Source organism: Nonomuraea guangzhouensis (genome assembly GCF_019396345.1).
In the GTDB taxonomy this organism is placed as follows: Bacteria; Actinomycetota; Actinomycetes; order Streptosporangiales; family Streptosporangiaceae; genus Nonomuraea; species Nonomuraea guangzhouensis.
This window is the reverse complement of the sequence record NZ_JAHKRM010000054.1, coordinates 1-53,798: the sequence shown is the minus strand read 5'-3', so window position 1 is coordinate 53,798 and position 53,798 is coordinate 1. Positions and strand designations below refer to the sequence as shown.

Below are 53,798 nucleotides of genomic sequence, written 5' to 3'. Positions count from 1 at the left end.
GCTCGATCCGCTCCCACAAGCTGTCCGGCACGATCCACGGCAGTTGCTCGCCCTTCTTCACGCGAAGATCAACGACCTGCAGTGCCAGAAGACACGCCTCTAGATCATTTTGTTAGTAGCTCTAAGAGCCCGATTCGCCAAGTTCGGCGAGCGCGCGTTTCCAGGGGAAGGCGTCGATGAGGCCATCTCCGAAGCCCGGGTCGTGCGGCTCGACCTGGCCGGCGGCGCCGAACACCACGCGGACCCCTTCGGAGCGCAGACCTTCGATGCTGCGTACGAAGGGCGCGCGTGCGGCCAGGGCGCTGTTGACGAAGGGCATGACGACAACCGGAATCCCAAGCCCCGGTGCCTCGGAGAGCAGGCCAAGGGCATAGGTGTCGGCGATGCCCTGGGCGAACTTGTTGACGGTGTTGTAGGTCGCCGGCGCGACGATGATCGCGTCCGCTCGTGGCGCCTTCGGCTCGTCCGGCCTGCGGTACTGGCTGAGGACGGGCCGCCCGGTCTGCCGCTCCAGGGCCGGACCGTCGATGAAGGCGAGCGCGGAGGGCGTGGCGATGACCTGCACGATCCACCCTTCCCCCTGAGCCATGCCGACCAGCCGGCCGACGTCCCCGGCAGGTCCGGCCGCACACACGATGACGTAGAGAACCTTGCCGGATCGGGTCACCCGCTGCCCACTCCCCACGTGATCTTTGTCGACGCGAATTCCCGGCTGGTGATACAGCTCTGGAGGTTGCCTCGCTACTCGTCGCCCGACGATGGTCGCAGGCGGCGGCGGTACCTGTATATCAGCGCTTCCCCGGAGGTCATGAAGCAGCCGGCGATCATATCCACGAGCATCAGCTTGGCACGCGGGCAACACCCTCGCCACGCCCACGGGAGCTCATGACCGCCATCGCGCCGTTTCACCGCCCCTGCCCTTTTAGGCGTCTGTAGGCGTTCTGGACCAAGCTGGGCGGCTCGGCCACGATGAGGCGATGACGGAGAATGGATCAGCGCAGCGGCCGACGGCGAGCGGACGAGCAGGCATGCGCCTGAACTGGACGGCAGTGAGCGCGCTTGCGGCTGCGTTCGCCGCCGTGGTCGCGCTGGTCGCCTACCTTGCGCCGCCGGCCCAGCCTCCGCAGTCCCAGCCCGACGCGGTGGTCCCCACCCCGGCCCCGCAGTTACCGTCATCGGATCCGGTCACCACCCCGGCCCAGCAGTCACCGTCATCGGACCCCGTCACCACCCGGCCCGCACGGCCGACCCCATCGCCTAAATCCAGTACGCCCAAGCCACCAAAGCCAAGCCCCACGCGAGCGGTCGCCCCTTCCTCCGAACCGCTGTCAGCGGTCCGGCCCGGCGGTTGCGACGAGGCGGCGACGGCGCTGACCGCATACCGCCGGAACGCCGGGACCGTCCGCAGCAGCCAGGCAGCCGCGGCTCAGCAGACATCCAGCGACCTGATGAGCGCGGTACTCGACGCGGAAGGAGCAGTGGGGTCGAAAATCAGCCGGCTGGCCGCCGAATTCCGGGAACTGAACTTCCGCTTGACCGGCATGACCGGCGGCGATCCCAACCAGGTGATCACGGATATCAATACAGACGTCGCGGAGCTCAACAGGTTGTGCGAATCCAGCTGACCTGACGACACATCACAGCCGGCCTGGCACGCGACCACGGCTGCCGAGCACTCCTCCACGCGAGCTGCGCTGATCCACCGGCACGCGACACAGGACCGACCAGGCCATCGCACAGGCGCTCGGCAGGGCACCGAAAGAGCACAGAAGATCGAGAAGAAGTAGCGGAGATCACGAAGGCCAGGTCATCCCATGGGGCTGACCTGGCCTTTCGCCTTTGGAGCGGACGACGGGAATCGAACCCGCGTAGCTAGTTTGGAAGACTAGGGCTCTACCATTGAGCTACGTCCGCGCGAACCAGTCGGAGTCTGGTCTAGACTTCAACCGGTCGTCAGGGCGTAAGCGTACCGGAGTCACGGAGCGCGTGCGTACCCGGCGAGACGGGGCGTGGCGCAGCTTGGTAGCGCGCTTGCTTTGGGAGCAAGAAGTCGCAGGTTCAAATCCTGTCGCCCCGACAGATGGTTGCAGGTCAGGGCCCTGATTCACTTCGGTGAGTCGGGGCCTTTTGGCTTCCGTCTCACAATCTCTCACAATCGGCTGCCGACCTCGGTACCCGCTGGAGTGTGGTACCCGCCCTATCCGAGCAGCGCGTCGAGCTGCTCGGTGGCCGCCCTCAGGTGACTCATGTCCGGGTGGATGTACACCCGCTTGGCCAGCGTGCCGCCGTCCGCGTGACCGGCCCACGCAGCGAGCACCACGTCCGGCACTCCCGCCCCACCCAGGAAGGTCAGGCAGGAGTGGCGGCAGTCGTACAGCCGCACCTCGCCCTTCCCGCGCACGCCCACCTTCTCCATCAGCTCGTAAGCCCTGCGCCGTAGCCAGTCCGTCCGCTGAGGCGCCCCCAGCTCGTCGACAAGCACGTAGCCGCTCGCGCTGTACGCGTCACCCGCCGCGAGCCTCTCGGTCGTCTGCAGCGTCTTGAACGCCTTCAGCGCGGCCATCACCACGCCCGGCCCTGGTAGTCCGCGGTTGCCGGCGGCGCTCTTGGCGCCCTTCTCCTCTACCTGGCCGTCCGCGAGCGTCCGCGTGTTCTTCCCGGCCGCGATCGTGCCCGCCTCGAAATCGACGTCTATCCAGCGCAGCCCGCACACCTCGGCCGGCCGCAGCCCAAGCAGGGACAGGAGCATCACCGAGAACAGCCGCTCCTCGCGGATCCCGGCAAGGAACGTCTTCACCTCCTCCGTCGTCCACGGCGTGCGCTTGGCCTGCGTCTCCTGCTCCGCCTTACGTGCGGCGCGAGGGATGGTCACGAACGCGGCCACGTTGCGGACGACCAGCTGCCGGCGCACGGCCACGTTCAGCGCCGTACGGAGCTTGCTCAGGGTCAGCGACGCCGAACGTACGGACAGGCCGGTGCCGGGCGCCCCGCCGCGGCGGCGAGCGCCGGTCAGGATCCAGTCGACCAGTTTCTCGACGTCGGTCTCGGTGAGGCTCTGTAGCAGCCGTTTGCCGCACCGCTCGCGTACGGGTAGCAGTGCGTCGCGGTAGTTCGCCGCGGTGGCCTTCTCCACATCTCTGGTGGCGCTGGCCAGCCACTCGTCGAGGAACTCGTCGACGGTTAGCTTGTGCGGCCGCACGTAGGTGCCGCGGTCGCACTCGTGCTTGATCCGGGCGTACTCGGACTTGGCTTGCGTCTTCGTATTGAACGTGCAGGTCTGCTGCTTGCGCTTGCCCGTCTCTGGGTCGTGACCGATGTCGATCACGAACCTGTAGCGGACCGTGCCGTCCTTGAGCTCAATTTTCTTGATCGGGTCTGCCATCTGTCTCGGGCTCTCCCTTCTGGTCCTTCTCGGCTTGAGCCAGCCACTCGCGGTCCTCCGGGTCGAGCCACTCGCGGAGTGCGGCCTCAGCCCGATCCTTGGGCATCCAGTGCAGCCTGTCAGCGAGCTCTCCGGGGGTGATCGGCTGAGATAGGAATCCGTGGCCGCCGATCCATTTCCGCGCCTGGCCCACGGACACCCGCACTTCCGGCGTGATGTCGTAGGGCTGACTGTCGGGTGCGTCGCCGGGGATCAGCAGGTCAACGACGGCGACGCCGAGCACGTAGGCCAAGGCCACCAGGTCGTCGGCGTCGACGCGCCGCTCCCCCCTCTCGATGCGCCGTAGCCCGATGAGGGGGATGGGGTGGCCGAGCTCCTTGAGTCGCTCCACCAGTTCCACGTACGTGAGCCGCTGGCCTTGCCTCAAACGCTGGATGTTCTGCCTCAGCACCTCGCTGGGTGTGCGCTGCTCATTCGTCATGCCGAAAAGCATGGCATCAAAATGACGCGCGGTCCAATCAGTCTTGAGAGTCCCCAGCGGTCTATATGAGCGCTATCATGAGCAACAGACGCATCATTCTGCGTCAGTAGACGCTCAAAATGAGCATTCGAGGTCAAGGGGATCCCGCATGGCCGAAAAGAACCGACCGACCCTCGATGAGATCCGATCGTGGCCGCCGACGGTGGACGTCACCCCCGCGGCATTAGCTGTTGGCGTGTCGCGGGCCCACCTCTACGGGGAGATCAAGCGCGGCACTGCTCCCATCCGGACGTTGCGTGTCGGCAAGAGGACGAAGGTCATCACCAGTTCCATCATCGCTCTGCTCGATGCGACCGCAGCGGAGTAAAGGCGTGAGAAGGCGTGAGACGACCGCACAACGTCGCAGGTCAAGGGGTTGCCAGAAGGGCGCACTTGTCCTGTGGTCAAGGGGGATTCGCGATGCAGCCGCCTGACAACAAGAAGAACGGGCCTCAGGGTCGCACCCCTGAAGCCCGTACCGAGAAGAACAAGGCCGCCCAGCCCGTCGAAGCTCTCTCGTCTGCCACGGTACAGGCTGGCGGCGCCGAATTCAGTACCTCGGAGCAGACCGCGTTGCTGGCCCTGTTCGCCGATAACCCGCTGGGCGTGGCTGCCCGGGTCATCCCGCGGAGCCGTTCGGCGTTCGCCGATCTCTGGGCGCCGGACGCACCGGCCGGCAGGCGAACCATGTGGACGCTGGTCTTCCGCTGCCCGCTCTGCCACTGCCACCATATCGGCCGCGCCGAGTCCATCGAGGCCGCCCGAGGTAAGCGCCGTGCTGGCTGTGGCCGCATCGTCAGGATTCGGATCCGCCGCGTGTACGACGCCCGTCCCGTCCAGGCGGTGAGTGCCTGATGCCTAACGCGTACGACCTTCCCGCTGCGGCGACGGCCCTGGCTGCCGCGACATGGGGAGTGTTCCCCCTGGCTGACGGTGGGAAGTTCCCGCGCGCCGGGTGCCCTGACTGTCAGGCGCCTCTGCCGAGCCACGACCCTGCGTCTTGCAGGCACGAGCAGCCCTGTACGACCCCGGCCGAGATCCACGGGGTGGGGCGGTGCCGGGACCGCCGATGCCAGACGCCCAAGTGTCCGGGCCCGCACGTCTGCGGGCACGAACTCTGTCACGGCGTCCTCGACGCGTCCTCCGACCCGGAGATTGCGGCCGACCGGTGGCGGCGCTTCCCGCGCGCCAACATCGGCCTCGCCATCCCGGCCGGGCTGTTCGTCGTTGACATCGACCCGCGCCACGGCGGTGACGCCCACCTGACTATCTTGGAGCAGCAGTACGAGCCGCTGCCGGGGACGCTCACGACCATCTCGGGACGCGGGGACGGTGGCGAACACCGGTTCCTGCGACGTCCGCCCGGCAAGCTGAGCGCGGTACGGCTACGGAACACGGGTGTCGACCTCAAGACGCCAGGCTCCTACTGCGTCGCCCCGCCGTCCGTGCATCCCTCCACCGGCCAGCCATACCGGTGGGTTGACCCGGACGTGCCGCCCGCCGAGCCGCCCCGGTGGCTCGTCGACCTGGTGACCGCCACCGCCCCGACGTCGCTGGCCAAGCGGCCAGCCCCGCGTCAGACCACGTTCTCCGGCACCTCGATCGCCGACACCTTCACCAGCTCGGCGTCGTGGACGGACATCCTGTACGGCCACGGCTGGACGTGCCTCGACCTGGATGGCGACGACGACGGCGCGCGGTGGCGCCACCCCACGGCAACCGCACCGATCTCGGCCACGATCCGCAACGGGTGCCTCTTCGTCTACAGCAGCAACACCCCGTTCGAGCAAACCACCACGGGCGACCAGCACGGCTACACCCGCTTCCGGGCGTACGCAGTGCTCAACCACGCAGGCGACCTATCCGCCGCCGCCCGCGCACTCAGGAAGGGGGCCGCGTGAGCGCGCCCAACATCAGCGGCTACCACGAGCCGCCGGCCCAAGGTCCGGACGCGCAGGATGACGGCGGGAGCGAGATATTGGCGGCGCACCTGCCGCTCGTCCTCGAAGAGGACCCCGCCCCGTCGGAGCCGTACACCGAACTGGGGCACGCCCGCCGCCTGGTCGCCGCCTACGGGAACGACCTTCGCTACATCCCTGTGTGGAAGAAGTGGATGGTGTGGGACGGCGCCCGGTGGCTGGTCGACACGACCGGAGAGACCCAGCGCCGAGGTAAGGCCGTCGCTCGCGGCGCGCTGGAGTGGGCACAGAAGGTGGACGATGACGACGGCGGCAAGGCTATCGTCGCAGCGGCGAAGCGGCTGGAGAGTTCTCGCGGCGTGTCCGGCATTCTGACCCTCGCTGGCACCGAGAAGCTGATCGCCCTCGATCCGTCCTCCCTCGACGCAGATCCGTATCTGCTCAACTGCGCCAACGGAGTGCTCGACTTGCGCACCGGCGAGTTGCTCGAACCTGACCCGATGCTGCATCTGACCAAGGTGACCAAGGCCGCGTTCCGGCCGGACGCTGAAGCCCCCGAGTTCCTCAAGACCCTTGAGCGGATCTTGCCCGACGAATCGGTCAGGACGTTCGTACAGCGACTGCTCGGCTACAGCCTGCTCGGCGTCGTGCAGGAACACGTCCTCGCCGTCTTCTACGGAGTGGGGGCGAACGGGAAAGGAACGTTGCTCGGGTCGGTTGACTACGTCCTCGGCGACTACGCGGTCACCCCCGACCCCGAGTTGCTCGCCGAGCGGTCCGGCAACTTCCACCCCACCTCCAGCGCAAGCCTGTTCGGCGCTCGCCTCGCAGTGATCCAGGAGTTCGACGAGGGGCGCCGCCTCGCCGAAGGCACTGTCAAGCGGCTGACCGGTGGCGACCCCATCGCAGCTCGCAGGATGCGTGAGGACTTCTGGGAGTTCGATCCAAGTCACACGTTCGTCATGGCGTCGAACTACCGGCCCGTTGTCCGCGGTTCCGACGAGGGCATCTGGCGTCGCCTGCGCCTGGTCCCTTTCGACGTGGTTATCCCCAAGGAGGAGCGTGACGGAGAGCTGCCGCAGCGGCTCCGCCTGGAGGCTGACGGCATCCTCACGTGGATGGTCGAGGGCTACGCCTTCTGGCAGGCGAAGGGCTTAGACGAGCCGGACGCGGTCAAGCAGGCCACCCAGAAGTACCGAGACGACTCCGATGCGGTCGCCCGGTTCATCGCCGAGAAGTGCGTCGTGACCGGTAGGCCACAGTGCAACTCCACGCAGCTCTTCAACGCCTTCAGCGACTGGTGTTCAGCCGAAGGGCTCGACCCGGGATCGCAGACAGCGTTCTCCAACACGCTCGTCCAGAGAGGGTACGACAAGGGGCCGATCGGAGGGCGGATGACCTTCAAGGGAATCGGCCTGATGGCCGACCCCGACAAGCACTCTGACCAGCGCGAATGACGTTCATGGTGAGGGTTGGTGAGGGTCTACGCATTAACCGCCTAGCACGCAAGTTACTCGTCGGTAGGAACTTTGCTAGGGAGTTAATGCAGAAACCCTCACCAACCCTCACCACATCAGCTCTGACCTGCACGGCTGCACCCAAGGAGGGTTAGTGAGTATCGAGCATGAGGACCAGGAAGAGCGGGCCGCCGAGTTCTACGGCCTGCGCCCCTCGAACGCCCGCGTCTGCCCCCGCGTCGTCGCCGGCAAGCGGTGTCTCGCCAACAGCGGCGAGTGCGTCTGCTTCAACCATCAGCACGTGCTCGACCACGGCCGAGTCTGGCTCGACAAGGGCGGCAAGCACGTCCTGACCGGCGAGCCGTACAGCGCGACCGGCGACGAGATCGCCGCGCTGGTGGGAGACGTGGCCGCGCTCGGGCTCAAGGTCAGCCTGTCTGGGCGCTCCCTGTGGAATCCCCGCTCGACGCTGCTGATCCGCGTCACTGCGCACGGCAACAGCACCGGCCGTACGGCCAAGGAGGCTTCGTGACCCGCAAGCGGAGTACGAAGACCGTCGACCGCAACCCGGCCGGCTGGCCCCTCGCCGAGTACGACCGCGGATACCCCGGCGTCCAGAAGTGCCGAAGCGTCCTCGACCGGGCGGCCAAAGGGCTTCTGCCCTGCGACGAGCTGACCGTGTGGCGCGTCCGCACCTCCACGCGCGGACTCGTGGCAACCGGCTACTTCTGCGACCAGCACCTACCCCAGCAAGCCCCGTAACCGGCAAAGGCCGGGCTCACCCGAAATGAGCCCGGCCAGTCAGGAGAGATCATATGGGCTCTACCCCGATCGACCTCGGCATGTTCACCTCGGAAGCGGACGGCGAATGCCACCGCTGCGGCGGCGTCTACGAGATCCACGGTCACGCAGCCTTCTACGCCGATCAGTGGACCTGCCCCGACTGTGCAGACGCCTTCAGTCCCGGATTCGGCGACGTCATCCGCGGCTTGGACCGCGTCCTCCATGGCGTGCTCCTCGACATGTTTACCCGCCGAGTCCTCATCAAGGACCTCAACCAGGTGACCTCGGCGCTGCGCAAGCTCGCCAATCTGTTCGACGACATCGCCAACGACCGCACCCACCTACGCCTCAACATCAAGGCCGTCGAAGGCATGGCGCCCGACGAGGACGGCCAGCTCATCGGCGTCAGCATCGACCGCGAAATCGTCCCCCTCGCACACAAGGAGACCGTGAAATGAGCGCCACCGTTCCAGACCCGCGCTTCCACCTCGACGACTTCGCCCGCACATGCCTCAACGAGCACGGAGACGGCTACCGGGCCGGCATCCAGTGGATGGCCACCCACCCGGGCAAGACCGAAGTCGCAGCCGTCGCCCGCGTCTGGCGCGACCTGTGGGACGGCGGCCCGACCGGATGCGAAACCCGCTACTACAACGCCGACGAGTTCGAAAGCTTCATCGACTACCTCGACGGCGGGCCGTACGAGCTGCGCGTGTTCAACGGCATCACGGCGATGGCCGAACTCAACCGGGCGCAACGCACCGCTTACCCGGCCTGGCCCGAGCGGGCGTTCGCGATCAGCTTCGACTCCACCCACCTGCTCGGCTTTGCTAACGCCTGCAACGACGCCTTGAGGATGGGGGCGAACCGATGACCGACATCCGGCCCATCCGCCGCATTCACCACGGCCCGTTCATCGACTGGGCGCTCCACGACGACGGGTACGCCAGCGAGTTCCTGGCCGGCTACCAGGCGACGATGAAGTGGTTCGCCGAGGGCGCATACGTCGCCGAGGCGGAAGAACTCGCCGACATCTACCTGTCCAACCGGCCAGGCGGTCCCAACTACGCCGCCGGCTCGTCCATCTACGTCAACGCAGACTCGTTCCCGTCACTGCTCATGTGCATGAACGGCCGAGACGGGGTGTACGAACGCAAGTACGGCCAGCGGCTCCCCGTGAAGGACGGCAAGGCACTGACCGCCGAGTTCGTCGAGGACTACGGCGGCGACCCGTCCGAGTGGGCGTTCCCGGCACGGACGTTCTACATCAACCCCACCCTGCCGTTCCACGACGGCCTCCTCACCGCCGTAGGCCACCTGCTGAGGCGCACCTGACCATCGGGCGCCTGGACGTCCAACGGGGGCTTCCAGGCGCCCCAGACGTTCCACATCGACACGCACGACCCCAAGGGAAGTACCGGAAATGCCGAAGCCCATGAATCTGCCCTTTGCAGATGGAACGTATGCAGTGCCGGACCCTGACGATCCGGACGTGGTCACGTTGTGGTGGGCGACTAGTAGGCGGTTCTCGGCGTGGCCGCTCGGGCACAGGTGGGCGCCGTTCCCCCCGCCTGCTCCTGCGGGGCTTGACCCGGCCGAGCGTGGGGCGTGGCGGCAGGAGTGGTACGACCGCGTGTACTTCCCGTGGAAGGAGCGGGTGATCGACGCCATCGCCGATGACCCTGCCGCCGCGGCGGCCTTGTTTGATGAACGGGTGCCGCCGGCCGACCGGCCCACCGTTGATGCTCTGCCTAGGTCGCGGCCGAGTGTCTTCCCTCGTCGCCGTAAACGGCGGAGTGCTCCTGGTGGTGGGAAGTTGGCGGCCAGGAGGGACAAGGCGGCTCGTGAGGCGTTCCTGGCCGCCTCGCTGGACGACGAGGGCAGCACGGTGGATGGGATCGCATCAGCTCTCGGCTTGCCGAGAACGACCGCGTGGCGGCGTCTGAAGGCGGGACAGGCGCAGTACGGCGCGGCGCTGGCCACCCTGCGAGCGCTGCGGTCCCGGCCTGATCCGTTCACGCTCGCAGCGGACCATTTCGGGGAAGACCCCAACATGGTCGACGGGGGCGAGCGGTGATGGGCAGCCCTGGCGGGTGGGTCGACCAGGTCGGTACGTCCCTGCCTGGCGGGTGGGTGCTGCTGTCGCCGACCAGCGCCAAGCACTGCAAGAACGCGTTGGCGTTGGCGGTGCGGTCGTCGAGGCGGGATGCGATCCCGCTGCCTGCGGCAGTGCGGGCGCTGGTGTCGCTGCTGGCTGTAGCGGTGGAGACTTCCGGGCTTCCGGTGACGGAAGTGCCGAATGGGACGTCTGGGTCACTCTCGGGGCGTTCGGGGTTGGGCCCCACAGCGTCCATGGGTGCGGGAATAGGCCCTCGCTCACTCGTGGACGTCGGCTCTGCTGCAGCGCATCTCGGGATCACGGATCGCGGTGTCCGTGACCTGTGTACCCGAGGTGCGTTGCCAGCGGAGAAAGTTGCCGGCCGCTGGCTGATCGACTGGCCCGACCTTGAGGAGTTCGCGCAACTGCGCGCGGCTCGTCGAGAGGGATCGTCGAATGGCACAGCCGCCCACGGAGAAGCCCAAGCAGGGTGACCCCCCAGAGCCGTCGCCCAGCACGCGGCAGCTCGCCAAGAGCCTGACCATCAACCTGGCGAGAGTCCAAGGCACCGGTTCAGGCGGGATGGTCACCAGGCAGGATGTGCTCAACGCGCACGCTGCGATGGTCGCGAGGGGACGCGAGTTCGCCAGGCGGCGCGAAGCACGCCGTCAAAGCGCCACGTCCGCCCCGTCCCCGTCCGCGGCGCGGCCGAAGACGCCGCCGCAGCGCCGGACAGCTCCTGCCGCCGCAACTGGGGTGTACGCCGCCAACCCGCTGATCGTGCAGGCCCGCGCGGAGCCGGGTGGCAAGCGGCGTGTCGCCGCAGCGGAGGGACAGGCGCCGGCGCCGACGCTGTTCCTGTCCGGCGACTTGCCGGCGTTCACCGCCTCCGGCGTCGACCCGGACGAGCTGACGAAGGTGCCGTGGTACGCGCGCCACCATCTCGCCTCGCTCTCCGACAAGGCGGCGGTTGAGCAGTTGGTGCGGGACTACTCCGGCCCGGACGGCGACGTCATGGCGCAGACCGACGGTGTGGCCGGCCACCGCGGCAACCACGACTACGCAGACCGAATGCGGGAGTGGCTGGATCGCGGCGACGTCGCCGCGGCGCAGGCTAGCCAGGATCGGTTGTGGCGGCAGACAAAGGCCGCTCGGCAGCAGGCGCAGGCCACGCGCGAGCAGGGGTTCACCACAGAAAACTTCGACGGCCTCTTCTCGGTGCAGGCGCCCGACGCCAAGGGGTCGCTGTGACCGCGACCCGCTACCAGGTGACTGCCCCGTGCGTGACGCACATTCCGACGCAGAGCTCCCTGTCGGGCAGAGGCGGCGGCACCCTCGTGACCTTGTACTGCAGGCAACTGCTGCCTGACGGGGTGCCCGAGGAGAAGGTCCGGCAGCTGCTCGACTCGGGGCTGATCACAGAGTTCGACGGCTGAGGCGGCGAGACTCGCCATGCCTGGCACTCCGCTCGCGGAGGCGTTCGTCCGCGTCCGCGCTGACACCTCCCGTTTCAAGGACGACATCCGTGACGCCTTCAAGGGCGTCGGCGACGACTTCGGCAAGCAGTTCTCCAAGGAGGCGACCGACCGGCTCCGCGATGAACGCGGCCGGTTCGCTTCGGCGGGATCCGATCTCGGCGACGCTGCCGGAGACTCCGCCGGTGCCCAACTCGGCCGCCGCATGGCCGAGCTGGGCGCAGTCCAGTTCGGCGACGACGGCAACCAGTTCGTCCCGGTCGGCACGCAGATCGGTGACGAGACCGGCAAGGCTGCGGGCGAGGCGTTCGGCGCCCGGTTCACGAAGGACGCCCAAGGCCGCTGGCATGACGAGCGCGGCCGGTTCGTGTCCGAGGCGACCGCGGCGGGCGAGGAGTCCGGCGACGGGTTCAGCAAGGGCTTCGACCGGCGGATGGGCGACGGGAACGGCCGCGGCCGGCGCCACGGCCGGGACTTCGGCGACGGGTTTTCCGACGGCCTGGGTGACGCGCTGCGTCGTCTGGGCGACATCGGCGGGCGCGTCTTCAACCTGATGCTGCCGGACCTCGGTCGGCTCGCGTCAGGGTTCGGTTCGGCTGCCAGCGCAGCAGGCGGGCTGCTGGCCAGCGTTGGCAAGTGGACGGCCATCGCTGGCGGTGTCGCTTCCTTGGGCGCGGCTGCCGCCTCATCCGCCGGCTACACGGTCGAACTCGCTGCGGCGCTTGCCCCGGTAGGCGGCCTGACCGCAGCGCTGCCCGGCGTCCTGCTGACCGGCGTTGCCGCGCTCACCGCGTGGAAGTTGGCCACGTACGGGGTCGGCGAAGCGATGGGTGCCGTCTGGAGCGGCGACGCCAAGGCGTTGGAAGCGGCGCTGGAGAAGCTGACGCCCGCCGCTCACGCATTCGTCACCGAGTTCGAGGCGGCGAAGCCCGCGTTCAAGAGCTTCCAAGAGGCAGCACAATCCGGCTTCTTCAGCCAGCTTTCCGGCAGCCTGTCGGGGGTAGCGCAGGCGCTCGGCGCCATCAAGCAGCCGCTGAGGGATCTGGCCAGCGAGTTCGGCGGACTCGTACGCGAGACGCTGAATTTCGCCACCGCCCAGCAGACGGTCTCGCAGTTCTCCCGCATCCTCGGCAACACCGGTCAACTGGTGGGCGCGCTGTGGTCCGCCATGCAGCCACTGCTGAAGGGCTTCGTCGATCTCGGCACGGTCGGCTCGGACTGGCTGGCCAGCATGTCAGGTGGTCTCACGTCCAGCCTGACGAAGTTCGGCGAATGGATGTCCAGGGTCGCCGAAAGCGGCCAGGCGTTCGCCTGGATGGACGGCGCAGCCGCTGTCCTCAAGCAGCTCGGCGCCCTCGCCAAGGATGTGTGGGACATCTTGGCTGGCTTGCTGAACGCCGCCGCCGCGGCGGGCGGAAACGCGCTCGGCGTGCTCGGCAACCTGGTCGACGGGTTCGCGAAGTGGGTCAACAGCACCAAGGGCCAAGACGTCCTGGTCGAGATCTTCCGCGCACTGGGCGATATCGGTCGCGCCTTGCTCCCTGTGATCACAGCCCTGGCCGGCGCGCTCGCCGGGCTCGCGCCGACGATCGGCGATCTGGCCAAGCTGATCGGACCGATCCTGACGACGGCGATCAACGCGCTTGCCCCCGCGATCGAGGCGCTCGGACCTGGCGTGATCGCCGTGTTCACCAACCTTGGCATCGCCGTGCAGACCCTCGCCGACTCCGGCGCGCTGACGCTGATCGGCCAGGCCATCGCCGACATCCTGATCGCCCTCGCGCCCCTGCTGCCCGCCCTGGCCGACATCCTCGTTCCCGTCCTTGAAGGGCTGGCGTTGCTGGTCACGAGCGTCGTTGCCCCCGCCTTGTCCACGCTGGTCGGCTGGATCAAGCAGGCCGTCGACTGGATCATGAACGCGGCGATCAACGACGATCACCCGCTGAGCCGCTTCGCCACGTTCGTCCGCGACACGCTCGGCCCCGTCGTGCAAAAGGTGTGGGGCGAACTCTCGACCGCCTTCTCCTCCATCGCCACCTGGGTACAGGCCAACCGCTCCACGTTCGAGGAGTGGCAGACGAAGATCCAAGACATCTTCGCCATCGCCCAGAGCGTATGGACGACGATCTCCGACCTGATCGCCAAGGTGTTCACCGACATCTCGTCGTGGGTCCAGAACAACGGCGACAAGTTCGGCGAGTGGGGAACCCGGCTCACGTCGATCTTCCACAACGTCGCCGAGATCGTCTCCGGCGTCTGGGAAGCAATCAGCCTTGCCTGGGACACCTTCGGCGGACCGCTCCTGGACCTGGTCGGCGGCGTCTTCTCGGCGATTCTGCAGGTCATCGACGGCGTCATGCAGGCCATCAAGGGCCTGATCGACGTCGTCATGGGCGTGATCACCGGCGACTGGGACCGCGCCTGGAACGGCGTGAAGGACGTCTTCGGCGGCATCTGGGAAGCGATCAAGGGCATCCTCAACGCCGCCTGGTCGATCATCAAGTACCAGATCAGCAACGCCCTCGCCATCGTGGGTGAGACCTGGGACGGCGCCTGGAACAAGGTCAAGGGCCTGCTGGAGTCCGTGTGGAACTCCATCACCAAGACCGTCAGCGACAAGATCGGCGACGTCAGGAACTTCATCGGCCGTCTCAGCGAAATACCAGGCCAGGTCAGCAACTGGTTCGGGCAGGTCAAGGACTCCATCTCCGCCAAACTGAACGACGCGGTCTCGTTCGTGCAGAGCATCCCCGGCCGGATCGTGAGCGCCTTCGGCAACATGGGATCACTGCTGCGGGACTCTGGCCGCTCCCTCATCCAAGGTCTCATCGACGGTCTGTACAGCAAGCTGCAGGACGCCTACAACTCCGCCGCCGACATCCTCAACCGGATCCGGTCGCTGTTCCCGTTCTCGCCCGCCAAGGAGGGGCCATTCAGTGGCAAGGGCTGGACGCTCTACTCCGGCCAGTCGCTCATGGCCGGACTCGCCGCAGGCATCCTGCGGCAGGAAGGCGCCGTCACGGGCGCGATGGATCAGGTGATGGCGTCCGCGTCCGCCTCGCTGGTCCCGCTCGTGGCGCCCGCCATAACGCCGGCGCTGACCGGTCTGGCCGCACCCTCCGACGCATTGACGTCGCCGTCTGCGTTCTCCGGCACGTTCGGCGCACCGCGCCCGGCCGGCGAGTCGACGTCAGCGGGCGTCTCCATTCAGGGGGACCTCGTCGTCCAGGTGCAGGGCATCCTCGACCCGAACAACCCGTCGTCGTTCCGCCGGTTCGCCGAGCAGCTGCGCGCCGAGATCCGCGGCCTGGAACGGGAGGTGTATCAAGGATGAGCGTCAACGTCGACGACCTGACCGGCCTGCTGATTGCTCTGGTGACGGGACACCGCTCCGGCATGAAGCCGGCCGAGCTCGGCAGCCTGCTCCAGGAGTCCATCGAGGAGATAGCCGAAACACCGCAGGACATCGCCTTCCTGCTGTCGGAGCTCATCGGCCTGTTCACCCTGCACCTGTCGGCCGCCTTCAACAACTGGGACCAAGCGGCCGGACACCCGGTGTCGGAGCAGTGGATCGCCGCCATGGTCCAAGTCGCCGCCGACAACCGCGGCTGACGCCCCCGCAACTAAGAAAGCCGCATCCCACCTGCGCAGGTGGGATGCGGCTTCTTCGCGTTCTATGTGCGGCCAGATGCCGAACGTCACCCCGCTGGCTTCTCGTGGCTGGTGGCATCGAGGCGGTCCAGGTGGTCGCGGCCGCGGTTGAACGCCGACACGTGGTGCTCGGCGGGCAACCCGTCTTTCAAGGCGAGCAGCCGGCCGAGGCATATCAGGGTGGCACCGGCCTCACGCAGCTCGCTGTCCGACGCGGCATCTTGGCCGTTCGCCATGAGCGCGGCATAGCGGCGGCGGGAGAGCCGCCAGTCCGCGATGGCCGTGGTGATGGCCGCGTCCACGCCGACCTGACCTAACGCAGCTTCCCGCCTGTAGATGGTCTCGTTTCCGAGCAGACGAGCCATCGCGGCGTCGAGTTCGCCAGCGTTCATGCGTTCCACCCCTCCCCCTTGCTGGTCGGTGTCGCCGCTTCGGTAGTTGTGCAGGTGTTCGTCGTCCTCGCCGACCGTGCCGGACAGGAGACGGGCGACCAGGTAGCCCGCCTGCCGCCTGACCGCGACCGTCGCAAGGACGGCTGCCAGCCAGCCGGAGAAGTCATGCTCGAGTGATACGGCCTCGCTGATCGCGTCCACTGCGCTGCGGCCGTACGGGGTGCTGGTCACGCTCATGCTGGCCACCCGAAGACTGGGGCGAGCGTGATGAGGAACGTGGCCACCACCGGCAGCGCGGCAGGGTGCGCTCCGCCGACCTTCCACACGTGGAAGGCCGACAGCAGCGCCGAGGAGGCCGCAATGGCGGTGACCATCCACGCCATCCCGTCGTCGAACAGCAGGCAGAGGACGGGCTGACGCCACACGATCAGAACCGCGACGGCGACCATGCCGACCGCGCCGAGTGCGTCGAGCAGAGAGGGCCAGGCGGGTGGGTTCACGGAGGTCATGTCGTCCACCTTCATTTCCACACGATCAGGGCGATGGCGGTGACGCCGAGCATCACCAGCGCGGCGATCAGCAGGCGGGTGGCGGCCTGGACGCGGACGTGCTTGTCGTAGGCGATGTTCGACAGCCGGATCGCTTCCGCCCCCTGCTCCTCCTCCAGGTCGACGGGCGGGCTCTCGCACAGTTCCTTGACCTGGTCGGGCAGGTAGCCGGCGAGGACGGGGAAGCCGACCCCCTCGCCGCGGCCGGGCAGCGTCGGCAGGATCGTCAGGAGGAGCATCACCGTGGACGTTCCGAGCGCGGCGACCGTGAGGCAGACGCCGAGGACTCCGCCGGCGGGCAGATCGTGGCCGACAAGTACAGCGAGCGCCGTCAAGACGGAGAACATCGTCCCGTTGACGGTCAGCAGCGTGTTCGCCTTGACGTCGGCCCGGCACAGTTCAGCGCGGGCGCCTTCGGCCTGGCGGGTGAAGTAGGCGGCCATTTTCACCTGTCGGGCGTCCGGGGAGATTGGCGCGGTCACGAGCGCTCCCCTTCTCTGGGCTGGCCGTTGTTGACTCTGTCGATCAGGCGGGCCGGGCGAGCACTGGCCAGCCGCACGATTACCCAGATCGCGCCGCACGCCAGAGCGAGGCCACCGAGGCCCGCGAACAGGCAAAGTGCGGCCTGCAGCGGGCTCACCGGCTGCTTCCTTCCAGCTCTCTCGCGTACAGCCTTTGGATCGACTCCAGGCATGCCCAAGCCTGGTCGTCGTCCCGGGCCAGCTCGATGTGCCCAAGGTGGTAGAACCACTCCACCCACACCGGCTCAAGGCCAGGGCGCTCTGCGAACTCGCCGTCCGTCAGGTGGCCGTTCGCGTAGGCCATGGTGATGTTGGCGAGCTCCTGCAGCTCGGCAATCTCGACCCAGCGGACGTTGCGCGTCTCCTCCTCGCTCGGGGCGACCTCGCCGCGGACCTGCGCCCAGTAGACCCGCCACTCGTGGCCCGGGTCGTCGTCGTCGAGTTGGCGGCGGCACCGGTTGGCCGCGAAGTCCGCCCAGACGAGGGTGAGGTCCACCACTTCCAGGCCGACCTCCTCGCGGACCTCGGCGTAGGCGGCGCCCTCGTACGTGTGGTGCTCGTCGAGGGCGTGGCCGGCGACGGGGGCGACGCCGGGTGGGAACTTGGCCCGCTCGAACATCAGGTAGCGCCCGTCCTGCTCGATGAGGACGCCGACGCTCGTACGGCAGCACTTCTTCACGCCAGGTCTCCTCTCCACGTGTCGAGGGGGTGGAGGGTGGTGGAATGGCCGTCCGCGCAGGTGCCGAAGAACAGGGCGTCGGGCCTGCTGCTGTAGGCGAGAGCGGGGTAGCCGCAGCCACACCGGCAGGCGTAGGCCATCGTCCAGGCGGCTTTCCTGTTGGTTGGTCTCACGAACCGCAGGACCTCGACGGGGGCGAGCGCCTTGCACAGCTCCCGCTGAATCAGCTTGATGCGGGTGTTGCGGCGCAACAGCTTGCGCTCGACCGCCCAGAAGAGCATGAACCTGGCAAAGAGCCGGACACGCCACCAGTTCCGCCGTAGCGGCCGGCGCCGATGCACGTGCTCGTTGGCTCCAAGGGCCTCCTTCACGAGCGTGACGGCTCGTTCCAGGCCCGGATCGTGGTTGGCCACGTCGGGATAGTGCTGCATGATGATGGTTCCTCTCGATCGTGAGGGTTGAGGGGGAAGTGGGCGCGCTCGGTGTGAGGCTTCTTGGCGGGAGTGATCACACTGATGCGCGCCCGTCTCGCGTTCAGCAGCGCCAGTTGTCGAGCGTCTGCTGCATCTGGGCGAGCTCGACGTCGATGAGCGCCGCCAGGTCCTCCGCCGCGGTGAGCCTTGCTCGCTCGGCGTAGAGAGCGTTCTGTTCGATGGTGAGGAGTTGCTGTTCGACCTCTTGTAGGTCCATTCGGTGATCTCCTTCGGTTCGGGATGACGTCGCCGCGGGAGGCGGACATCAGGCGGACATGTCCGCGTTGGAAGGGGCGGACATGTCCGCGTTGGAAGGGGCGGACATGTCCGCGTCTTCAGGCGGACGCGGCACGGCGCGAAGGCGGACATGTGAGGCGGACATGTCCGCCCCGTCCGCCCCCTTCGGATCGTCATGTCCGCCCCCGCCGGGGGTGCTGCCGCCCTGCTCGCTCTGGATCTGGTCGAGCAGGCGGCGGCCAGAACGCGGATCCAGGCCCAGCGCCTTGCCGAGCTCGCCGCCGGTCATCTCCGGGTTCTGGCCGAGCAGGATCTTGGCGCGGTCTTTGCTGCTCAGACCGTTGCCGTTCGTCTTCTTAGAGCCGGGCGGGAGCGCTTTCCGGTGTGGCTGGCTCTTGCTCGCTTCGGCCATCTCGCGGCGTAGCCGGGCCTCAATCTCGACCTCGACCCGCTGCCGGATGTCCGCCTCCGCAGTCTCCAGGCGGACTGTCATGTCCGCCTCGGCGCGGGCCTCGATGTCCGCCCTCGCGGCCTCTACTCGGGCGGACATGTCCGCCTCCAACTCGGCCCGGATGCCCGCCTCGATGTCCGCCCGCACGCGCGGCATGTCCGCCTCGTACTCGGCGCGAATGTCCGCCTCCAAAGCGGGCCTGATGTCCGCCCTGATGCCCGCCAGCTCGGCCTCCCGGTCGGCCTCTTCGAGAGCCTCGCGCGCCTTGGTCGCGGCGGTCGTGATGGCGTTCAACGCGAGCAGCGTGGAGGCGTCGAGGACGATCGGGATGGACCACTCCCCGCCGTAGCCGCCGCCGTACGGCGCGAGCACGGCCGCCTGCGACGAGATCGATGTCAGCATGGCGATCGCGAACAGCGCCAGGATCGGCCACTTGAACCACTGCGCCACGACCGGGCTGACCAACCCGTGGGAGAGCAGTGCGGCGAACAGGACCGGCACCAAGGCAAAGATGATGCCGAGCACCGGATGTCCCTTGCCGTGGGTCTCCAAGGTGACCGCGTGCCAGATATTGAGCACGACCGAAATCAGGCAGCCCAGGATCAGGATCCACCACCACAGGCGTAGCCCGTGCGGCTTGGCCGTCGATGTTGAGGCGGTCATGGAGTTCTCCTTAGATCTTCAAACCGTGGTGGTCGTGGTGGTCGGTCAAGGTGTGGGGGTTTCGGCGTTCAGAAGGGCGTGAGAGGGGGGTGGGGTGAGCCACCACGACCACCACGGGACGTCCCTGTCGAGGCGTGTTTCCGCAGGCTGTGGGCCGGTCGTGGTGGTCGTGGGGGCGGGTCGTGGTGGTCGTGGTGGTCGTGGTGGTGCCCCGTGGTGGTGGGTCGTGGTGGTCGTGGGGGTCACGACACCCTCCACTCGGCTACCTCGGGCGGCACTTCAAGCTGTCCGGTCCTGATCCGGGTGGCCGTCTGCTCGATGTCGGAGCGGGCGTAACCACGAGCGCGGTGCCCCCGGAAATAGACGTCCGGAATGGGGCGGATTCCGAGCGGCTGCAGGAGCGCGGCGAGCCTCTGCTGAGTGATGCCGAGTGCGGCGGCCAGCATTTTGGAGTGCAGGCGGTCGGCCCGGTGCCGCGCGTACAGGTCCAACAGGTCCATCAACAGCGCAGGTATCGCCACATCCTCGACCGCCACTCGGCCGGGCGCTGCCTCGACTGCGTGCACCTGCTCGGCGCGCAACGGCGTCGGCACGCGGTCGGGCTCCAGGTTGTAGCGGGCCAGGATGTCGGCGGCCCCGCCCTGCAGCACCTTCAGGTGCGGCGGAGCGGCCGGCCCTGCAGCCGCAGCAGCAGTGCGTCCTGCCGTCGCTGCCGTCGCTCCGGGGACAGCCGGGGTGGCGAGCTCAATACCGTGCCGCTGCAGGAAGGTCGTCGGCAGCGCCACCAGGTCGGCGCCAGGCGTGAACCGGGCTCTCATCCGCTCCAGGCGGCCTTCATACAGGTCGCCGCCGATCGCCACGCCGGCCGCGTCCAGGTTCGGCCGGTGGTTGGCCATGTAGATGGCGCCCTCGCGGATCGCGGACGGCAGCAGGTTGCCCGCCTTCCACGGCCGGATCGGCGTCTCCAACGTCTGGATGAAGCCGGTGCCCTTGCCGTTCAGGTCGTCGAGCGTGTACGGGAAGCCCCAGCCGTACAGGTAGGCGTACTCGGCCGGGTCCTGGAACAGCATCCCGATGCGCAGCGTGGCCTGCCGGACGATGTTCGGGGCGAGCATGTCCTGTGTGGCGCGCAGGCTCGACACGAGCACGTTGCCGGCGCCGTCCCGGCCGATGCGCTGGATCTCCTCGATGTTGTCGCGCAGCTGCTTCTTCAGCGGGTCGCGCTGCTGCGGCGACAGCACTTCGGCGCCCTCGTCGACCAGCAACTGGATGGCGACCGGCGCCATCAGGCCGTCGCCGACCGGCATGAGCCCGGTGTCGGCGTCCAACTTCAGGTGCGCGTACGTGGTCTTCCTGTCGAGCAGGATTTCCAGCATCACCTCGGACATGGCCAGCCCCTCTTCGAGGTCGCCGGCCGCCCAGTCGACTGCGGGCCGGTCGGTGACGCCGTCGATCCACGGCCGGAGCCAGGCTTGCGACAGGCCGCCGCCGTTGAGGTCCATGTGCCACACGAGCGAGTCCCTGTTCATGCCGGACGCCCACGTCAGGCCGTGCAGGGTGGTGGTCTTACCGGACCCGCGCTGACCGACGACGACCGCTGACGCCTCGCGGAGATGCACCAGGACCGGGGTGGAATCGCGGTGGTCGCCGAGCGCCTTCGGGTCGTTGATGCTGCCCATCACCCGCTCACCAGGCCAGGGCACGTCCTGGGTGAGCCGGTTCACGGTGGACACGTTCATCACGAACAGGCCGCGCCTTTCCCCGCCGAGCACCTCGACGCCGCAGCCGTTCGGCAGCCGGGCCGCCTCGGCGAGAGCATCGGTGTGGGACTCGAGGTTCTTGCGGGTGGCGCCGACCGGCAGCGACCCGTAGAGGGTGTAGCCGGATCCGGTCGCCCAGTGCGACACCTCGTCGATGGTGACCCGCAGGTTGGTGACGCTGAGGATCCGCTGCTCCCATTCCTCGGCCAGCTTGGTGGTCTTGCGCAGCACCACCGCCCGGCCGGGCGTGGTCGTCGCCGCGGGGCCGGTCTCGTAGAACGGGGCCAGCGCCGCGGCCGTACCTGCCGCGACGCCGAGCGCCAGCATCCCATTCAGAGTCGGCTCGGTGGCCAAGGCGAAGGTCGACCATCCGCCCGCAACCAGAACGCGCAGCAGCTTGAAGATGACGCTGGGGGTGGAGGAGTTGGCGCCCATCGACCGGACGATGGAGCCGAGGACGCCCGCGCCGGTGGCCAGGCCAGCCCAGTACGGTTCGAGCTCCATCATGTGGCCGACCTTGGTGGCGGCAGCCAGGCCGAGGAACCCCACGGCGGCGCTGGAGATCGCGCCGCGTGAGGCCAGCGACCAGTCGGCCTTGGGCCGCTTCTGGTCCTTGCGTGCTGCCATGGGGTTTCCTCGCCTCCCGATCGGGCTGGTCAGACGTTCCAGAGGTGCTCGTTCGTGCGCGGCTGGGTGCGGCGCTTGATGTCGTCGGCGTGGACCTGCTCGAACGCCGAGGCGATGGCCATCGCGTAGTCGCTCGCCTTGCCGACCGTGGTGGAGTACTCGTCGAACATGTCGACGATGCGGTGGTCGATCGGGTAGCCGACCGCCAGGTTCCGCGAGTAGATCCGCAGCGCGGCGGCCACGTTGCCCGTCACGTTCTCGAGCTGCTGCAGGTCGGCGGCCACCCACCACATGTCGGGCGGCAGGAATCGGGCGACGCCCGACACCATCTCGGCGGACATGGCCACGAGCGGGGAGACGAGGCCCCCGGGCATGATGAGACCGGACATAGACGTGTTCCTCCTGTAGAGCAGCCGGGCCCCGGTGATGATCAGGCCGGGCGGTTGGGAAGGCGGCGTCGGGGTTGGCGCCGCCTCGTTCGGGGTGTCGTCGTCAGGCGGGGGCGGGTTGCGGCGCTTACGCCAGCGGCCCCACAGACCGCGTAGTCCGCGGGTCGCCCACTCGGTGAGGGTGAGCACGCCGAACAGCAGTTGTGCGTCCCACCGGCGGTAGGCGTCGCGTAGTGCATCCCAGTGCTCGCGGTCGCCGCGTACCAGTGCCGACCAGCCGCCCGAGGTGACGCGGCCTGTACGCCGGTCAGCCCAGCGCAGGAACCGGCCGCTGACCCGGGCCGCCCCCAGCAGACCGCCGGTCGCCAGCCGCTTTGCCGCGGCGGTCCAGGCGTTGTTGACGGCTCGGCCGTGCTGTCGAGCCCTGCGCCAGCCGCGCCGCAGGCCCCGCCCTCCGCCGTCAGCGAGCTGCTGCGTGGCGGCGGTCCACTCGCGGTTGATGCCGCGCCCTTGCGCCCGAGCGTGCCGGGCGCCCCGGCCGATCGCCGCGGCGGTGCCGTGCGCCAGCCGCGAGGCGATCCCGCCGCGGCCGTGGAACCCCGCACCGCCGGCGCCGTGCCCGCCTCCGAGGAGGGGACGGAACGCGCCTCGGTTCCGGCCGGCGCCCGGCATGTTGAACGCGCTGTTCAACCGGCCGAGAGCCTGCCGAGCAGCCCGTCCCGCCGCCGTGGTGCCAGGCGTACGAGAGAGCGGAACATGCCGGCCGTTCGGCCGGTGACTGCCCGAGCCGGAGCCGAGCAGCGATGGGATGCGCGAGGAGGCGCTGGAGCGGCGACCGTGTCCAACACCCAGCCCGCCACTGTGGCCACCGCCGAACGACATCCGCCGTCCCACGCCGCCGCCACGACCGCCCCGGCCGCCGCCGAGCCCATCGAGCAGGCCATGACCGCCACCACCATGACGGCCGGTACGGCGGTCCCGGCCGAACCCGAGTGCCGAGCCGAGCGCGCGGGCCCGGTCCGGGTGCGCAGCCCGCCACCGCAGGTAGCCGTAACCGCCGCCCGTTGCCGCCACACCGCCGCCGGCGAGGAGCACTCCCGTAGTGCCGAGCCACTCCCACAACGCCCACCCGCCGAGAACCAGCGTCGACATGGCGCCGATCACGAGATGGCCGGCGGGGATGCCGGGCTCGGCGTCCTCCTCCTGCTTCTTGCCGCGGACGGGGACGCGCTCGCCGCGGCCGTCGCTTGCCTCGTGCTCGACAACGACCGGCTCGGCTTCTTCCACGTGCGCCGCCGCCTGCTCGACTGGAGGAGGCGGTGCGGGCTGCTTGGTGTCCGTCACGCCGCACCCCCGGCGAGGAAGGCGGACAGGTGGTGGTCCACGTTCAGCCAGGCGCCCTCGCCGCTGACCGGGATCAGGTCGTAGGTGGCGTTGAGGAACTCCTGGAGCGGCGCCGTGTCGGTGATGAACTCCATCGGCAGGGCGTCATGGTCGGCGGCCAGGATGAACGCGGTGAGGCCGGGCGTCACGGACGGGTCGATCACCACCAGGTCGCACGGCACGTCGTGGACGGGCTGCGTCACGCGGGCGATCAGCAGCAGCCGGGCGAACCGGTACGAGGTGGTGACCCGGCGGGCGTCGTCCACGAAGTCGAGCACCACGGCGAACGGGTCCTCGACGGAGTAGCGGAAGAACGCCTCGGTCGGCTGGGAGTCGGGCGTCCACATCACCACGTCGGCGATCGCTTCGGTGCGGCTCACGGCGACACCTGCCACGGATCTGTCTGGGATGCGGTCACGGCCTCGGCTATCGCGGCCTGCTGGCGGCGAACTTCGCGGCGCCGGCGCCACTGCCACCAGCGCGGGCGCGACAGCGCCTCCTCGATGGCAGCCAGGCGATCTTCGAGAATTTCGCCGGCCTCGCGGATCGCGGCGGCGACATCCATCGCTCCCAACGTGGTGGCCTGGTTGCACCCCAAGACCTCACCGGCGACTTCCGCGACCTCGTCCTTGACGGCGGTCACGCTGTCGCCGAGCCACTGCACCGCCGCCGGCAGTGCGGCCAGCGTGCGCAGCGAGGCTGCGATGTCGGCGAGCTCGCCGCGGACCGCCAGCATCGCGTGACCCTGGCCGACCATTGCGTCCCGCACCGCCGCGACGCCGTCGACGTAGTTGTAGCGGTATACCTTTCCGTCGAACGTGGACCGGGCGACGTGCTTGACGCCCGCCGCGCGAGCGAGAAGGTCCTGCGCCTGCTCGACGCGGGCCGCACGCTCGGCTTCGGCCGGAGTGGTGAACGGGTCGGTGGTCGTCACGCTTCCACCTCGCCGCTGACGTCGATGTCCACTGACAAGGGCGTACGCCGGTAGCAGGAGACACGGACGGCAACTCCCTGGAAGGTGCCCTTTGCGCAGACCAGGGTGCTGCGGCCCGTCTCACTCTCTTGCATCTCCAGGCCCAGCACGGCGGCGTACGCGTTCACCTGCACGTCGTTGTCCGCCGAGCCGGTCAGCTCGCCCGCGTCCCCGCTGTTGAGGTACCAGGTGATGCGCGGCAGGCCGTTGATGGTCAGGATGTAGGCCAGGGTGTGCGCGGCGGTGACATCCGCGATCCGGTTCAGGTCGTCCTCGGTGACGTCGAGCCAGTCCCCGAGGTCGTGGTCGCTGAACAGGCCCTGAAGGCCCGAGCGCGGGTAGGCGCGGCGGACCCGCGTGAGCGCCTCGCGCGCCTCCGTGAGCAGCGTGGTGCTGTGCAGAAAGCCGAGCCCGGTGTCGCTGTCGTCGCGAACCGCCACGCGGAAGGCGCGCACGGGCGAGTCCGTGCTGTTGGTCGGGATTGTGGTTGCGGTCTTCACGCGGCCACCTCCATGGGAACCAGTTCGGCGGTGTGGTCAAGGAACTGCAGCACCACGACCGCGTCGGCGTAAAAGTCGCCGAGACCGGGCAGCGTGACCACGAGCCAGTCGGGCCTGTCGTCCGGCCGGACCGTGAACCCGCGCCAGGAGGCGCAGTGCTGCAGGCCGGCGGCCAGCAGCTCGCGGGGCACCGTGTAGCTGGTGACCTCGCCGCTGCCGTCGTGAAGGGGGAAGACCAGCTCCACCATGGCGGGGGCGTCGATGCCGTACGCGAGGAACCCGGCGTGGACGTTCAGCTCTGTGCCGGTCGCCCACAGGGTGAAGGGCTGGTGTACGTAGTTCGTCATGTGCGCCTCTCTCAGGAGGGCGGGTAAGGGAGGGGCCCCGGAGCGCCGGGGAAGGGACGCTCCGGGGCAGGAGGATCAGCTGCCGCAGGTGGGCGCGAAGAGCTGCTCGTGGCACATGCACGTGGAGTCGTCGCACGCCTTCGGCTCGTGCTGCAGCGGGACGACCTTCCCCCACTCCAAACCCTGGGCGGCGGCGATCAGGCCGAGCAGCGCGTGGGCGATGTTCTCCGCCTCAGTGAGCGTGCTCCAGGCCACGGTCTCGTCACCGACCTGGAACACAACGCGGGGCTCCTTCTCCCGGTACTTGCGCTCCAGCGACAGCGCGAGCTGGGGCGGCTCCCACCGCTCCGGGTAGCTCACGACGATCGGGGCCATGGTCTTCAGCGGGACCAGGACGGAGTGGCTGAAGTGGGCGCGGTCGTCCGGGTGCGTGCCCGGCGTGTGGTCGACACCATCGACACACCAGACGTCGCACGGGTCTTCGGCCAGCCACGCGGCGGGCTCGGCGGTCCCTGCCGCACGCGAAGTGACGTAGTTCTCGTGAGCCTTGATCTCTGCGTGCCACTCTCGCACGTAGGTGTCGATCACCCGGCCTCCGGCGTCAGCCGCCGCTTTGGCAACCCGGGGCGGGATCTCCACCGAGGGCGGGGCGGGGTGCGTCCTGGCGATCTGGGCGAGGATGGCGTTGGCCAGATGCCCGCCCTCAGCGAGCGGCACCGTGCCGTCGAACCGGTCGACGTGGACCTGTACGCCCTCGTCGGCCTGGAAGCTCAGCCCCACCGTGTGGTCGCCCGCCTCGACGTTCTCGGCGATACAGATGTCGCCGTCGGGGTCGTGCTGGACGCACCACGGCTTACAGTTCGGCTGGGGTATGGTCGTGTTGGACAAGGTCTCCTCCTGGTGTTGCAGGGGTTGGGACGTCGGGCGGGTCAGGTGGTCGGACACCAGGCCCGCCTTTTCTTTGTTTGTGCTGGCCATCAGGCCACCTCGGCAGGAGCGTCAACCATCGCGTCGACGTCGGCCGGGCGGAATCGGTACTGGCCGCCCGGAGTCCGGATGTATGCCAGACGACCGTTCGTCGCCCACGCGATCACTGTGCGAACGCAGACGTCGAACTGGTCTGCCACGGCCTGAGGCTTCAAGAGGCGCTCGCGACGCGGGCGAGGCTGTCCGAGGTCTCGGCGCACGGGCGTTCCCTTCTCACTGGCCGGACCGAATCGGACATCCCGTCAGATCCGGCGCTTGCTTGATTCGACTCAACAGTGACTCACTCTTGCTCACAGGTCAAGGAGAAAGAGCACAAGACCGGGGCCTGTATCTCTGGAGATAGGAAAACGCTGCGAATTCACGCCGCCTTGACATCAGAAGAGCGTCTATCACCATGGGAGTGAAGCTGCTTGGCCTAGACTCACCGACTCAGGAGGCCCGATCATGGAGCGCATGAGAGTGCTCGCAGGCAACTGCCGTAGCGGCAACTGCCCCACCGCGTACGAGCTCGCAGACGGGAAGCTCGGCATCCAGGGCTACACCGTGGAAACCGAGGGGCTCCCCGCTGGCGAGTCGATGGTCAGCGTCCCCCCGGACCTGATCCTCGAACTCGCCGACCGACTCCGCGCTGAGGCGACCCCGTGACGGCCGAAGACCTCGACACCTGCTATGACCGGTTTCAGGTCTCCGCGTTCCGACTGGAGACGCAGCAGCAGTACATCGTCCCCGAAGAGGACGCAGACCTGGAGCTGTGGCTAAAGGGTCGTCCCCTACCCGACCGGTCCGTCCGCACCGACCCGTGGCTGCGCCGAATCGCCGTCACCACCGCCGCGGGCAAACATTGGTCGCGCGTCCACATCGTCGACCTACCCCTGGTCGACTACCTCAGGTTCGAGGTCGCGGGATACCTGGAGAACGCCGCAGCCGGCGAGGAGATCCGGATCGCCCTCCGCAACGAGAACCCGTCACTGCTCGACCTGCGTGAGGACTTCTGGCTGTTCGACGGCGGGACACCGGGGGCGTACGGCCTCGCCCTCCACTACGACGCGGACGGGCGCCACCTCGGCAACAAGCTCGTCACCGACCCGGAGCGCCTTGCCGCCTACCAGCGAGTGCGCGACATCGCTTGGGAGGCGTCGATGCCGCTGAACGACTTCACCGCCAGAGGTGCCGGTTACTGGCAGGGCTAACCGGCGTAAAAGGAAAGGAGCATGATGAGCGCCCGCGGAACCGAACCCCGCAATCAGCGCGAGTATCTAGGGGCTGAGCTGCGGAAACTCCGCGAGCGCGCAGGCCTGAGCGGTCGCGAAGTTGCGGCCCACCTGGAGATCGCCCAAACGTCCGTATCCCGGATCGAGCGCGGGCTCAAGGTCCCGACGCAGGACGAGATCACCAAGTGGGCCGCACTGACGGGAGCAGCGCCTGACGTCCAAACCCGAATGGGCCAACTGGCCGAGGCTGCCTACACCGAAGTTGCGACATGGCGTACCGCCCTCCGCGACGGCACCCACCTACAGGACCGGATCGGGAACCTTGAGGAGCAGGCCCGGGTCCTGCGCCACTTCGAGACGATCGTCGTACCTGGGCTGTTGCAGACGCCGGAGTACGCGCGGCGAGTCATTCAACTCGCCGACGTCACCGGCACCCAGGACCACGAGGCGGCCCTAGCCCGCCGGCTCCAGAGGCAGGACGTCCTCTACGACTCCGACCGACGCTTCGAGTTCCTCATCACGGAGGGTGCCCTCCGTGCCAGGCCGCCCGGACCGCCGGCCATCCTGGTTGCGCAGATGGGGCGCATCTCCTCGCTGGCCGACATGGACAACGTCACCATCGGCCTACTGCCATTCGACCGGGTCATCCGAGAGGCAATCGGGTGGAGCGAGTTCGCCATCTACGAGGGTGCCGACGATGAGGAGTCGGTCGCGTTCGCGGAGGTGACTCACGCCGAGCTGACGATCAGCGACCCGCGCGACGTCCAGATCTACACCGACGTCCTCAATCGTCTGGCGCGCGTCGCAATCTACGGAGACGAGGCGCGCGACCTGCTCAACCGAATCGCACGGGAGACCAGGGCCGCCGGGCAATAGCTAATCGTCGGGGGTCGAGTTTTCAGCGCCGCAGTTCCAGCAGTACCACTCCGCCGGCACTTCGATCAGGTCGCAGCAGTTGCACGCCTCGCCCTGGACAAGGCAGTCCTCGCCGCAGTTCCAGCATTCGAAGTGGAGGTGTGCCATTTGGGGCCTCCAAGCGTCTGGACCGCGGCAGTCGCGCTCTATGTTCAGCGCGGGGACGGTCGGAAGCAACACCGGCGATCACGTCCGAGTGCGCCGAACCAAGTCGAGGATCGCGTCCACCACCAGTTCCGGCTGGTCGTGGTGTATGTAGTGGCCGGCGTTCTCGGCCACGATGTGCTTCGAGTCCGTGGAGAGTGACGCCAGGTCCGCCTGAAGCGGGTACCAGACTCCGAAGTGCCAGCGAGCGTACGCCCGTTCCTTCTCCGTCGTCGCATCTGGGTTGTCCTCGCTGCACGTCAGCACCGTCACCGGGATGTCTCCGAGCGTCCCTGCTCTCCTGCTGACGGCGGCACCGATCTGCACGCGCAGCGCGAGCTCCCACCACGAGGTGCGCCGCTGCCGGTCGCCGAACTCCAGCGCGACCCGCGCGTCTGCATACTCAGCCGGCCCGTCGTACGACGGCGACGACGCCACCCCCAGATCTACCAGCAGCCGGCGCACGCCGTACCACTTGGAGCGGCGCATCATCGCGTACTTGAGCGTCCGCCAGTGATAGCCGCGTATCCGGTCGGCCTGGTCCGGGTGGCTGGAGTCGATGAACACCATCCCGGCCACCTCGTCGGGGTAGGCGGAGGCGAACAGACGGAGAACCCAGCCGCCCATCGAGTGGCCAGCCAGGATGTACGGCGGCTCGATGCCTGCTCGGTGTAGCGCGGTGTGCAGGTCGCCGGCGGCGTCGACGTGCGCCATCGGCGACCATGCCGGGTCGCTCCAGCCGAGCCCGGCCCGGTCGAACACGACCGTCGCCGTCTCGCTGGCCAGGTCGGGCAAGAGGGGGGCGAAGTCGAGGCAGGGCTCGCCGAGTGCAGGCACGATCACCACCGTGGGAGACCCCTCGCCGGCTTCCCACAGGTGGATGCGCCGGCCGCCGATGTCGACCATCCGGCCGGGCGGCGGGTAGCGGCGCCGGTCCCGCTGTGATCCCCATGTCTGGTAGGCGGCGCTGGCGATGCCGGCGGCAGCGGTAGTAAGGGTGACTGCGGCAAGGGCTCTCCGTAGAAGGCGCACGATCTCCATAGAAGCAGCGGGCGCCGAAGCCGCCACGACGCCACAAGGTCACAACCGGCTACCGAGCGACACTCGGCGGTTCCGATGGTCGGGATGTCCGGCGCCAGATGAGGCAGTTGGACCGTTGCTCACGACTCTGCTCACGACTCTGAGCCGCGAAATCACGACTCTTGAGCGCCCAATCACGACTCTCAAAACAGGAGTCGTGAGCTGTTTCGATCTTGCGGGCTGGCGCTGACCTGCGGCAATGTGGGCAGAAGTAGGCGTCCTCACGACTGTCACGACTCTCTACCGGTACAGACGCTTACTAGGCACCGGGATATATTCGCGGCGTCGTGTTGGATCGGTTGCGGACCGTAAACGTTGAGGGCTAAGCGTCAAAGAACCGCCGCCGCCCTAAGGAAGGGCGACGACGGTTCGGGGCGAGGATGCGTTCAGACCGTTGCGGTGGCGCTCATTGGTTCGTCTCGCTCACGATCTGGACAGCCTCGGTGAGGAGCTTCCCGACCTCGCGCACGCCGCGCGGGTCGAGGTGGACGATCGCGAATCCGAATGCCGCGGCCGTCTTCATGTCGAGCCTGTGGAAGCTGCTGGTGTCGAACGGGTCGTCACTGACTAGGTGCGCCTGCTCGTCGTGGATGCCGACACGTACGTACGGCTCGCCGTCGCCGTCGGCCAGGATGTTCACCTCGACGGTGACGGATGAGAACGGCGGCCCATTCACGAGGTCGACGTTTCGGAAGTGTCGGCTCGTCTGCGTCTCGTGGCCATCGCGGCACCACGACGGGCAGGACGGCAGCTTTGGATGGCCTCTCACGCCGCACCCCCACGGGTCCGGCGGTACGCGGTCAGGTCGACGACCGGTGCCGACGCGCTGGCGGGGCGCCGGCCCTGGTCGGGCATCATGGTGTCGATCGCACTGGATACCTTGGCCAGCGCGTCGACGGCGCCGCTCAGGGACTCCATGAGGTCGATGAGCGTCCCCGCCGGGACGCGGACAGTGGGCTCGGGCATACTGCCCATGGGTCTCCTCCTGCTTAGATCAGGTTGGGGCCAAGGGCGGGTCAGGTGTTGACGCACCTGGCCCGCCCGCTATCGCTTCGGGAGATGCCGAAGTGATGGTCTGCCTGGTTACTCGTCGTCCTGTTCGTCGTGCCACAGCATCCGCTCGACGGGATCGGTGATCGGCTGCCACAGGTCGTAGAGCAGGCTTTCGGGGTCCACGTGTCCTCCCTTACGCGGCAACGATGATGTCGGCGGCGGCCAGGTGGTAGCAGGGGATGCCGCGCGCGCCGGCCTTGCAGGTGCAGGAGTGCTCGGCCTGGTCGACCAGGTAGTTGGCGCTGCCGTCTGTGCTGACCGCCAGGAACAGGGCGGTCCGGCTGGTCGGCACGATGCCGCCCTGCTCGATCAGCTCGCGTGCCTTGTCCACCTGGACGGGCTTGAAGGCGGTCAGGTCGGCGGAACTGGTGATGACCCACCGCCCACCGACCTTGATGGCGTCGAGCTTGCCGGTTCGGGCCCAACGCTGAGCGGTGCTGAGGGAGACGCGGCGGGCCTGGGCGATCTCGCGGGTGGTGAGGGTGGCGGTCACTGGTGTCCCCCTGAAACATTGTCCGTCATCACGGACAACGTTAATGCTCCCTAGGAACCTTGTCCAGCATCGCGGACAAAGAAAATGGGGCTTGTCTCGACGACAAGCCCCACGATCACAAAACGGCGTCTACGCCCTTGGCGGGCGACCCCCTCCAGCACCCCGCCCCGGACGCCCGTCCGCCCACGTTCGCCACTCCGCCTCACGCTCCGGAAGCCAGCCCTTCGTCCCGTCCGGCTCAATCTCGGCATCATGCGCCGGCGTCGGATGCGACTCCGCATACCGCGACTGCCACTTCGTCACCGTCCCGGGCGACACGTCGAACCACTTCGCGATCACGCCTACCCCGACGTAACGGATCACCACACACTCCTTTGTCCACTTACCCAGACAAGGTAATCTCTCGAGGCAGCTCCGTCCACCACTCGGGAGAGCCCACCAGCTACGGCACTTGGCGGTCTCACCGCCCCGCACCCGCCCAGAGTGGCATTGGAGCGGTGGCGCATCTCACAGGCGTCTCACAGACCCGCCCGGATAGCGGGTTATGGCGTGGATGGGATGGACAAAGCAAGGCCCTGACCAGCACCGTACGGACGACATAGACGCCTTGGACACTCGTCATCCCCTTTGGGAGCAAGAAGTCGCAGGTTCAAATCCTGTCGCCCCGACCAGCTCAAAGGCCACCTCCGATTTGGAGGTGGCCTTCTGCGTGACAAACTGAGTGACTACGGCTCCGCGCCGCCCTCAAAGATGTGGTCCATTGCCACGGCGCCGGTCTGGAGGACGGGCCTGATCTGCTTGCGGTAGACGGCCTCGGTCACGGCCGTGCTGCTGTGTCCGACGAGCCGGGAGATCTCCTCAAGCGGGATGCCGTTGTCCGAGAGCAGCGAGACGAAGCTGTGGCGCAGCTCGCGTGGCGTCCACTCGGCGGGGTTCAGGCCCTCGGCGTCCCTGATGACGATGCGGAAGGCACGCCGAACGTTCGAGGCGTCCAACTCCGTACCGGTCGATGAGGCGAACGCCAACCCTTCTGCGGCCGAGGAGCCGTCCTGTTCGCGGCGCTGGTCGTTCCGATGCTGCCGGAGTACCTCCACACAGCGCCGAGGCAGGGCGAGCGTGCGCCGGGACTTCCGCGTCTTCGTGTCCCCGTCCGCACGTACCGACCGCCACACCGCCACATGCGGAGGCACGGGAGGGACGGTTTTCGGATCTCCTTCCAGATCGACGTGATCCCACGTCAGAGCCCTGAGTTCCTCCGTACGCGCGCCAGTGAGCAGGGACACCACCACGTAGGCGTACAGCCTTGTTCCGGTCGCAGCCTTGAGCACAGCGTCTGCCTGGGCGAACGTCAGCGCCTTCGACGGTCGCCCCGCCTTTCCTGCGGGGACTGAACACAGTTCCACGACGTTCCGCTTGACCTTGTCGCGAGCCATCGCCCGCTTGAGAGCGCGATTCAGGCAAGACCTGATGATCTGCAAAGTACGGGTGCTGAGCGTCTTCGCCTTGTCCGCCAGCCACCTGTCCACGTCCTCGGCACTGAGGTCACGGAGCTTGCGCTTGCCCAGGGCAGGGATGACGTGCTTCCTGCACAGGATCGCGTAGGACTCCACAGTCCGTGGATCGCGACCGTTCAGGCCGTAGGTCAGCCAGTCGTTCACGGCCCGTTCGACGGTGTAGTCCCCGGGAGCGATGGCGAGGCCATCCTCGTAGTCTCGGACGATCTCTTTGAGCTTGTCCTTGGCGGCAGTCTTGGTCTTGCCGCTGGCCTTCTTGACGATGCGCTTTCCCGGCAGGCGTGTAGCCAACCGTGAGTGAGGCGATCCAGCGTTGCCGCTCCTCGTCCCAGTGCAGGCCGCCGTCCCGCGGCTGCGGCGCTTGGTCATGACGCCTCCCGCTGCAAGAGAACTATGTACTCGGCCAGGGCGCTCTCCGGGATCAGACGGCAGCGGCCCTGCTTGACCGACCGGAGACGGCCCGACCGGAGCTGCTCGTAGATCACGCTGCGGCTCATCCGGAGTTTCTGCATGGCGTCAGGTACGCGGTAGAGCTGGGTGTCATCAGCCATGGCGGACCTCCGGCGCGAAGGAGGCGACCAAGGCGGATTCGCCGGGTGTGAAGCCCTGTCCGGCGTACTGCCAGTGGCCGAGGACGAAGGTGGCTTCCGGGTCGTACGGCAGGCGTGCGCGGGTCCAGTCGATGCGGGCCTGGCGTAGGTCGCCGAGGGTGGTGGAGTAGGTGCGGCTCTTGGTGGAGAAGTGGCCCCGGAAGCCGAGCATGTGGGTCCAGTCGCGGAGGCGCAGGTGGGCAAGGTCGGGATGAGTGATCGGGTTGCCGAGCCTCCAGGCGGTGCGGATGAGGCGGGCCGGGTGGTCGGCGATGTCGAGGCGGTGGAGTTGAAGGATGGTGGCGCTGGTCACGGGCCGGTCGAGGGTGCCTGAGGACTCGGCGGCCTTGGTTGCGTACTTGGCGATGTAGCCCGCGACCTTCACTTCAGTCATGTCGTCGTTGCCGGAGTCGGCAGTGTCGATGTGCTTGACGTCGAGCTGGTCGCCCCAGACGAGTTCGCGGGTGGGCTGGCCGAGCTCGGGCGCGGATAGGTGTACGGCGCGAGCAGCGGAGTGGACCGCGTCGTCGAGCAGCACGACAGTGGCCCAGATCGGTGGTGGGGCTGGTGTGTTGTCCAGGGTGCGGCTGTCCAGCCGGATCACGGCGTGGAAGTGGACGACACCGCGAGCCTGGTACTCGGCGACTACATCCCCGCCGACATCGCACGCGGGACGTCCCTGGAGGAACGCGATGTCGTCCCCAAGGCGCTCTTCCTGTGCATCGAGGACCTGAGCGGCAAGCGATACCACCACGCCCGCGACCAGTGGATCGCCCGCAGCGCTACTCCAGAGGAGGCCGTCACCCTCGGCCTGCCGCAGGGCGGTCAGGTCATGCACGTCATCCACACCGCCCGAGCCGAAGATGAGACGGTCCTGGAGGTGTCGGAGTCGATCTGGCCGGCAGACCGGGTAGCCATCATCGATGAGTACCTGATCGACCAAGAGCCGAACGTCCCCGACGCTCCCTCCCAGATCTGAGGCACGTCGATGGCCATCGAGAACGTCGACGAGGTTCGCTCGCACTGGTGGCCACGACAGGGCTGGCATCCGGGCCGCCTGATCTACACATGGCGCCTGACCTTCGAGTGCGCGCCACAACTGCACCAGCTCGCGGAGCGCTACCAAAGCGCCCTCTCGGTGATCGGCGGGCACAACCCGATTCCGGCCCAGTGGCTGCATCTCACCGTGCAATCGGTGGGATTCGTCGACGAGGTGCCTGAAGAACTGCTTGACCAGGTAACTAAGGCGGTAGGCGTACGCCTGGGGGGAGTTGCCCCTATCGAGCTGAGCTTTCGCCGGCCTACGGTCATCGGGGAGGCTGTGGTGTTGGCTCCCACACCAGCAGAGCCACTGCATCAGCTCTGGGGCGAGGTCAGGAACGGCATCGCCGATGTCACGGGGAACGCGTCAACAGCGGCCGAGCAAGTCAAGGGGTTCCGCCCGCACGTGAGCCTGACCTACTTCAACACACCAGGCCCGGCCCAGCCGTACATCGACGCTCTCAGCAGGGTCGAAGCCAACGCAGTGAACGTCAACGTCGATCGAGTGGCGTTGATCGTGCAGAACCGAGTCCTGGAGCCCGAGTGGGTCTACCGCTGGGACATCCACACGTCGGTGCCCCTCAGAGCCCGATAGCGCGGATCGAGCGACGGCGGCGGCCACCTACTCGGGAGTGGTTACAACCTTCTATACGGGTTCAAGCCGCCGCCCGATGGGCGGCGGGCGGCCGGGCGGTCCGGGCGGGCGTGCGGCCTCTCCGGGCCGGTCCCGCCCGGCCACCCCGCCGCACCATCGAACGCGGGCAGAACCGCGCGCAGAACATCCACTAGCACCATGCGGGATGTCGACTCCCGGACTGAGCCGATGAGGTCAAAGCATGCCTCCGGCGGGAGCGCTCTGGCACCGAGGTGATCACCACACGGAACTTGACGTTGATGGGTGGCTGGGGGCTGATCACCTCGCACACCATCGACTCAGGCAAGCCCAGCAGACCGGCTCCTCCGTATCAAGCCCGGCTCTGACCGCAGGACAATGCATGATCGAGGAACGGCGACCGGCGAACGTACACGCGAAGCCGAGCTTGACACTCCGTCCCCGGCCCGCTGCCGCTACGCGGTGAGTCGACGGCGTGCGAGGTGATCAGGAGGCGAGTGTTGGAGGCGGAGGCCAATCCAGCCTCAGAAATCAGATAATTGGTCAGCCTGGCTCTACTCCATTGGAGCCAGATCCACGATCACCAGAGTGTCAGCCTCTTTTGAGGCTGCCTGGACCGCCTTTTCTATCTCGGCCTGCAGAGTGGCGCCATATGCCTCCAGGCCATCCAATGAATCAAGCGAAACAATTACGTGTCTCCCTTTACGTGATTCCACTTGTTCGGCGTTCAGTTCAGTCCATCCTTGCTGAATCAGGCGCGAGTGTGCTTCTATCTCGGCTTCCTTGGAGTCTGACGCCCCAACGTCCATGACCAAAATCTCGTCGATCTGCGTACTGTTCTCCCAGGTATATTCCGATTTGGCGTGCAGGACTACTGTGCCAATCTGGCGAGCATCGTTTATAGCTGTAGGGTCAACTTCTAGCGTCTCGTGAAACCAGCCGCAGGAGGATAATGTGATTATGAGAAATATGAAAGCGAATGGATGTCTAGCTCGTAGATATACTCGCCTGCATTGCAGCAACATCGCATGCTCTCCGCTGGTTTGACGAATCATGGATGATTCGCGCCAGATTACCGAGGCAGTCCCAGTTGCGCTAGAGGAACGGGGCGGGCGCTGGGGCCCCGTTGTTGCTGAGCGACGATCGAGGTGCACGCCTTCGGATGTTCACGGACACGAGGTGTGTTGTCCGTGCCGTCGGTGTCGAGGTAGAGTCGATGGAAGAAGGCTTGGCGCGGCCGTATTCAGCCTCCGTCATCTGACGGCATGCTGTAGCGGCGGCGCGCCCGAGGTATTCGCATTCAGAACCGGGTGGACGCATCAATGCGAGCTCGGCTTCGTATCGCCTGCTCCGTAATACCTACGATGCCAGTTAGGTCAGCGCCGCGCAGATTCGCGTTGCCCAGGTCCGCGCCGGCCAGGTCCGCGTCCCGAAGGTCGGCCTCGCGAAGGTCCGCGCTGCCCAGGAACGCGCCACGCAGGTCCGCGTCGGGTAGGTTCACTTCGCGCAAGTCCGCGTTGGGAAGCTCCGCATTGCGTAGGTCGGCATCGCCCAAGTATGCGTAGCGCAGCTTTGAGCTGTCCAGATTCGCGCTGCGGAGATCCGCGCCTGTCAGGTCCGCGCCACGAAGGTCTGCATAAGGCAGTTTCGCGCCACGAAAATTCGCATAGGGCAGGTTCGCGCCACGAAGGCGGGTGCCAGCGAGGTTGATTGCACTGCCACCGAGTGCGGGATTGCGGCGGCCGATGACGGTCAGAGCTGCCTGGATGTCGGTGGCTGGTTCTATCGGGAGTTTGGCTTCGAGCTGAGGATCGTGTTCGCGAAGGAAAGCGGCCAGTACATCGTAGACAGTGGGGTGATCGCGGGGAGAGTCGATGGCTAGGCGTTCCAGGGCATAGATACCGCCCAGGCGGACGTCCAACTTGGAGGAGCCAAGTTGTTCGACAGCTTTGGTGTAGCGATCGGTGATCTGGCCTTGTTCGGCGGTGTGCTGGCTCTGGGCTGCGATGAGTTGGGCTTGTCGAGAGGTTTCCAAGGACTCGGCGGTGTACCACAGGCCCTGAGCCGTGAAGACAACGCCACCGATGACGACCAGGCCGGTGGCGGCCTGGAGGAGGGTGTGGCGGGCGGCGTTGACCGCCTCGATGCGTTCGGTGGCGGTCATCTGCTTGCGTTCGGCGGCGGTCAGCGGATATTGCACGCCAGCCAAGCGCCGAGCACCAGGGCCGAGCAGTAGGGCAATGACCATGCTCGCGGTTGCGGCCAGGGCGGACCCAACCAGGGTCCAGCGGGCCCAGTCGGGCACAGAGAGGATTGCCGCAGCCCATCCAAGGGCGGCGATGCCGGCAGAGGCAGGGAGCAGCCACAGTAATCGCCGCCATCGCCTGGCATCGCCCATCAGGGCGGGTGGCTGTGGGGTCAGTGTGGGTAAAGTTTGCTCGCGGGCGATCGACGGCCGGGTTGTGCCTTCTGCATAACCGCGGGCAATTGCTGATATGGCTACTGCTGATGCGATGATCGCTACTGCTGCCGCGGCGACCAGCCCTCTGCCTGGTGGGCGCGGATGTCTGTCATTCATGCGGCCTATTGCACCGCTCCATGCCGCTTTCCCGGATCGATATAGGCTTTAGGGCCGATATCCAGTGCGTATAGCTCGTGCAGGCGGCGACCGAAACGGCGGGCTGGTCATCTGCCTAACTGTCGCAGAGCCGTCGAAACACATGCCATCAGGCTCGCACCTGGCGCTTGACCAGAACGAAGACCGTCTGACGTGGTGGATTGGCTCCCGATTGCAAGGAACTCTCATGCTGAACGGGTGAATCATGATCAGGGCATCAGATGTTTGGCGAGTTCTAATCCTGGTGCGATGAACTTGAACGTAAGCAGGACGGACCTCGCGGTCGTGGTAGATCTCGGCCGACGGGCGGCTGGGCGGAGTCAGCGAAAAGGCAGCGGACCCGCCGACACAGGAGCGCAGCCGAGATCAACGGACCTCATCTGACGGCACCAGTTGGCATACAGCGGTCAGGCTCGGTATGCCCCATCGGGGGTCGCATCAAAGGCTGCTTCGTTCTGGTAGCGCTTGACGGCAACGGTGAGTACGTTCAGGCTCACGGAGTGCAGGGGAGCACTGCCATCTCAGCACGAGGGAGCTTGACGTGGCACTGGACTTTGTCGGCATGGATCCTGACTCGCCGAAGAACGAGTGTCCGGCTGTGTTCGTGGATCCGGAGACGGGCGACATGTACTTCCAAGGGCGGACCGTCACTGATCCGGCCGTCTTGGAGCGCATCGCCCAGGATTCCCCGATCGCTGCTGACGAGTCCGTGGTCTGGCATCCGCAGCGCATGACCCCCATCGTGATGGAGGCCGTCAGCAGCACCTATGAGCGGAACAAGCAGGGACCCGGCCTGCCCAGCTTCGAGCGCATGCTGGAGAACGCGGAGCGGTCCGCCGTGCACCTGGAGATGCGCGACACCTACGACGCGACAGACCCGGCCTTCCTGAAGTGGCAGGAAGACGGGAGCACAGAATACGAGTGGGACGACTGGGTCGAGCTGATCGGCGTAGCGGTAGCTCGTGGGGTGAGGATGCGGCGCCTGCGGATCGTGTCGGAGCCAGTCACCGACTACATCCGGTGGGAGCACGCCATCAGCTACGGCAACGTCAAGGCGGGCGAGGAGCTCCGCTGGCTGCCGAGGAAGCAGGCGTACGACCTGATGTTGCTCGGTGCGGACTTCTGGATGTTCGATCAGCGCATCGTGCGCTACAACTTCAACGCGGGTGACGGGACGAGCCTGAGGCAGTACGAGCATGTCAGTGACCCGCGCAGGGTGGCCCAGGTCGTGGGGGCGTTCGAGATGGCTTGGGAGCGCGCCGTCACGCACGAGGATTACCGGCCTTAAGAAGGCGTAAGTCGCATTGCCTTCGTCCACCTCTTCTTCCAGCGTCCAGGCGGCCCGGCGGCGCTTGGCTGATCAGCTTCGGGAGATCCGCGAGGATGCGGGTCTGACCGGGCGCAGGCTCGCGGAGCTGGCCGGGTGGCACGGCGTGTCGAAGGTGTCGAAGATCGAGCATGCCGTACGTCCGATCACCGCAGCGGATCTGCGCGTGTGGTGCCGGGTGTGCGGAGTGCCGGTAGATCGTGAACAGGAGCTGCTGGCCGAGCTGCGCGACGTGGCCGGGATGTGGGTGTCGTACAAGCAGCTCAACCGAGGCGGTCTGAAGAGGGCGCAGGAGTCGGTTCGCGAAGAGTACGAGCGCGCCCGCCTGATGCGCGCCTACCAGACAAAGGTCATCCCCGGCCTGCTGCAAACCGCGGCCTACACGACGGCCGCACTCACCCAGGTACGCATAGAGCAGGGCGTAGACGTGGACGACGTCGCGGCGGCGGTCGCCGAGAGGATGGACCGGCAAGGCTGCTTGCGGCGGCGGGACGCCCGCTTTCTGTTCGTGCTGGAGGAAGACGTCCTGTGGTACCGCCCGTACTCGGACGCAGTCCAAGTCGAGCAGTTGCGGCATCTGCTGGAGACGATGCGCCGGCCATCGGTATCGCTCGGGATCATCCCCCGCATGGTCCACCGTCGCGGCGTGGCCCCAGACGAGTCGTTCGACATCACCGACGAGGAATCGGTGACCGTGGAGCTGGTCTCCGGCTACCTGACGATCACCAACCCCTCCGAGATCGCCATGTACCTGCGGGCGTGGGATCGACTTCATTCCCTGGCAGTAGTGGGGGAGCCCGCGCGAAGGCTGATCCAGCAGGCACTGGAGGCGCTGCCGAACGAGTAGTGGGCAAACCTCGGCAACTTCATTGAGCCTGGTAGAGGGCCATACCTACGGTCAGTGCGTGCTCTCTGTACAGGCAGTGAGGAACCCCATCACGACGAGCTTCCGGGTGCCGTTCGTCATCGGCTACACGGGGGATGTTGTCCGGCAGTCGCTGAAGTTCGTGCCACGCCCAGACGGATGGAAGCTGAGCTACGACGCGCCGAGAGCGGGTGACTGGGCGCATGGCGTATTGCGCCTACGGCAGAACTCCAAGCGGTCGGGACGGCCGGACTTCAAAACGGTGAACACGCGGCGGCAGTGGCGCTGCATGACCAAGCGCCTGTGCCAGGTGTGCGCACGCTCAGCGGTGGACCCGGACACGGGGCGGATCTCGTGGCTCCTGTCGTCCGAGGAAGGCAACCAAGCACGCGACGGCTTCACCAACGCCCCGCCGACATGCAAGGCGTGCATCCCCGAGGCGATCACCTACTGCCCGCATCTCCGGCACAACGCCCTGGTCGTGACCGTAGGCGACTGCATCCCGTACGGAGTGCGCGCCGATCTCTTCCTGCCCTTGCTGCCGACCGTGGTGCCGTACGAACGCAACGCGGTCATCCTGCTGAGCGATCCCGACCGCGAACTGGCGCTCGCCCGTGAACTGCTGGTCCGATTGACGGACGTAAGGCCCGCCCGGATCGAGCGATGACTGAGTGACATACCGAGTGACGACGGGAGCGCACGAGCTCGGACACTAACGGACGTCAGGTGACCGTCTTTCCAGCTCAGAGGCCATCCATGCCCTGTTGCAGATCATGGGTGAGTGGCTTTGGGAGCAAGAAGTCGCAGGTTCAAATCCTGTCGCCCCGACCAGGTCAGAAGGCCCCTCTCGATTTGGGAGGGGCCTTTTGCTTGTCCGTCTGCTTGGTTACAGCTCCTCGCCTTGCCGCGGCAGCAGGCATTCAGTGTTGTCGCTGGCTTCTGGACTCGCATGTGGATACGGATCACGGCGCCGGCGGACATCAAAGATCGCGGAATGTGGCCTCAGCCTGCTTCAGGGCTTCGCGCTGGGCGTGGAACGGCTGATCGCACGGTCCTGGCCCGAAGCCGGGACGCAGGGTCCCGGCTGGCCGTCGCCGGTTACGGGGTGGAGTGATCGGTGTCTTCCGGCGGGGTGTCGTCGGCGGGGTGTTCGCTGCGCCCCCTGCGTCCGTGGTGCTCCGAGTCTGGGTCGCTCTCGGCCGGGGCGAAGGGGATGAACGGAGAGGTCTCCGGGGGATTGTCGACGTGATCGGGCGACTCCAGGGGGCCGGTGGGACTGAAGGACTCGAATGGCGGAGTCCAGGCGGCGGTCTCCTCTGGGTCCGTGCCGGTGAAGGGTACGGGCGAACCGGTCTCGGGCCGCGGGTTCTCCTGGCCGTAGGCACTTTCCTGTTCGTCGAGGGTGGCGGCCTCGAGGGTTTCCAGGAGTTGCAGCCTCCACTGGTCGGGCTCGGGAGTGCTGTGGGGGGAGAGGGTTGGGGTGGGTTCCGCGTATCCGGCGGTGGCCAAGCGGGTCCCGCGGCGGGCCTTGGCCACCAGCATCGTGAGCACGGCCAGCAGGGCCGCTACGACCACCACGGCCGAGGTGGCCACCATTGGCGTGGACAAGCTCGACGAAGGGGTGGTGATCGCGGCGTTGAGGTGTGTGGGCAGGGCACTTGGAGTGGTGCTGGACGCCGTTGGCGTGGCAGCGGTGTCCTCCGCAACGGCGAGCTTGGTCGTGGGGGTCTCGGTTGACGTGGGCGAGGACGAAGTGGTGGGCGTCGCTTCAGTCGCGGTGGCGGTCGGCTCGGCTTCGGAGGTGGCCGCGGCTGACGGCGAGTCCGACGTCGTGGCGGTATTCGTGGGCGAGGGCGAGCCTGGCGTTGTGGGGGAGGGCGAGTCGGATGTTGTGGGGGTGGGGGTGGCTGATGACGAATCCGACGGAGTGGGGGAGGGCGTATCGAAGGTGGGAGTGGCAGTCGGCGCGTCTGAGGTGGGCCGTGGAGTAGCTGTGGTCGAAGGTGTGTCGGATATCGAGGCCGTTGGTGTGTCGGACGTTGACTGGGGAGCGGTCAGGTCAGTGTGGGGGTCGGGCCACTGCTGCTGGCCCTCGTCGCTGCTGGACTGCTCGTCGGGCGTCCGGTGGCCGGGTTGGTCGTCCGTCATCTGCCAATTGGGCTGTGCATCGGTGGACCGGTGGGGGCCGGGCGGTGCCTCGGTGGTCTGGTGCCACGAGGCCGAGTTGTAGGCCGCGTCGATGAACTTCTGAATCTCTGGTGCCATGGAAATGTAGATCTCCCGGACTAGGCCGGATTTACCAATACAGATCCTGACAGAAGTGATGATTAAGGACTGATGTGGCTAAACCGGAAGCCTGTGGTACGGCGAGGGTACCTTGCCATTTCCGCAGGTCAAGTGCCACTCAAGAGATGACCAATAGATCATCTAAGAGTAAAAGGCCAGGTCAGAGGCTCTGTCTGAAATGCCATATAACGTGAACTATGTAGAAAGATCTACCAAATAGCCGTCGCATCTCACCCGGCTTCCGCGAGCGTTATATGCCGTTCGACGGATTGCTGTTCTTCGGAGAGGTGGGGAGCGGTGATCTCTTGCAGCTGATCTCCGGCAGTACATCGACTGGTCGTTGATCGGTCGTATCCAGCGCTGACACACCGACGGAGGCGCAGGTTCACAGCCTGTCTGTTGTTGCTCGGTATCGCGACAAACCACGGCGTACTACCTTGGCGCGGTGAATTCGATCATTTCCCTCTTACTCGTCGCGGCGGTAGCCGCGCCGGGCGCGCCCGACAAGGGGCGCTCCGAGCCGGTGGCGGACCCCGTCTACCCCGCCTACGGCAATCCCGCGATCGACGTCCTCCACTACGGCCTGGACCTGGACTGGAAGCCGTCCAAGCGGGTGCTCACCGGTAAGGCCGTGCTCACCGTCAGAGCCGTCAAGAACATCGACAAGATCGCGCTCGACTTCGGCCACGCGTTGCGGGTGGACGAGGTGACGGTCGCGGGCAAGCGGGTCAAGGCCCGGCATCCGGGTGACGACCTGGTGATCCCGCTGCGTTCCCCGGTGGCGGCGGGCAAGCGGGTCAAGGTGGCGGTCCGCTATCACGGCACTCCCGCGCCCGTGCGCACCGGACAGTACCGCTCCGACACGAGCATGCTCGGGTTCCGCTCGGCGGGCGATGGGTCGGCCTGGGCGTTGCAGGAGCCGTACGGGGCTTTCACCTGGTTCCCGGTGAACGACCAGCCGTCCGACGAGGCGCGCTACGACGTGGCGGTCACGGTGCCGCGCGGGTGGGCGGCCGTGGCGCACGGGCGCTTCCAGGGCCGTAAGGGCAACACCTACCGCTGGCGGTCGACCGAGTCGGTGGCCAGCTACGTCACGCTGCTCACCATCGATCACTACGATCGCTTCAACGACAAGGGGCCGCGCGGGATCCCGATCACGTACTGGCTCCGCAAGGGTGACCGGTCGCAATACCTTCCCGTCGTACGGCAGACGCCGGCGATCCTGCGCTGGCTGGAGCAGCGGCTGGGTCCGTACCCCTTCTCCAGCGCGGGGGTGGTCGTCACCAGCGACTCGGGGATGGAGACCCAGCAGATGGTGACGCTGGCCCCCGACTTCCTCACGCCCAATGTGGTCGCGCACGAGATGGCGCACCAGTGGTTCGGTGACGCGGTCACGCCCCGGACCTGGCGGGACCTGTGGATGAACGAGGGCTTCGCGATGTACTTCGAGTGGGCGTGGGCCGCCGGCCACGGGTCCAAGAAGCTGGAGACCTATCTCAGCGACGCTCGGGCGGTCGACGGGCAGTTGCGCAAGCTGGCGGGGCCGCCCGGGCACTACAAGTCGGACATGTTCGGGGTGAGCAACGTGTATTACGGCCCCGCGCTGATGCTGCACGAGATCCGCAAGCAACTCGGGGACAAGCGGTTCTTCGCGACGCTGCGAGCGTGGGTGCAGGAGCACAAGGGGACCACGCAGGACCGGGCGTCCTTCGTGTCGTGGCTGAACAACAAGACAGGGACGGATTTCACCGCCCTGATCGACGACTGGCTCGACTCGCCGACGACGCCGGCGACCTCGTAAGGGCTAGCCCATGAGCCGCCGCACCCGCACGTGCACGTGCGGGTGCGTGGCCATCAGGCGGCCCTTCTTCGTACGGCCGGCCACCAACCCCAACGCGGGCACTCCGCGCCGCAGGTCCGTCAGGGGGATGCCGTCCTCCTCGTGCACCTTGAGCAGCGCGGAGGCGAGCAGGCCCGGCTGGCCGAGCAGGTCGGCGGCGGCGCGGTCGGCGGCCAGTTCCCTGGAGCGGCTGAGCCAGCGCAGCGGCAGGTGCGCGAGGAAGCTGGCCAGCCCCGCGGCGGCACCGCCCGCCAGCATCGCCAGCCCGATGAACAGCCCGAAGGGGAATTCCTCCAGGAACAACCCCGGAGCCTCCACCGCGACCCGCCCGGTGCCCTTGGCGAACGCCGCCAGCGCGATCGCGAACGAGCTCGCCAGCGTCATCACCGCCACGTCCTTGTGCCGGATGTGCGCGATCTCGTGCGCGAGCACCGCGGTCAGCTCACCGGGCTCCAGACGGGCGCGCAGCCCCTCGGTGACGATGATCGTCGAGCTGCGCCGTGAGCGGCCGACCGTGTAGGCGTTCGGGGCCGGCGACGGGCTGATCGCCAGCCGCGGCTTGGCCACATCGCTCAGGGCGCAGAGCCGATCGAGTACGGCGTGCAGCTCCGGCTCCTGCTCGGCCGTGACGTACCGGGCCCTGGTCATCCGCCGCGCCATGGCCTCGGTGGACCACCACTGCACGAGCAGGACGAGGACGGCTCCGAGGGCGACGTACAGGACCGGAACGTCTATCAGCACGAGACCGGCCAGGACAGCAGAGTAGATGGCCACGAGCAGGGCCATAGGGATGAGCATGCGCACCTTCGGAACCTCCAGCCGACGACGACGGGCCGGAAGGTCTCCCTCGCCACACAGGGCCCGCCTGACCGGGCCGAGAGGGCCGTCATGACGATCAGGCGTGTTCGGAGGTACTCCCCTTCACTTCAAGAAAGGGTAATAAATCAGGCCTCGGTACGGAAGAGGGCCCACACGGCTTTGCCACCCCGAGCCAGCGGATCCCAGCCCCAGCATTGGCTGTAGGTCTCGACGATGTAAAGGCCACGCCCGTTTTCGGAGATGAAGTCGGGCTCCTTGGGGGTGGGGATCTCGTCGCTCGGGTCGGCCACGGCCAGCAGCACGTGGGGCACGACCCGCATCAGCAGCAGCTGGATCTCCCGCCGGCCTCTGGCGTACATCGCGTACCTGACCGCGTTCGTGACCAGCTCTGACACGACCAGCGCGGCGTCATCGCCCAGCTCCGGCAGACCCCACCCGCGTAACGTGGAGCGCGTCACATCCCTGGCGGTCTTCACCGAGTCGGCCTGGAAGGGCAGCGGACACGAGGTCGTGTACGGCTTCCCGGCGCTCAGCAGGCTGTCGAACCCCACTTCACGGGTTATCTGCAGGCAATCGGCAGTGGCCAAGGGGTCCTCCACCATCCCGCCGATACCTCCCGATTGCTTCTGGGTTCGTGCATGTTTGGCCCAATATGCACTAGGCCATCATGGGACACGACTCCCGGTCGCTGCAAGACCCAAATGCACGTGCATGTGCAATGTGCAGCCGCATGGGCGGTTACCGGTAGGGGTATCCAAATCGGACACCAGGTTGAGACCTTGTCATACGCGGCAATGTGGTGTCACTGTGTGTGCGGACCTTGATAGGAGGCAGAGTGACGCAGAACCAGCCGGGTTCCGGCCCTACGGCGCTGCGCATCCTCCTGGGCTCCCAGCTGCGCAGGCTCAGGGAGGGGAAAGGCGTTACTCGCGAGGAAGCGGGCCACCTCATCAGGGGGTCCGAATCCAAGATCAGCCGCATGGAGCTGGGTCGCGTCGGCTTCAAGGAGCGCGACGTGGCCGATTTGCTGACTCTTTACGGGGTCGTGGACAACCAGGCACGCGCAGCCGTACTCGATCTGGTGGCCACGGCGAACGAGCCCGGTTGGTGGCACCGGTTCAACGACATCCTGCCCACGTGGTTCCAGGCGTACGTCGGCCTCGAGGAGGCCGCGGCCAGGATCAGGACCTACGAGGTCCAGTTCGTCCCTGGCCTGTTACAGACCAAGGAATACGCTCGGGCAGTGGTCACCGCGGGCTCGGCCGGCATCAGCGCGGAAGAGATCGCCCGCCGGGTGGATCTCCGGCTCGAACGCCAGCGCATGTTCGACAGACCCGACGGCCCGGTCTTCTGGGCGGTCATCGACGAGGCAGCGCTGCGCCGCCCCATCGGCGGCGCCGAGGTGATGCGGGCTCAGCTCGAACACCTCATCGACCTGATGCGCCAGCCCAACATCACCATCCAGGTCATGCCGTTCAGCTTCGGTGGCCACAGTGCCGAGGGCGGGGCGTTCACCGTCCTGCGCTTCCCCGATCAGGACCTGCCGGACGTGGTGTACGTCGAGCAACTCGCCAGCGCCCTCTACCTGGACAAACGCGAGGACGTCGACCGCTACACCGAGGTGATGGAGCGGCTCTGCGCCGTCAGCACGACGCCCGATGAGACCATCGAACTGCTGCGGGTGATCGCCGAGGAGTTCTGACGGGTTGTCCCGTCGTCGTTGGGTACGCATCTACCCTAGACTGGCGAACGGCGCTTGGATCCCGCCAAGGCGGAGCATGCCCAGCGCCGCTCATGTGGGCGCGGCGCGTGAGCCGTACCAAATCTGGACGCGCCCGCGATCACTCGAAGCTTGATCAAGGAGACCACCCCGTGAAGACCGCTGTCGAGGAGCTCAGCCCGACCAGGGTGAAGCTCACTGTCGAGGTGCCGTTCGAAGAGCTGCGCCCGAGCCTGGATGCGGCGTACAAGAAGGTCGCGCAGCAGGTGCGCGTCCCCGGGTTCCGCCCTGGCAAGGTTCCGGCCCGCATCATCGAGCAGCGCTTCGGCCGCGCGGTGGTGCTGGAGGAGACCCTCAACGACGCGGTGCCCAAGCTGTACGGCCAGGCCGTCGACGAGGTCGACGTCTTCCCGGTCAGCCAGCCCGACATCGAGATCACCAAGATCGAGGACGGCGAGCAGGTCGAGTTCACCGCCGAGGTGGACGTCCGGCCCAGCTTCGAAGTCCCCGACTACGCGGGCATCGAGGTCACCGTCGACTCCGCCGAGGTCGCCGACGCGGACATCGACAGCCAGCTCGACGCGCTGCGCCAGCGCTTCGCCACGCTGACCGGTGTCGAGCGCGCCGCGGCCGCCGGCGACTTCGTCGTGATGGACCTGCGCGCCGAGATCGACGGCGCCAACATCGAGGAGCAGCAGGCCAACGAGGTCTCGTACGAGGTCGGTGCCGGCTCCGTGCTGCAGGGCCTCGATGACGCGCTCGTGGGCATGTCCGCGGGCGAGGAGAAGAGCTTCAAGACCGAGTTGGTCGGCGGTGAGAACGCCGGTGAGGAAGCCGACGTCATCATCACCGTCAAGACGGTCAAGGAGAAGGTCCTGCCCGAGCTCGACGACGAGTTCGCCCAGCTGGCGAGCGAGTTCGACACGCTCGCCGAGCTGAAGGACAGCATCCGCGAGCAGGCCCGTCGCAACAAGCTGGTCGACCAGGTCGTCCAGGCCCGCGAGAAGGCCGTCGACGCGCTGCTCGACAAGATCGAGATGCCGATCCCCGACAGCGCCCTCAAGGCCGAGGTCGACGCTCGCAAGCACAACCTCGAGCACCAGATCGCCGAGAGCGGGCTGAGCCGCGACGCTTTCTTCCGCCTCTACCAGACGACCGAGGAGGAGCGCTTCGCCGAGTTCGACAGCAGCTCCGCCAAGGCCATCAAGGTCGGGTTCGTCCTTGACAAGATCGTCAAGAGCGAGGAGCTGGGCGTCTCCGAGCAGGAGCTGACCAACTTCGTCGTCCGCCGGGCCATGGAGATGGGCGTCCAGCCCAACCAGCTGGCCCAGCACCTGGCCGACAACGACCAGCTCACGCTGGCCATGGTCGAGATCGTCCGTGACAAGGCCAAGTCCGTCGTCGGTGACGCCGCCAAGGTGGTCGACTCCGAGGGCAACGAGGTGGACCTCAAGGCCATCTACACCGAGCTCAACGGCGCGGAGGCCGAAGAGGAGCCCGCCGAGGAGCCGACTGAGGAGAAGGCCGACGCCTAGCCCCAGAAACGGCACCAAGCCCCCGATCCGGATGGTTCGGGGGCTTCGCGCTGCTCTGGTCGCCCTTACCTGCGCCGTCAGCGAACAGCAGGCAGACGGGGCATGACCTGTGTGCCCCGCGCGTTAGGGTCACAGGCAAAGCCAATCGATTACGACGCATCGGAAGGTGACGCTGTGACCAGCCCGCCGACCTTCTATCAGCCTGAGTCGCGAGGCCGTGAGAACGGCTCGTCCTTCCGGCTTGAGGACCAGCTTTACCAGCGCCTGCTGCGCGAGCGCATCATCGTGCTCGGGCAGGAGGTGAACGACGAGATCGCCAACCGCATCTGTGCCGAGCTGTTGCTGCTCGCGGCCGACGATCCGGACCGTGACATCTGGCTCTACATCAACTCGCCTGGCGGGTCGGTGACGGCCGGCATGGCCATCTACGACATGATGGAATACGTGCCCAACGACGTGGCAACGGTCGCCATGGGGCTGGCCGCCTCCATGGGGCAGTTCCTGCTGTCGGCGGGCGCGAGAGGCAAGCGCTACGCGCTGCCACACGCGCGCATCATGATGCACCAGCCGTCCGGTGGCATCGGTGGCACCGCCGCCGACATCGCCATCCAGGCGGAGCAGATGCTCTACGTGAAGAAGACCCTGGCCGAGCGGATCGCGCAGCACACAGGCCAGTCGCTCGAGCAGATCGAGGCCGACTCCGATCGAGACCGCTGGTTCACGGCCGAAGAGGCCAAGGACTACGGCTTCATCGACAACGTCGTGCGCAGCGCGAGGCAGGTGCCCTCGCAAGGCGCCGTCTCCTAGGGGAGTTGAAGTGAACATCGAAAGCCGGTACGTTCTCCCCTCCTTCGTCGAACGCACGTCCTATGGCGTGAAGGAGATGAACCCGTACAACAAGCTCTTCGAGGACCGCATCATCTTCCTCGGAGTGCAGATCGACGACGCGTCGGCCAACGACGTGATGGCTCAGCTGCTGACGCTGGAGTCGCTCGATCCCGACCGTGACATCAGCATCTACATCAACTCGCCGGGTGGTTCTTTCACCGCCATGACGGCGATTTACGACACGATGCAGTTCGTCCGGCCGGAGATCCAGACCGTCTGCCTGGGGCAGGCCGCCTCCGCCGCGGCCGTGCTGCTGGCCGGCGGGACTCCCGGCAAGCGGTTCGCGCTTCCCAACGCCAGGGTGCTCATCCACCAGCCGTCCACCGAGGGCGGCGGCCAGGGAAGCGACATCGAGATCCAGGCCCGCGAGATCCTTCGCATGCGCTCCCTCCTTGAGGACATCGTGGCGAAGCACTCCGGAAAGCGCCCTGCGGAAGTCCGAAAGGACATCGAACGCGACAAAATTCTCAACGCGGACGAGGCAAAGGCGTATGGTCTGATCGACGACATCATCCCGTCGAGGAAGAAACGAGCTCAGGCCGTCGCTTCCTGATGAGATGTGACGCACCGGAGCGCTGCCCAATAGGGCACGTTCCGGTGCGACTCGCCGCCAGGGGGCTCACTGAGGGCCCAGAAGACGGTAACGTCGAAACCTGAGCGGTTCGGACCCGGTCCGGTAGATACGGATCGCGGGAGCAGGGCGGTCCCACGCAAAGGAGTATCTGGGGTGGCACGCATCGGCGACGGGGGAGACCTGCTGAAGTGCTCTTTCTGCGGGAAGAGCCAGAAGCAAGTCAAGAAGCTCATTGCCGGTCCAGGCGTCTACATCTGCGATGAGTGCATCGATCTCTGCAACGAGATCATCGAGGAGGAGCTCTCCGAGTCCTCTGAGCTCAAGTGGGACAACCTGCCCAAGCCGAGGGAGATCTACGAGTTCCTCGACGCCTACGTCATCGGTCAGGACAAGGCGAAGAAGGCGCTCTCGGTGGCGGTCTACAACCACTACAAGCGGGTGCAGTCCGGCGACCGAGGTAGAGACGACGGTCTTGAGCTGGCCAAGAGCAACATCCTGCTGCTGGGCCCCACGGGCTCGGGCAAGACACTGCTCGCGCAGACGCTGGCGAAGATGCTCAACGTGCCCTTCGCCATCGCCGACGCCACGGCGCTCACCGAGGCCGGATACGTCGGCGAGGACGTCGAGAACATCCTCCTCAAGCTCATCCAGGCCGCTGACTACGACGTCAAGAAGGCCGAGACCGGCATCATCTACATCGACGAGGTCGACAAGATCGCTCGCAAGAGCGAAAACCCGTCGATCACGCGCGACGTCTCCGGTGAGGGCGTCCAGCAGGCACTGCTCAAGATCCTGGAGGGCACGACCGCGAGCGTGCCGCCGCAGGGCGGGCGCAAGCACCCCCACCAGGAGTTCATCCAGATCGACACGACGAACGTGCTGTTCATCTGCGGTGGCGCCTTCGCCGGTCTGGAAAAGATCATCGAGTCGCGCATCGGCAAGAAGGGCATCGGCTTCAACGCCATCATCCGGTCGAAGGAAGAAGTCGACATGGTCGACATCTTCTCCGACGTGATGCCCGAGGACCTGCTGAAGTTCGGCATGATCCCCGAGTTCGTCGGTCGTCTGCCGGTCATCACCTCGGTGCACAACCTCGACCGTGAGGCGCTCATCCAGATCCTCACCGAGCCCCGCAACGCGCTCGTCAAGCAATACCGCAAGCTGCTGGAGCTCGACGGCGTGGAGCTGGAGTTCACCGACGGCGCGCTCGAGGCCATCGCCGACCAGGCGATCCTGCGCGGCACCGGCGCCCGCGGCCTGCGCGCCATCCTCGAAGAGGTGCTCCAGTCGGTGATGTACGAGGTGCCGTCGCGCCAGGACGTCGCGCGCGTGGTCATCACCCGCGAGTCGGTGCTCGAACACGCCATCCCGACGCTCGTACCCCGCGATCAGCTCGCCGCGAAGCAGCAGCGCACACCGCGGGAAAAGTCCGCCTGATCCTTTCCCTTTCGGCCAAGCGCCCCGCGGAGCACCACTCCCCGGGGCGTTTCGCTTTCCTCCTTCCCTAGAATTGGTCACTGTGACAACGCCAGAGCTGCCTACCCAGTACACCCCGGCCGACGTCGAAACCCGGAGCTACGAGCGCTGGGTAACCGGAGGTTTCTTCCACGCCGACCCGGGCAGCCCGCGCGTGCCGTACAGCATCGTCCTTCCCCCGCCCAACGTGACCGGCGTCCTGCACATCGGGCACGCGCTCGACCACTCCATCCAGGACGCGCTCACCCGCCGGGCCCGTATGCAGGGGCGCGAGACGCTGTGGCTGCCCGGCATGGACCACGCGGGCATCGCCACCCAGAACGTCGTCGAGCGCGAGCTGGCCAAGCAGGGCCTGTCGCGCCACGACCTCGGGCGTGAGGAGTTCGTGGAGCGGGTCTGGCAGTGGAAGGAGGAGTCCGGTGGCCGGATCCTCGGCCAGATGCGCAAGCTCGGCGACGGTGTCGACTGGTCGCGCGAGCGCTTCACCATGGACACGGGGCTCTCGCGGGCCGTGCAGACGATCTTCAAGCGGCTGTTCGACGACGGGCTGATCTACCGGGCCGAACGCATCATCAACTGGTGCCCCCGCTGCCTCACCGCGCTGTCCGACATCGAGGTGGAGCACAGCGAGGACGACGGCGAGCTCGTCTCCATCCGCTACTCCGACGAGATCGTGGTGGCGACCACCCGCGCGGAGACCATGCTCGGCGACACCGCCGTGGCCGTGCATCCCTCGGACGAGCGCTACGCCCATCTGATCGGCACGCTCGTCGAGGTGCCGCTCACCGGCCGACAGATCCCGGTGGTCGCCGACGAGCACGTCGACCCGGCCTTCGGCACCGGCGCGGTCAAGGTGACGCCGGCCCACGACCCCAACGACTTCGAGATCGGCCGGCGCCATTCGCTGCCGTCGCTGACCATCATGGACGAGCGTGGCGTGATCACCGCGCACGGGCCGTTCGAGGGACTCGACCGGTTCGAGGCGCGACCCGCTGTGGTCGCCGCGCTCCGCGCCGAGGGCCGGATCGTCGCCGAGAAGCGCCCCTACGTCCACTCCGTCGGCCACTGCTCGCGCTGCAAGACGGTGGTGGAGCCGAGGCTGTCGCTGCAGTGGTTCGTCAACGTCTCGCCGCTGGCCAAGGCCGCTGGTGACGCGGTGCGCGACGGACGCACCCGCATCCACCCGCCCGAGCTGGCCAAGCGCTACTTCGACTGGGTCGACGACATGCACGACTGGTGCATCTCGCGCCAGCTGTGGTGGGGGCATCGCATCCCGGTCTGGTACGGCCCGGCCGGCGAGGTCGTGTGCGTGGGCCCCGACCAGGACCCGCCCGCCGGCTACGTCCAGGACTCCGACGTGCTCGACACCTGGTTCTCCTCGGGCCTGTGGCCGTTCTCCACACTGGGCTGGCCCGACGCGACACCGGAGCTCGAGCGCTTCTATCCGACGTCCGTGCTGGTCACGGGCTACGACATCCTGTTCTTCTGGGTGGCGCGGATGATGATGTTCGGCCTGTACGCCATGGACGGCGAGCCGCCCTTCCGCGTGGTGGCGCTGCACGGCATGGTCCGCGACCAGTACGGCAAGAAGATGTCCAAGTCGTTCGGCAACGTCGTCGATCCGCTCGACTGGATCGAGCGCTTCGGCGCCGACGCCACCCGCTTCACCCTGCTGCGCGGCGCCAACCCCGGCGCCGACGTCGCGGTGAGCGAGGAATGGGCGGCCGGCTCGCGCAACTTCTGCAACAAGATCTGGAACGCCACGCGCTTCGCGCTGATGAACGGCGCGGCCACCGGCTCCCTCGACGGGCTCGACCTGACGGCGGCGGACCGATGGATCCTGTCGCGGCTGCAGAGCGTGATCTCCTCGGCCGACGCGGCCTTCGAGGAGTTCGAGTTCGCCAAGGCGTCCGATCTGCTCTACCACTTCGCGTGGGACGAGGTCTGCGACTGGTATCTGGAGCTGGCCAAGATCCAGCTCGGCGAGGGGCTGGAGCATACGCGGCTTGTGCTGGGCCATGTGCTCGACACGCTGCTGCGGCTGATGCACCCGCTGGTGCCGTTCGTCACCGAGGAGCTGTGGCGGGCCGTCACGGGTGGTGAGTCGGTGGTCGTGGCAGCGTGGCCGCAGGTCGACTCCGGCCGTACCGATCCGGTGGCCGAGGCGGAGATCGTCGCGCTGCAGGAGCTGGTGACGGAGGTTCGGCGGTTCCGTTCGGATCAGGGGCTGAAGCCCGGCCAGAAGGTGGCCGCGCGGCTCGGACTGGCCGGCACGGCTCTTACCGGTCAGGAGGGGGCTGTTCGCTCGCTCCTGCGGCTGACGGAGCCGTCTGACGCCTTCTCAGCCACCGCCCGCTTCACCGTGGGCGGGGTGACTGTGGAGATCGACACCGCGGGCGCCATCGATGTGGTGGCCGAGCGCAAGCGGCTGGAGAAGGATCTGGCGGTCGCCCGCAAGGAGGCGGCCCAGGCCACGGCCAAGCTGGGCAACGAGCAGTTCATGGCCAAGGCGCCCGAGGACGTGGTCGCCAAGGTCAGAGGGCGTGCGGAGCAGTCGGCGGCCGACATCGCTCGGCTGGAGAGCCAGCTCGCCGGCTTGGGGGTTTGAGCGAGACACACCGGGGGAAGACCTATTCGTTACCGAAGTTGGGTCTTCCCCCGCGCTGGGGCTGCTAGAGTCTTCAACGCAGGGCAGCAGTCCTGACAAACACTCTGATCACTCTCTCGAGCTTCAGGCTGTGCCCAGATCGGATTGGACACGGACGAGAAGTTCGGGTAAGTTAGCAGGGTTGCCCGGAACGAACCGGATCGGCCGATTTGACAAGAATCGCCCAAATCTGGTAAAATGGGTAAAGCGAAATGTGCGCCTCTCGCAGGTTGGGGAGTACGCGTCCGTTTCTTGAGAACTCAACAGTGTGTTAAAAGCCAGTGCATGATGCACAACCCCGTCATGTCCATGCTTTCGGGTGTGGATGACGGATT

63 protein-coding genes and 2 tRNA genes are annotated in these 53,798 nt (G+C 67.1%); 32 read left to right on the top strand and 33 right to left on the bottom strand.

Translation table 11 applies throughout. The annotated features are described in order from the left end of the window. Positions 1-121 precede the first annotated feature (121 nt). Positions 122-667 (bottom strand): flavoprotein, encoded by a 546-nt coding sequence (locus tag KME78_RS59440; protein ID WP_219539160.1) that lies wholly within the window; start codon positions 665-667, stop codon positions 122-124. A gap of 361 nt (positions 668-1,028) precedes the next feature. Between KME78_RS59440 and KME78_RS59435 the strand changes: the two genes are divergently transcribed. Continuing rightward, entirely contained in the window at positions 1,029-1,625 is a 597-nt protein-coding gene (locus KME78_RS59435) for a hypothetical protein (RefSeq protein WP_219539159.1), read from the top strand. A gap of 215 nt (positions 1,626-1,840) precedes the next feature. Here the strand turns inward: KME78_RS59435 and KME78_RS59430 are convergent. Next, positions 1,841-1,914, bottom strand: a tRNA-Gly gene (locus KME78_RS59430). Between the two features lie 89 nt (positions 1,915-2,003). Between KME78_RS59430 and KME78_RS59425 the strand changes: the two genes are divergently transcribed. Then, a tRNA-Pro gene (locus KME78_RS59425) sits at positions 2,004-2,077 on the top strand. Positions 2,078-2,197: 120 nt separating this feature from the next. Here the strand turns inward: KME78_RS59425 and KME78_RS59420 are convergent. Together KME78_RS59420 and KME78_RS59415 are read right to left on the bottom strand one after the other, a co-directional pair. Further along, positions 2,198-3,382, bottom strand: a complete 1,185-nt coding sequence (locus KME78_RS59420; RefSeq protein ID WP_219539158.1) for a site-specific integrase — start codon at positions 3,380-3,382, stop codon at positions 2,198-2,200. Next, positions 3,357-3,875 carry a helix-turn-helix domain-containing protein gene (locus tag KME78_RS59415; protein ID WP_219539157.1) on the bottom strand — a complete coding sequence of 173 codons (519 nt, stop codon included), beginning with the start codon at positions 3,873-3,875 and terminating at the stop codon, positions 3,357-3,359. The genes KME78_RS59420 and KME78_RS59415 overlap by 26 nt, the downstream gene beginning before the upstream one ends. A 136-nt stretch (positions 3,876-4,011) precedes the next feature. On the opposite strand from KME78_RS59415, the gene KME78_RS59410 reads away from it, so the two are divergent. The 14 genes from KME78_RS59410 to KME78_RS59345 all read left to right on the top strand — a co-directional run bounded on the left by KME78_RS59410 (position 4,012) and on the right by KME78_RS59345 (position 15,246). Then, positions 4,012-4,230: a hypothetical protein gene (locus KME78_RS59410; RefSeq protein ID WP_219539156.1), complete on the top strand. Its 219-nt coding sequence runs from the start codon at positions 4,012-4,014 to the stop codon at positions 4,228-4,230. Positions 4,231-4,322: 92 nt separating this feature from the next. Next, positions 4,323-4,757 (top strand): hypothetical protein, encoded by a 435-nt coding sequence (locus KME78_RS59405; protein WP_219539155.1) that lies wholly within the window; start codon positions 4,323-4,325, stop codon positions 4,755-4,757. Next, on the top strand, positions 4,757-5,803 hold the full coding sequence (locus KME78_RS59400) for a bifunctional DNA primase/polymerase (RefSeq protein ID WP_219539154.1): 1,047 nt from the start codon (positions 4,757-4,759) through the stop codon (positions 5,801-5,803). The genes KME78_RS59405 and KME78_RS59400 overlap by 1 nt, the downstream gene beginning before the upstream one ends. Further along, positions 5,800-7,278 (top strand): DNA primase family protein, encoded by a 1,479-nt coding sequence (locus KME78_RS59395; RefSeq protein WP_219539153.1) that lies wholly within the window; start codon positions 5,800-5,802, stop codon positions 7,276-7,278. The genes KME78_RS59400 and KME78_RS59395 overlap by 4 nt, the downstream gene beginning before the upstream one ends. 154 nt (positions 7,279-7,432) lie before the next feature. Next, on the top strand, positions 7,433-7,810 hold the full coding sequence (locus tag KME78_RS59390; protein ID WP_219539152.1) for a hypothetical protein: 378 nt from the start codon (positions 7,433-7,435) through the stop codon (positions 7,808-7,810). After that, complete coding sequence (locus KME78_RS59385; protein WP_219539151.1) at positions 7,807-8,040, top strand: hypothetical protein; 234 nt, start codon at positions 7,807-7,809, stop codon at positions 8,038-8,040. Before KME78_RS59390 ends, KME78_RS59385 begins: the two co-directional genes overlap by 4 nt. Before the next feature lie 80 nt (positions 8,041-8,120). Continuing rightward, positions 8,121-8,519: a hypothetical protein gene (locus KME78_RS59380; protein ID WP_219539150.1), complete on the top strand. Its 399-nt coding sequence runs from the start codon at positions 8,121-8,123 to the stop codon at positions 8,517-8,519. After that, the gene (locus KME78_RS59375; protein WP_219539149.1) at positions 8,516-8,935 is read left to right on the top strand and encodes a hypothetical protein; all 420 of its coding nucleotides are present in this window, start codon (positions 8,516-8,518) and stop codon (positions 8,933-8,935) included. The genes KME78_RS59380 and KME78_RS59375 overlap by 4 nt, the downstream gene beginning before the upstream one ends. Continuing rightward, positions 8,932-9,396, top strand: coding sequence for a hypothetical protein (locus KME78_RS59370; protein WP_219539148.1), 465 nt, complete (start codon positions 8,932-8,934; stop codon positions 9,394-9,396). Before KME78_RS59375 ends, KME78_RS59370 begins: the two co-directional genes overlap by 4 nt. 133 nt (positions 9,397-9,529) lie before the next feature. Further along, positions 9,530-10,138 (top strand): hypothetical protein, encoded by a 609-nt coding sequence (locus tag KME78_RS59365; protein ID WP_219539147.1) that lies wholly within the window; start codon positions 9,530-9,532, stop codon positions 10,136-10,138. 477 nt (positions 10,139-10,615) lie between these two features. Then, positions 10,616-11,410, top strand: coding sequence for an E3 binding domain-containing protein (locus tag KME78_RS59360; RefSeq protein WP_219539146.1), 795 nt, complete (start codon positions 10,616-10,618; stop codon positions 11,408-11,410). Then, positions 11,407-11,595, top strand: a complete 189-nt coding sequence (locus KME78_RS59355; protein WP_219539145.1) for a hypothetical protein — start codon at positions 11,407-11,409, stop codon at positions 11,593-11,595. The genes KME78_RS59360 and KME78_RS59355 overlap by 4 nt, the downstream gene beginning before the upstream one ends. A 16-nt stretch (positions 11,596-11,611) precedes the next feature. Continuing rightward, the gene (locus KME78_RS59350; protein WP_219539144.1) at positions 11,612-14,968 is read left to right on the top strand and encodes a phage tail protein; all 3,357 of its coding nucleotides are present in this window, start codon (positions 11,612-11,614) and stop codon (positions 14,966-14,968) included. Further along, a complete protein-coding gene (locus KME78_RS59345; protein ID WP_219539143.1) occupies positions 14,965-15,246 on the top strand; it encodes a hypothetical protein in 282 nt (93 codons plus the stop codon). Before KME78_RS59350 ends, KME78_RS59345 begins: the two co-directional genes overlap by 4 nt. A gap of 86 nt (positions 15,247-15,332) precedes the next feature. Here KME78_RS59345 and KME78_RS59340 read toward each other — a convergent pair whose 3' ends face one another. The 16 genes from KME78_RS59340 to KME78_RS59265 all read right to left on the bottom strand — a co-directional run bounded on the left by KME78_RS59340 (position 15,333) and on the right by KME78_RS59265 (position 26,415). Then, entirely contained in the window at positions 15,333-15,914 is a 582-nt protein-coding gene (locus KME78_RS59340) for a hypothetical protein (RefSeq protein ID WP_219539142.1), read from the bottom strand. Then, positions 15,911-16,186, bottom strand: coding sequence for a hypothetical protein (locus KME78_RS59335; protein ID WP_219539141.1), 276 nt, complete (start codon positions 16,184-16,186; stop codon positions 15,911-15,913). The genes KME78_RS59340 and KME78_RS59335 overlap by 4 nt, the downstream gene beginning before the upstream one ends. A gap of 11 nt (positions 16,187-16,197) precedes the next feature. Continuing rightward, positions 16,198-16,707, bottom strand: a complete 510-nt coding sequence (locus tag KME78_RS59330; RefSeq protein WP_219539140.1) for a Pycsar system effector family protein — start codon at positions 16,705-16,707, stop codon at positions 16,198-16,200. Next, the gene (locus KME78_RS59325; protein WP_219539139.1) at positions 16,704-16,865 is read right to left on the bottom strand and encodes a hypothetical protein; all 162 of its coding nucleotides are present in this window, start codon (positions 16,863-16,865) and stop codon (positions 16,704-16,706) included. The genes KME78_RS59330 and KME78_RS59325 overlap by 4 nt, the downstream gene beginning before the upstream one ends. Beyond that, entirely contained in the window at positions 16,862-17,425 is a 564-nt protein-coding gene (locus KME78_RS59320; RefSeq protein WP_219539138.1) for an NUDIX hydrolase, read from the bottom strand. Before KME78_RS59320 ends, KME78_RS59325 begins: the two co-directional genes overlap by 4 nt. Next, on the bottom strand, positions 17,422-17,856 hold the full coding sequence (locus KME78_RS59315) for a hypothetical protein (protein ID WP_219539137.1): 435 nt from the start codon (positions 17,854-17,856) through the stop codon (positions 17,422-17,424). The genes KME78_RS59320 and KME78_RS59315 overlap by 4 nt, the downstream gene beginning before the upstream one ends. A 103-nt stretch (positions 17,857-17,959) precedes the next feature. Next, complete coding sequence (locus tag KME78_RS59310; protein WP_219539136.1) at positions 17,960-18,115, bottom strand: hypothetical protein; 156 nt, start codon at positions 18,113-18,115, stop codon at positions 17,960-17,962. Between the two features lie 48 nt (positions 18,116-18,163). Then, positions 18,164-19,249, bottom strand: coding sequence for a flotillin family protein (locus KME78_RS59305; RefSeq protein WP_219539135.1), 1,086 nt, complete (start codon positions 19,247-19,249; stop codon positions 18,164-18,166). Positions 19,250-19,491: 242 nt separating this feature from the next. Continuing rightward, positions 19,492-21,636 (bottom strand): hypothetical protein, encoded by a 2,145-nt coding sequence (locus tag KME78_RS59300; RefSeq protein WP_219539134.1) that lies wholly within the window; start codon positions 21,634-21,636, stop codon positions 19,492-19,494. 29 nt (positions 21,637-21,665) lie between these two features. After that, on the bottom strand, positions 21,666-23,369 hold the full coding sequence (locus KME78_RS59295) for a hypothetical protein (RefSeq protein WP_219539133.1): 1,704 nt from the start codon (positions 23,367-23,369) through the stop codon (positions 21,666-21,668). Then, positions 23,366-23,788: an SsgA family sporulation/cell division regulator gene (locus tag KME78_RS59290; RefSeq protein WP_219539132.1), complete on the bottom strand. Its 423-nt coding sequence runs from the start codon at positions 23,786-23,788 to the stop codon at positions 23,366-23,368. Before KME78_RS59290 ends, KME78_RS59295 begins: the two co-directional genes overlap by 4 nt. After that, the gene (locus KME78_RS59285; protein ID WP_219539131.1) at positions 23,785-24,342 is read right to left on the bottom strand and encodes a hypothetical protein; all 558 of its coding nucleotides are present in this window, start codon (positions 24,340-24,342) and stop codon (positions 23,785-23,787) included. Before KME78_RS59285 ends, KME78_RS59290 begins: the two co-directional genes overlap by 4 nt. Continuing rightward, positions 24,339-24,881 (bottom strand): hypothetical protein, encoded by a 543-nt coding sequence (locus tag KME78_RS59280; protein ID WP_219539130.1) that lies wholly within the window; start codon positions 24,879-24,881, stop codon positions 24,339-24,341. Before KME78_RS59280 ends, KME78_RS59285 begins: the two co-directional genes overlap by 4 nt. Next, the gene (locus tag KME78_RS59275) at positions 24,878-25,228 is read right to left on the bottom strand and encodes an SsgA family sporulation/cell division regulator (protein WP_219539128.1); all 351 of its coding nucleotides are present in this window, start codon (positions 25,226-25,228) and stop codon (positions 24,878-24,880) included. The genes KME78_RS59280 and KME78_RS59275 overlap by 4 nt, the downstream gene beginning before the upstream one ends. Positions 25,229-25,303: 75 nt before the next feature. Further along, positions 25,304-26,206 (bottom strand): DUF6907 domain-containing protein, encoded by a 903-nt coding sequence (locus tag KME78_RS59270; RefSeq protein ID WP_219539124.1) that lies wholly within the window; start codon positions 26,204-26,206, stop codon positions 25,304-25,306. Continuing rightward, the gene (locus KME78_RS59265) at positions 26,206-26,415 is read right to left on the bottom strand and encodes a helix-turn-helix domain-containing protein (protein ID WP_219539122.1); all 210 of its coding nucleotides are present in this window, start codon (positions 26,413-26,415) and stop codon (positions 26,206-26,208) included. The genes KME78_RS59270 and KME78_RS59265 overlap by 1 nt, the downstream gene beginning before the upstream one ends. 253 nt (positions 26,416-26,668) lie before the next feature. Between KME78_RS59265 and KME78_RS59260 the strand changes: the two genes are divergently transcribed. Genes KME78_RS59260 through KME78_RS59250 form a run of 3 tightly spaced genes read left to right on the top strand, consistent with a single transcriptional unit; the run spans position 26,669 to position 28,302 of the window. Next, positions 26,669-26,860: a hypothetical protein gene (locus KME78_RS59260; protein WP_219539120.1), complete on the top strand. Its 192-nt coding sequence runs from the start codon at positions 26,669-26,671 to the stop codon at positions 26,858-26,860. Next, positions 26,857-27,405, top strand: coding sequence for a DUF6879 family protein (locus KME78_RS59255; RefSeq protein ID WP_219539118.1), 549 nt, complete (start codon positions 26,857-26,859; stop codon positions 27,403-27,405). Before KME78_RS59260 ends, KME78_RS59255 begins: the two co-directional genes overlap by 4 nt. Positions 27,406-27,426: 21 nt before the next feature. Continuing rightward, on the top strand, positions 27,427-28,302 hold the full coding sequence (locus KME78_RS59250) for a helix-turn-helix domain-containing protein (protein ID WP_219539116.1): 876 nt from the start codon (positions 27,427-27,429) through the stop codon (positions 28,300-28,302). On the opposite strand, the gene KME78_RS59245 is transcribed toward KME78_RS59250, so the two are convergent. The 8 genes from KME78_RS59245 to KME78_RS59210 form a co-directional block, all read right to left on the bottom strand. Further along, complete coding sequence (locus KME78_RS59245) at positions 28,303-28,449, bottom strand: hypothetical protein (RefSeq protein WP_219539114.1); 147 nt, start codon at positions 28,447-28,449, stop codon at positions 28,303-28,305. A 78-nt stretch (positions 28,450-28,527) separates the two neighbouring features. Further along, positions 28,528-29,517, bottom strand: a complete 990-nt coding sequence (locus tag KME78_RS59240; RefSeq protein WP_219539113.1) for an alpha/beta fold hydrolase — start codon at positions 29,515-29,517, stop codon at positions 28,528-28,530. Between the two features lie 454 nt (positions 29,518-29,971). Beyond that, a complete protein-coding gene (locus tag KME78_RS59235) occupies positions 29,972-30,241 on the bottom strand; it encodes a hypothetical protein (protein ID WP_219539112.1) in 270 nt (89 codons plus the stop codon). Between the two features lie 89 nt (positions 30,242-30,330). Further along, positions 30,331-30,540 (bottom strand): hypothetical protein, encoded by a 210-nt coding sequence (locus KME78_RS59230; RefSeq protein WP_219539110.1) that lies wholly within the window; start codon positions 30,538-30,540, stop codon positions 30,331-30,333. 211 nt (positions 30,541-30,751) lie between these two features. Next, positions 30,752-31,111, bottom strand: coding sequence for a helix-turn-helix domain-containing protein (locus KME78_RS67760; protein ID WP_219539108.1), 360 nt, complete (start codon positions 31,109-31,111; stop codon positions 30,752-30,754). A 725-nt stretch (positions 31,112-31,836) separates the two neighbouring features. Next, positions 31,837-32,916 carry a tyrosine-type recombinase/integrase gene (locus KME78_RS59220; protein WP_219539106.1) on the bottom strand — a complete coding sequence of 360 codons (1,080 nt, stop codon included), beginning with the start codon at positions 32,914-32,916 and terminating at the stop codon, positions 31,837-31,839. Between the two features lie 74 nt (positions 32,917-32,990). Next, positions 32,991-33,176, bottom strand: a complete 186-nt coding sequence (locus tag KME78_RS59215; protein WP_219539104.1) for a helix-turn-helix domain-containing protein — start codon at positions 33,174-33,176, stop codon at positions 32,991-32,993. Next, complete coding sequence (locus KME78_RS59210; protein ID WP_219539101.1) at positions 33,169-33,819, bottom strand: replication initiator; 651 nt, start codon at positions 33,817-33,819, stop codon at positions 33,169-33,171. Before KME78_RS59210 ends, KME78_RS59215 begins: the two co-directional genes overlap by 8 nt. Before the next feature lie 3 nt (positions 33,820-33,822). On the opposite strand from KME78_RS59210, the gene KME78_RS59205 reads away from it, so the two are divergent. Both KME78_RS59205 and KME78_RS59200 read left to right on the top strand, forming a co-directional pair. Next, positions 33,823-34,194 (top strand): UTRA domain-containing protein, encoded by a 372-nt coding sequence (locus KME78_RS59205; RefSeq protein WP_219539100.1) that lies wholly within the window; start codon positions 33,823-33,825, stop codon positions 34,192-34,194. Positions 34,195-34,203: 9 nt separating this feature from the next. Beyond that, the gene (locus tag KME78_RS59200; protein ID WP_219539099.1) at positions 34,204-34,851 is read left to right on the top strand and encodes a 2'-5' RNA ligase family protein; all 648 of its coding nucleotides are present in this window, start codon (positions 34,204-34,206) and stop codon (positions 34,849-34,851) included. A 572-nt stretch (positions 34,852-35,423) separates the two neighbouring features. Here the strand turns inward: KME78_RS59200 and KME78_RS59195 are convergent. Together KME78_RS59195 and KME78_RS59190 are read right to left on the bottom strand one after the other, a co-directional pair. Then, entirely contained in the window at positions 35,424-35,924 is a 501-nt protein-coding gene (locus KME78_RS59195) for a hypothetical protein (RefSeq protein WP_219539097.1), read from the bottom strand. A 245-nt stretch (positions 35,925-36,169) separates the two neighbouring features. Next, complete coding sequence (locus KME78_RS59190) at positions 36,170-37,447, bottom strand: pentapeptide repeat-containing protein (protein WP_246654871.1); 1,278 nt, start codon at positions 37,445-37,447, stop codon at positions 36,170-36,172. 580 nt (positions 37,448-38,027) lie between these two features. Between KME78_RS59190 and KME78_RS65680 the strand changes: the two genes are divergently transcribed. The 3 genes from KME78_RS65680 to KME78_RS59175 all read left to right on the top strand — a co-directional run bounded on the left by KME78_RS65680 (position 38,028) and on the right by KME78_RS59175 (position 40,345). Further along, positions 38,028-38,774, top strand: a complete 747-nt coding sequence (locus tag KME78_RS65680) for a DUF6879 family protein (protein WP_246654870.1) — start codon at positions 38,028-38,030, stop codon at positions 38,772-38,774. 64 nt (positions 38,775-38,838) lie between these two features. Beyond that, the gene (locus KME78_RS59180) at positions 38,839-39,660 is read left to right on the top strand and encodes a Scr1 family TA system antitoxin-like transcriptional regulator (protein ID WP_219539094.1); all 822 of its coding nucleotides are present in this window, start codon (positions 38,839-38,841) and stop codon (positions 39,658-39,660) included. Positions 39,661-39,718: 58 nt separating this feature from the next. Beyond that, positions 39,719-40,345, top strand: coding sequence for a hypothetical protein (locus KME78_RS59175; RefSeq protein ID WP_219539092.1), 627 nt, complete (start codon positions 39,719-39,721; stop codon positions 40,343-40,345). Positions 40,346-40,776: 431 nt separating this feature from the next. On the opposite strand, the gene KME78_RS59170 is transcribed toward KME78_RS59175, so the two are convergent. Continuing rightward, on the bottom strand, positions 40,777-41,286 hold the full coding sequence (locus tag KME78_RS59170) for a hypothetical protein (RefSeq protein ID WP_219539091.1): 510 nt from the start codon (positions 41,284-41,286) through the stop codon (positions 40,777-40,779). On the opposite strand from KME78_RS59170, the gene KME78_RS59165 reads away from it, so the two are divergent. Continuing rightward, positions 41,279-41,908: a hypothetical protein gene (locus KME78_RS59165; protein WP_219539089.1), complete on the top strand. Its 630-nt coding sequence runs from the start codon at positions 41,279-41,281 to the stop codon at positions 41,906-41,908. The genes KME78_RS59170 and KME78_RS59165 overlap by 8 nt on opposite strands. A 501-nt stretch (positions 41,909-42,409) precedes the next feature. Continuing rightward, complete coding sequence (locus tag KME78_RS59160) at positions 42,410-43,765, top strand: M1 family metallopeptidase (RefSeq protein WP_219539087.1); 1,356 nt, start codon at positions 42,410-42,412, stop codon at positions 43,763-43,765. Between the two features lie 3 nt (positions 43,766-43,768). Here the strand turns inward: KME78_RS59160 and KME78_RS59155 are convergent, their stop codons facing one another. Further along, complete coding sequence (locus KME78_RS59155; RefSeq protein WP_219539085.1) at positions 43,769-44,602, bottom strand: M48 family metalloprotease; 834 nt, start codon at positions 44,600-44,602, stop codon at positions 43,769-43,771. 146 nt (positions 44,603-44,748) lie between these two features. Further along, entirely contained in the window at positions 44,749-45,210 is a 462-nt protein-coding gene (locus KME78_RS59150) for an ATP-binding protein (RefSeq protein WP_246654869.1), read from the bottom strand. Positions 45,211-45,458: 248 nt separating this feature from the next. Here KME78_RS59150 and KME78_RS59145 point away from each other — a divergent pair, with 248 nt between their 5' ends. The 6 genes from KME78_RS59145 (at position 45,459) to KME78_RS59120 (ending at position 53,424) form a co-directional block, all read left to right on the top strand. Beyond that, entirely contained in the window at positions 45,459-46,325 is an 867-nt protein-coding gene (locus tag KME78_RS59145) for a Sco1979 family transcriptional regulator (RefSeq protein WP_219539084.1), read from the top strand. Between the two features lie 170 nt (positions 46,326-46,495). Next, on the top strand, positions 46,496-47,878 hold the full coding sequence (tig, locus tag KME78_RS59140; protein WP_219539082.1) for a trigger factor: 1,383 nt from the start codon (positions 46,496-46,498) through the stop codon (positions 47,876-47,878). Between the two features lie 174 nt (positions 47,879-48,052). After that, the gene (locus tag KME78_RS59135; RefSeq protein ID WP_219539080.1) at positions 48,053-48,685 is read left to right on the top strand and encodes a ClpP family protease; all 633 of its coding nucleotides are present in this window, start codon (positions 48,053-48,055) and stop codon (positions 48,683-48,685) included. A 10-nt stretch (positions 48,686-48,695) separates the two neighbouring features. Then, positions 48,696-49,319, top strand: a complete 624-nt coding sequence (locus KME78_RS59130) for an ATP-dependent Clp protease proteolytic subunit (RefSeq protein ID WP_219539078.1) — start codon at positions 48,696-48,698, stop codon at positions 49,317-49,319. A gap of 174 nt (positions 49,320-49,493) precedes the next feature. Then, positions 49,494-50,777, top strand: a complete 1,284-nt coding sequence (clpX, locus tag KME78_RS59125; RefSeq protein ID WP_219539076.1) for an ATP-dependent Clp protease ATP-binding subunit ClpX — start codon at positions 49,494-49,496, stop codon at positions 50,775-50,777. A gap of 73 nt (positions 50,778-50,850) precedes the next feature. Then, positions 50,851-53,424, top strand: coding sequence for a valine--tRNA ligase (locus KME78_RS59120; protein WP_219539074.1), 2,574 nt, complete (start codon positions 50,851-50,853; stop codon positions 53,422-53,424). Positions 53,425-53,798: the final 374 nt, after the last annotated feature.

Coding starts and splice junctions, on each gene's coding strand:
- KME78_RS59435 (WP_219539159.1), top strand. CDS start 1,029: ATGCGCCTGAACTGGACGGCAGTGAGCGCGCTTGCGGCTGCGTTCGCC.
- KME78_RS59420 (WP_219539158.1), bottom strand. CDS start 3,382: ATGGCAGACCCGATCAAGAAAATTGAGCTCAAGGACGGCACGGTCCGC.
- KME78_RS59415 (WP_219539157.1), bottom strand. CDS start 3,875: ATGCTTTTCGGCATGACGAATGAGCAGCGCACACCCAGCGAGGTGCTG.
- KME78_RS59410 (WP_219539156.1), top strand. CDS start 4,012: ATGGCCGAAAAGAACCGACCGACCCTCGATGAGATCCGATCGTGGCCG.
- KME78_RS59405 (WP_219539155.1), top strand. CDS start 4,323: ATGCAGCCGCCTGACAACAAGAAGAACGGGCCTCAGGGTCGCACCCCT.
- KME78_RS59400 (WP_219539154.1), top strand. CDS start 4,757: ATGCCTAACGCGTACGACCTTCCCGCTGCGGCGACGGCCCTGGCTGCC.
- KME78_RS59380 (WP_219539150.1), top strand. CDS start 8,121: ATGTTCACCTCGGAAGCGGACGGCGAATGCCACCGCTGCGGCGGCGTC.
- KME78_RS59375 (WP_219539149.1), top strand. CDS start 8,516: ATGAGCGCCACCGTTCCAGACCCGCGCTTCCACCTCGACGACTTCGCC.
- KME78_RS59370 (WP_219539148.1), top strand. CDS start 8,932: ATGACCGACATCCGGCCCATCCGCCGCATTCACCACGGCCCGTTCATC.
- KME78_RS59360 (WP_219539146.1), top strand. CDS start 10,616: ATGGCACAGCCGCCCACGGAGAAGCCCAAGCAGGGTGACCCCCCAGAG.
- KME78_RS59350 (WP_219539144.1), top strand. CDS start 11,612: ATGCCTGGCACTCCGCTCGCGGAGGCGTTCGTCCGCGTCCGCGCTGAC.
- KME78_RS59345 (WP_219539143.1), top strand. CDS start 14,965: ATGAGCGTCAACGTCGACGACCTGACCGGCCTGCTGATTGCTCTGGTG.
- KME78_RS59340 (WP_219539142.1), bottom strand. CDS start 15,914: ATGAGCGTGACCAGCACCCCGTACGGCCGCAGCGCAGTGGACGCGATC.
- KME78_RS59335 (WP_219539141.1), bottom strand. CDS start 16,186: ATGACCTCCGTGAACCCACCCGCCTGGCCCTCTCTGCTCGACGCACTC.
- KME78_RS59315 (WP_219539137.1), bottom strand. CDS start 17,856: ATGCAGCACTATCCCGACGTGGCCAACCACGATCCGGGCCTGGAACGA.
- KME78_RS59310 (WP_219539136.1), bottom strand. CDS start 18,115: ATGGACCTACAAGAGGTCGAACAGCAACTCCTCACCATCGAACAGAAC.
- KME78_RS59305 (WP_219539135.1), bottom strand. CDS start 19,249: ATGACCGCCTCAACATCGACGGCCAAGCCGCACGGGCTACGCCTGTGG.
- KME78_RS59300 (WP_219539134.1), bottom strand. CDS start 21,636: ATGGCAGCACGCAAGGACCAGAAGCGGCCCAAGGCCGACTGGTCGCTG.
- KME78_RS59275 (WP_219539128.1), bottom strand. CDS start 25,228: ATGACGAACTACGTACACCAGCCCTTCACCCTGTGGGCGACCGGCACA.
- KME78_RS59270 (WP_219539124.1), bottom strand. CDS start 26,206: ATGGCCAGCACAAACAAAGAAAAGGCGGGCCTGGTGTCCGACCACCTG.
- KME78_RS59260 (WP_219539120.1), top strand. CDS start 26,669: ATGAGAGTGCTCGCAGGCAACTGCCGTAGCGGCAACTGCCCCACCGCG.
- KME78_RS59250 (WP_219539116.1), top strand. CDS start 27,427: ATGATGAGCGCCCGCGGAACCGAACCCCGCAATCAGCGCGAGTATCTA.
- KME78_RS59245 (WP_219539114.1), bottom strand. CDS start 28,449: ATGGCACACCTCCACTTCGAATGCTGGAACTGCGGCGAGGACTGCCTT.
- KME78_RS59230 (WP_219539110.1), bottom strand. CDS start 30,540: ATGGGCAGTATGCCCGAGCCCACTGTCCGCGTCCCGGCGGGGACGCTC.
- KME78_RS59215 (WP_219539104.1), bottom strand. CDS start 33,176: ATGGCTGATGACACCCAGCTCTACCGCGTACCTGACGCCATGCAGAAA.
- KME78_RS59200 (WP_219539099.1), top strand. CDS start 34,204: ATGGCCATCGAGAACGTCGACGAGGTTCGCTCGCACTGGTGGCCACGA.
- KME78_RS59195 (WP_219539097.1), bottom strand. CDS start 35,924: ATGATTCGTCAAACCAGCGGAGAGCATGCGATGTTGCTGCAATGCAGG.
- KME78_RS59190 (WP_246654871.1), bottom strand. CDS start 37,447: ATGAATGACAGACATCCGCGCCCACCAGGCAGAGGGCTGGTCGCCGCG.
- KME78_RS59155 (WP_219539085.1), bottom strand. CDS start 44,602: ATGCTCATCCCTATGGCCCTGCTCGTGGCCATCTACTCTGCTGTCCTG.